General features: G+C 65.4%; 51 protein-coding genes and 1 tRNA gene (1 of these 52 only partly in view). 49 read left to right on the top strand and 3 right to left on the bottom strand.

From position 1 onward, the window contains the following. From dnaG to holA, 19 genes are all read left to right on the top strand, one after another. On the top strand, positions 1-923 hold the end of the coding sequence (gene dnaG / locus FYJ68_RS03260) for a DNA primase (protein WP_326832197.1). The gene continues 946 nt to the left of window position 1, outside the view; 923 of the gene's 1,869 nt are visible here — the last part of the coding sequence; its start codon lies off the left edge, out of view; it ends in the stop codon at positions 921-923. A gap of 50 nt (positions 924-973) precedes the next feature. After that, positions 974-2,365 carry an RNA polymerase sigma factor RpoD gene (gene rpoD, locus FYJ68_RS03255; RefSeq protein WP_326832196.1) on the top strand — a complete coding sequence of 464 codons (1,392 nt, stop codon included), beginning with the start codon at positions 974-976 and terminating at the stop codon, positions 2,363-2,365. A 182-nt stretch (positions 2,366-2,547) separates the two neighbouring features. Next, positions 2,548-2,622 (top strand) — tRNA-Asn (locus tag FYJ68_RS03250). Positions 2,623-2,904: 282 nt separating this feature from the next. After that, positions 2,905-3,756, top strand: coding sequence for an ABC transporter permease (locus FYJ68_RS03245; RefSeq protein WP_326832195.1), 852 nt, complete (start codon positions 2,905-2,907; stop codon positions 3,754-3,756). Positions 3,757-3,765: 9 nt separating this feature from the next. Next, on the top strand, positions 3,766-4,851 hold the full coding sequence (locus tag FYJ68_RS03240) for an ABC transporter ATP-binding protein (RefSeq protein ID WP_326832194.1): 1,086 nt from the start codon (positions 3,766-3,768) through the stop codon (positions 4,849-4,851). Further along, entirely contained in the window at positions 4,851-5,978 is a 1,128-nt protein-coding gene (locus FYJ68_RS03235) for a glycosyltransferase family 2 protein (protein ID WP_154433939.1), read from the top strand. Before FYJ68_RS03240 ends, FYJ68_RS03235 begins: the two co-directional genes overlap by 1 nt. A 228-nt stretch (positions 5,979-6,206) precedes the next feature. Then, positions 6,207-6,779 carry a bifunctional pyr operon transcriptional regulator/uracil phosphoribosyltransferase PyrR gene (gene pyrR, locus FYJ68_RS03230; RefSeq protein WP_154433937.1) on the top strand — a complete coding sequence of 191 codons (573 nt, stop codon included), beginning with the start codon at positions 6,207-6,209 and terminating at the stop codon, positions 6,777-6,779. Beyond that, positions 6,780-7,718, top strand: coding sequence for an aspartate carbamoyltransferase catalytic subunit (locus FYJ68_RS03225; RefSeq protein WP_154433935.1), 939 nt, complete (start codon positions 6,780-6,782; stop codon positions 7,716-7,718). After that, the gene (locus FYJ68_RS03220; RefSeq protein WP_154433933.1) at positions 7,702-8,994 is read left to right on the top strand and encodes a dihydroorotase; all 1,293 of its coding nucleotides are present in this window, start codon (positions 7,702-7,704) and stop codon (positions 8,992-8,994) included. The genes FYJ68_RS03225 and FYJ68_RS03220 overlap by 17 nt, the downstream gene beginning before the upstream one ends. 85 nt (positions 8,995-9,079) lie before the next feature. Continuing rightward, positions 9,080-9,874, top strand: a complete 795-nt coding sequence (locus FYJ68_RS03215; RefSeq protein ID WP_326832193.1) for a dihydroorotate dehydrogenase electron transfer subunit — start codon at positions 9,080-9,082, stop codon at positions 9,872-9,874. After that, positions 9,868-10,794, top strand: coding sequence for a dihydroorotate dehydrogenase (locus FYJ68_RS03210; RefSeq protein WP_154433931.1), 927 nt, complete (start codon positions 9,868-9,870; stop codon positions 10,792-10,794). The genes FYJ68_RS03215 and FYJ68_RS03210 overlap by 7 nt, the downstream gene beginning before the upstream one ends. Further along, entirely contained in the window at positions 10,788-11,510 is a 723-nt protein-coding gene (pyrF, locus tag FYJ68_RS03205; protein WP_154433929.1) for an orotidine-5'-phosphate decarboxylase, read from the top strand. The genes FYJ68_RS03210 and pyrF overlap by 7 nt, the downstream gene beginning before the upstream one ends. A 186-nt stretch (positions 11,511-11,696) precedes the next feature. Next, the gene (gene mihF / locus FYJ68_RS03200; protein WP_154433927.1) at positions 11,697-12,005 is read left to right on the top strand and encodes an integration host factor, actinobacterial type; all 309 of its coding nucleotides are present in this window, start codon (positions 11,697-11,699) and stop codon (positions 12,003-12,005) included. A gap of 68 nt (positions 12,006-12,073) precedes the next feature. After that, a complete protein-coding gene (gene gmk, locus FYJ68_RS03195; RefSeq protein ID WP_229772006.1) occupies positions 12,074-12,571 on the top strand; it encodes a guanylate kinase in 498 nt (165 codons plus the stop codon). A gap of 12 nt (positions 12,572-12,583) precedes the next feature. After that, entirely contained in the window at positions 12,584-12,877 is a 294-nt protein-coding gene (locus tag FYJ68_RS03190; RefSeq protein WP_154433925.1) for a DNA-directed RNA polymerase subunit omega, read from the top strand. Positions 12,878-12,881: 4 nt separating this feature from the next. Continuing rightward, the gene (gene thiI, locus FYJ68_RS03185; RefSeq protein WP_154433923.1) at positions 12,882-14,144 is read left to right on the top strand and encodes a tRNA uracil 4-sulfurtransferase ThiI; all 1,263 of its coding nucleotides are present in this window, start codon (positions 12,882-12,884) and stop codon (positions 14,142-14,144) included. A gap of 166 nt (positions 14,145-14,310) precedes the next feature. Continuing rightward, the gene (locus FYJ68_RS03180; protein WP_154433921.1) at positions 14,311-14,991 is read left to right on the top strand and encodes a ComEA family DNA-binding protein; all 681 of its coding nucleotides are present in this window, start codon (positions 14,311-14,313) and stop codon (positions 14,989-14,991) included. Further along, positions 14,984-16,891, top strand: coding sequence for a ComEC/Rec2 family competence protein (locus tag FYJ68_RS10450; protein WP_326832191.1), 1,908 nt, complete (start codon positions 14,984-14,986; stop codon positions 16,889-16,891). The genes FYJ68_RS03180 and FYJ68_RS10450 overlap by 8 nt, the downstream gene beginning before the upstream one ends. 543 nt (positions 16,892-17,434) lie before the next feature. Then, on the top strand, positions 17,435-18,421 hold the full coding sequence (gene holA, locus FYJ68_RS03170) for a DNA polymerase III subunit delta (protein WP_154433917.1): 987 nt from the start codon (positions 17,435-17,437) through the stop codon (positions 18,419-18,421). Positions 18,422-18,523: 102 nt separating this feature from the next. Here the strand turns inward: holA and rpsT are convergent, their stop codons facing one another. Next, entirely contained in the window at positions 18,524-18,787 is a 264-nt protein-coding gene (gene rpsT / locus FYJ68_RS03165) for a 30S ribosomal protein S20 (RefSeq protein WP_326832190.1), read from the bottom strand. 230 nt (positions 18,788-19,017) lie between these two features. On the opposite strand from rpsT, the gene lepA reads away from it, so the two are divergent. From lepA to hflX, 30 genes are all read left to right on the top strand, one after another. Next, positions 19,018-20,829 carry a translation elongation factor 4 gene (lepA, locus tag FYJ68_RS03160; protein WP_154433915.1) on the top strand — a complete coding sequence of 604 codons (1,812 nt, stop codon included), beginning with the start codon at positions 19,018-19,020 and terminating at the stop codon, positions 20,827-20,829. 78 nt (positions 20,830-20,907) lie between these two features. Beyond that, positions 20,908-22,923: an LTA synthase family protein gene (locus FYJ68_RS03155; protein ID WP_154433913.1), complete on the top strand. Its 2,016-nt coding sequence runs from the start codon at positions 20,908-20,910 to the stop codon at positions 22,921-22,923. Then, positions 22,913-23,995: a tRNA dihydrouridine synthase DusB gene (gene dusB, locus FYJ68_RS03150; RefSeq protein ID WP_154433911.1), complete on the top strand. Its 1,083-nt coding sequence runs from the start codon at positions 22,913-22,915 to the stop codon at positions 23,993-23,995. The genes FYJ68_RS03155 and dusB overlap by 11 nt, the downstream gene beginning before the upstream one ends. Next, a complete protein-coding gene (locus FYJ68_RS03145) occupies positions 23,985-25,268 on the top strand; it encodes a coproporphyrinogen-III oxidase family protein (protein WP_154433909.1) in 1,284 nt (427 codons plus the stop codon). The genes dusB and FYJ68_RS03145 overlap by 11 nt, the downstream gene beginning before the upstream one ends. A 123-nt stretch (positions 25,269-25,391) precedes the next feature. Continuing rightward, positions 25,392-26,498 carry a DnaJ domain-containing protein gene (locus FYJ68_RS03140; protein WP_326832188.1) on the top strand — a complete coding sequence of 369 codons (1,107 nt, stop codon included), beginning with the start codon at positions 25,392-25,394 and terminating at the stop codon, positions 26,496-26,498. A gap of 45 nt (positions 26,499-26,543) precedes the next feature. Then, on the top strand, positions 26,544-27,701 hold the full coding sequence (dnaJ, locus tag FYJ68_RS03135; protein ID WP_154433905.1) for a molecular chaperone DnaJ: 1,158 nt from the start codon (positions 26,544-26,546) through the stop codon (positions 27,699-27,701). Next, positions 27,698-28,963 (top strand): MiaB/RimO family radical SAM methylthiotransferase, encoded by a 1,266-nt coding sequence (locus tag FYJ68_RS03130; RefSeq protein ID WP_326832187.1) that lies wholly within the window; start codon positions 27,698-27,700, stop codon positions 28,961-28,963. Before dnaJ ends, FYJ68_RS03130 begins: the two co-directional genes overlap by 4 nt. Positions 28,964-29,043: 80 nt before the next feature. Then, entirely contained in the window at positions 29,044-30,030 is a 987-nt protein-coding gene (locus FYJ68_RS03125) for a PhoH family protein (RefSeq protein ID WP_154433903.1), read from the top strand. Further along, positions 30,023-30,532 carry an rRNA maturation RNase YbeY gene (gene ybeY, locus FYJ68_RS03120; protein ID WP_154433901.1) on the top strand — a complete coding sequence of 170 codons (510 nt, stop codon included), beginning with the start codon at positions 30,023-30,025 and terminating at the stop codon, positions 30,530-30,532. Before FYJ68_RS03125 ends, ybeY begins: the two co-directional genes overlap by 8 nt. Further along, on the top strand, positions 30,529-30,903 hold the full coding sequence (locus tag FYJ68_RS03115) for a diacylglycerol kinase family protein (protein ID WP_154433899.1): 375 nt from the start codon (positions 30,529-30,531) through the stop codon (positions 30,901-30,903). Before ybeY ends, FYJ68_RS03115 begins: the two co-directional genes overlap by 4 nt. Positions 30,904-30,932: 29 nt before the next feature. Further along, a complete protein-coding gene (gene era, locus FYJ68_RS03110; RefSeq protein WP_154433897.1) occupies positions 30,933-31,856 on the top strand; it encodes a GTPase Era in 924 nt (307 codons plus the stop codon). Positions 31,857-31,860: 4 nt separating this feature from the next. Next, positions 31,861-32,607, top strand: a complete 747-nt coding sequence (gene recO, locus FYJ68_RS03105) for a DNA repair protein RecO (RefSeq protein ID WP_154433895.1) — start codon at positions 31,861-31,863, stop codon at positions 32,605-32,607. Positions 32,608-32,745: 138 nt separating this feature from the next. After that, positions 32,746-34,716: an NlpC/P60 family protein gene (locus FYJ68_RS03100; RefSeq protein WP_154433893.1), complete on the top strand. Its 1,971-nt coding sequence runs from the start codon at positions 32,746-32,748 to the stop codon at positions 34,714-34,716. Positions 34,717-34,893: 177 nt separating this feature from the next. Then, on the top strand, positions 34,894-35,172 hold the full coding sequence (rpsO, locus tag FYJ68_RS03095) for a 30S ribosomal protein S15 (protein WP_154433891.1): 279 nt from the start codon (positions 34,894-34,896) through the stop codon (positions 35,170-35,172). A 90-nt stretch (positions 35,173-35,262) separates the two neighbouring features. Continuing rightward, positions 35,263-37,485, top strand: a complete 2,223-nt coding sequence (locus FYJ68_RS03090; RefSeq protein ID WP_154433889.1) for a polyribonucleotide nucleotidyltransferase — start codon at positions 35,263-35,265, stop codon at positions 37,483-37,485. 241 nt (positions 37,486-37,726) lie between these two features. After that, on the top strand, positions 37,727-39,391 hold the full coding sequence (locus FYJ68_RS03085) for a ribonuclease J (RefSeq protein ID WP_154433887.1): 1,665 nt from the start codon (positions 37,727-37,729) through the stop codon (positions 39,389-39,391). After that, on the top strand, positions 39,392-42,028 hold the full coding sequence (locus tag FYJ68_RS03080) for a DNA translocase FtsK (RefSeq protein WP_154433885.1): 2,637 nt from the start codon (positions 39,392-39,394) through the stop codon (positions 42,026-42,028). A gap of 3 nt (positions 42,029-42,031) precedes the next feature. Then, positions 42,032-43,552 carry a helix-turn-helix domain-containing protein gene (locus tag FYJ68_RS03075; protein ID WP_154433883.1) on the top strand — a complete coding sequence of 507 codons (1,521 nt, stop codon included), beginning with the start codon at positions 42,032-42,034 and terminating at the stop codon, positions 43,550-43,552. 33 nt (positions 43,553-43,585) lie between these two features. Further along, on the top strand, positions 43,586-44,083 hold the full coding sequence (locus FYJ68_RS03070; RefSeq protein ID WP_154433881.1) for a YajQ family cyclic di-GMP-binding protein: 498 nt from the start codon (positions 43,586-43,588) through the stop codon (positions 44,081-44,083). Between the two features lie 4 nt (positions 44,084-44,087). Next, positions 44,088-45,398 carry a 30S ribosomal protein S12 methylthiotransferase RimO gene (gene rimO, locus FYJ68_RS03065; protein ID WP_154433879.1) on the top strand — a complete coding sequence of 437 codons (1,311 nt, stop codon included), beginning with the start codon at positions 44,088-44,090 and terminating at the stop codon, positions 45,396-45,398. A 26-nt stretch (positions 45,399-45,424) separates the two neighbouring features. Then, positions 45,425-46,018, top strand: coding sequence for a CDP-diacylglycerol--glycerol-3-phosphate 3-phosphatidyltransferase (pgsA, locus tag FYJ68_RS03060; protein ID WP_326832186.1), 594 nt, complete (start codon positions 45,425-45,427; stop codon positions 46,016-46,018). Then, positions 46,018-46,551: a CinA family protein gene (locus FYJ68_RS03055; protein ID WP_154433877.1), complete on the top strand. Its 534-nt coding sequence runs from the start codon at positions 46,018-46,020 to the stop codon at positions 46,549-46,551. The genes pgsA and FYJ68_RS03055 overlap by 1 nt, the downstream gene beginning before the upstream one ends. A gap of 219 nt (positions 46,552-46,770) precedes the next feature. Then, the gene (gene recA, locus FYJ68_RS03050) at positions 46,771-47,883 is read left to right on the top strand and encodes a recombinase RecA (RefSeq protein ID WP_154433875.1); all 1,113 of its coding nucleotides are present in this window, start codon (positions 46,771-46,773) and stop codon (positions 47,881-47,883) included. 12 nt (positions 47,884-47,895) lie between these two features. Beyond that, positions 47,896-48,576, top strand: coding sequence for a regulatory protein RecX (locus FYJ68_RS03045; RefSeq protein ID WP_154433873.1), 681 nt, complete (start codon positions 47,896-47,898; stop codon positions 48,574-48,576). Positions 48,577-48,828: 252 nt separating this feature from the next. After that, complete coding sequence (rny, locus tag FYJ68_RS03040; protein ID WP_154433871.1) at positions 48,829-50,379, top strand: ribonuclease Y; 1,551 nt, start codon at positions 48,829-48,831, stop codon at positions 50,377-50,379. Between the two features lie 4 nt (positions 50,380-50,383). Beyond that, positions 50,384-51,466, top strand: a complete 1,083-nt coding sequence (locus tag FYJ68_RS03035) for an ATP-binding protein (protein WP_154433869.1) — start codon at positions 50,384-50,386, stop codon at positions 51,464-51,466. Positions 51,467-51,572: 106 nt separating this feature from the next. Further along, the gene (locus FYJ68_RS03030) at positions 51,573-51,884 is read left to right on the top strand and encodes a stage V sporulation protein S (RefSeq protein ID WP_154433867.1); all 312 of its coding nucleotides are present in this window, start codon (positions 51,573-51,575) and stop codon (positions 51,882-51,884) included. A 2-nt stretch (positions 51,885-51,886) separates the two neighbouring features. Continuing rightward, positions 51,887-53,254 (top strand): tRNA (N6-isopentenyl adenosine(37)-C2)-methylthiotransferase MiaB, encoded by a 1,368-nt coding sequence (gene miaB / locus FYJ68_RS03025; protein WP_407670313.1) that lies wholly within the window; start codon positions 51,887-51,889, stop codon positions 53,252-53,254. Positions 53,255-53,256: 2 nt separating this feature from the next. Next, positions 53,257-54,207: a tRNA (adenosine(37)-N6)-dimethylallyltransferase MiaA gene (miaA, locus tag FYJ68_RS03020; RefSeq protein WP_326832224.1), complete on the top strand. Its 951-nt coding sequence runs from the start codon at positions 53,257-53,259 to the stop codon at positions 54,205-54,207. Then, on the top strand, positions 54,200-55,501 hold the full coding sequence (gene hflX / locus FYJ68_RS03015; protein ID WP_154433861.1) for a GTPase HflX: 1,302 nt from the start codon (positions 54,200-54,202) through the stop codon (positions 55,499-55,501). The genes miaA and hflX overlap by 8 nt, the downstream gene beginning before the upstream one ends. Before the next feature lie 69 nt (positions 55,502-55,570). Here hflX and FYJ68_RS03010 read toward each other — a convergent pair whose 3' ends face one another. Both FYJ68_RS03010 and lexA read right to left on the bottom strand, forming a co-directional pair. Further along, positions 55,571-56,335 (bottom strand): heparan-alpha-glucosaminide N-acetyltransferase domain-containing protein, encoded by a 765-nt coding sequence (locus FYJ68_RS03010; protein WP_154433859.1) that lies wholly within the window; start codon positions 56,333-56,335, stop codon positions 55,571-55,573. A 5-nt stretch (positions 56,336-56,340) separates the two neighbouring features. Then, positions 56,341-56,988 carry a transcriptional repressor LexA gene (lexA, locus tag FYJ68_RS03005; protein ID WP_154433857.1) on the bottom strand — a complete coding sequence of 216 codons (648 nt, stop codon included), beginning with the start codon at positions 56,986-56,988 and terminating at the stop codon, positions 56,341-56,343. Positions 56,989-57,671: the final 683 nt, after the last annotated feature.

The following is a 57,671-nucleotide window of genomic DNA, read 5'->3' as shown; positions in this document are numbered from 1 at the left end:
GAGCGGTGCAGTACGTGGGCAAGACCAGCGTCCAGTTGCTTTGCGTCGTGCTCCCCGGGGGGCAGGACCCCGCCGAGTTCCTCGCCGCCAACGGCGCGGACTCACTGCGCGAGCAGCTCGCAAAGGCTGTCCCCCTCATGGACTTCGTGTTCTCAAAGCGCCTCTCCGGCATCGACCTTTCGGTACCCGGCCGCAGGGTCGCCGCTCTCGACCAGATGGCCACGCTCCTCGTCCCACTACGGGACTCCATCCTTCTGGATGGCTACGCAACCACGCTCGCCGACCTCCTTGGCACCAGCGTCGAGGAGGTCAAGCGCGTCATACGCCAGAAGCCCGAGCCCGCGCCTGAGGCGGAGGGGGAGAGAGCACCAACGAGGGCCAAGGCAGCCCCGACGCAGGGGAGAGGGACTCCCCTCTCGCCCCGGGACCCCTCGCGCGCCGGAATGAGCCTCTCCGCCCTCTCAAAGGACGAGCGCATGCAGGTGATCGCGGAGCGCGAGCTTCTGGCCGTGATGGCCTCCAACGTCAACGCGGTGCGGGCGCAGGGTGACAGGATTGCCTCGTTCACCTGGGCGGACTCGCGCAACGAGGCGATGGCGTGGGCCATGCTCGCAACGCCCGAGGATGCGACCCCGGCGGACGTTGTGGCTGCGGCCGAGTCGGTGGTCCCGGAAGCCCCGCAGCTGCTCGCGGGCGCCCGGCTCGAGGTCACCTCGGGGATGGGGGTGGACGAGGAAGTTGCGTTCCTCCTCGACGTGATCGAGCTGTGGTCGAGGAGGAGGGAGGTCCGGGAGATAAAGGCAAGGCTCAGGGCCACGTCCGCCTCGCCGGGCGACGAGGAGGCCGCGGAGCTCTTCAGGAGCGCGACCGAGGTGCAGAAGCGCATCAACGAACTGTCACAAAGGGTCTCGACTGTTGCATAGCCCAGGAAAATGGGTATCATCACGAAGGTTTATACGTGGAAAGGAAATCCGTGGCAAACAACAAGGCGACCAAGGCATCTGGGCTCTCTGACGACCTGCAGGGGGCTGTGAAGGCGCTGGTGAAGCAGGCCTCCGACTCGCACTCCCTCACGGAGGACGACATCCAGCTGGCCATAGCCGAGATAGACGTCGACGACAACGAGCTGTCCGACCTCTATGACGCCATCCGCGCCAAGGGAGTCGAGATCGTCTCGTCCGGCGACGGCGTCTCTCAGGTTGCCCCGGGAATCTCGGTCTCCTCGGGTGATGACGACGAGGAGTTCGATACCGTCGACGACTTCGACGATGATGACGACGAGGACGAGGATGACGACCTGGACGACGAGGACAGCGAGGTAAGCGAGGCCAAGAAGGAGGCCCGCGTCGCCAACGAGGTTCTGAGGAGCGTCCCCAAGAGCAAGGCCCGCAAGCGCTCTTCGCGCGCTCGCGCCCGCAGGACCGACAACTCCACCGTGATGCTCACCGGCGACCCGGTCCGCATGTACCTCAAGGAGATTGGCAAGGTCGACCTGCTGACGGCCTCCGAGGAGGTCAACCTCGCCATGAAGATTGAGGCGGGGACCGAGGCCACGCAGAAGCTCGAGGCAGCCGAGAACGGCGAGATCGAGCTGACGCGTGCCGAGCAGAGGCGCCTCATGAGGATCGAGCAGGTGGGCCTGGATGCAAAGCAGGCGTTGATCAGCGCCAACCTGCGCCTGACCGTCTCGATCGCAAAGCGCTACGTGGGTCGCGGCATGCTCTTCCTGGACCTGATCCAGGAGGGTAACCTCGGCCTGATTCGTGCCGTCGAGAAGTTCGACTACACCAAGGGCTTCAAGTTCTCCACCTATGCCACGTGGTGGATCAGGCAGGCCATCACCAGGGCCATCGCCGACCAGGCCAGGACCATCCGCATTCCGGTCCACATGGTCGAGACCATCAACAAGCTTGTGCGCGTTCAGCGCCAGCTGCTGCAGGACCTCGGGCGCGACCCGACCCCGGAGGAGATTGGCGCGGAGATGGGCATCTCCGCCGACCGAGTGCGAGAGATCCAGAAGATCAGTCAGGAGCCGGTGAGCCTGGAGACGCCCATCGGCGAGGAGGAGGACTCCCAGCTGGGGGACTTCATCGAGGACTCTAGCGCCGTGGCGCCCCCCGACGCCGCGAGCGACTCCATGCTGCGCGAGCAGCTCGAGCAGGTGCTGGACAGCCTGGCCGACCGCGAGCGCAAGGTCATCAAGTTCCGCTTTGGCCTTGAGGACGGGCATCCCCGCACACTCGAGGAGGTCGGGCGCGAGTTTGGCGTCACGCGCGAGCGCATCCGCCAGATCGAGAGCAAGACCCTCGCAAAGCTCCGCCATCCCTCCCGCTCAGGGAAGCTTAAAGATTACATGGAGGAATAGCGGGTTTATCCTGCTCAGACTGGGAGCCCATGCACACTATATGGAGGTGTGCATGGGCTCCTTGCGTAGCAGTTGGCATGGGCTTGCAAATCAAATTGGGTGCGGTAGAAAAAATAATGGAAAGTCGCTTGCACCCAGATTTGCGTCTGCTATAGTAATTGCTCGTGCGCAGCACACCAGATTCCCCGGTGGCGCAGTGGTAGCGCAGCTGACTGTTAATCAGCGTGTCGCAGGTTCGAACCCTGCCCGGGGAGCCAGAGAGTTCGCAGGTCGGATGGCTTACAGCTGTCCGACCTGCTTTCTTATTTGGAGGACCGAGGGCGCCGTTCCAGCCTGGGCCACCGCCAGGCGCAACATCCCACTTAAGACTAACAGGGCCCCGCGGATCCCGGACACATGCAATCGGCACCTCGGGTTCCGTTCTGCCCGTGGTCCTTGCCGTTCTGCCAATTGTATGGGGCGCTGCGTGCTGTGATAGAGTTTTCTGCCGACAAGCTGGGGTCACACAAGTCCCCGGCAATCCCTGACATGGAGGCGTCGTGGACGACAAGACCGCAACCGTCGAGACCCCTGAGGGCGAGGAGGGGGCCAAGAGCAAGCCGCGCGAGGATGCATGGTATCCGCCAAAGCAGCGTGACCTGGCCGTCATCAGGCAGCTCGTGTCCAAGGACTTCAAGCTCAAATACCGCAGGAGCGCGCTCGGTGTGGCGTGGAGCGTCCTCAACCCGCTTCTCATGATGATCGTCATGGCGGCGGTGTTTTCGTCGTTCATGAAGTTTGGCAGCGACTCCGTCGTAAACTTCCCGCTCTACCTGATCATCGGCAACACCACCTTCACGCTCCTCGCCGACTCCACCAACGGTGGCATGGGGTCCATCCTGGGTGCCGCCTCGCTCCTCAAGAAGGTCAAGATCAATCGTTGGGTCTTCCCAGTTCAGAAGGTGCTCTCAGCGCTCGTCAACTACGCGTTCTCGCTCATCGCCGTGGCGCTCGTAATGCTGTTCTTCCGCATCCCGCTCACGCCGCTGGCGCTGTTGCTCCCCGTGGGGCTTCTGCTCATGACCGTCTTCTGCATCGGGCTCTCGTTCTTCCTCGCTGCCGCGTCGGTCTTCTTCCGCGACGTCATGCACCTGTGGGGCGTCATCCTCACGGCATGGACCTACGCCACCCCCATCTTCTACGTCATCGACATCCTCCCCGGATGGATGAAGACGTTCGAGAACTTCAACCCGCTCTACCTCTTCATCACCTTCTTCAGGGATGTCCTCCTGTTCCAGCGGGTTCCCACGCTCAGCCTCTGGATTCGCCTCATCCTCTTCGCCCTCGTCTCCCTTGGCATCGGGTACGTCGTGTTCCACAGGCACGAGCACAAGTTCATCCTGTTCATCTAGGAGGATCGCGTGTCAGACAACATCGAGATGAGCACGGACAACTGGTCCGCGTCCCTTGACCTCAACAAGACCCTCGTCGAGTACGGCGACTTCGTGGCCGCAACTGCCATCGTGAAGGGCGCAAACCCGCACGCATGCACCTATCGCTTCACCTGGATGCTCGAGGGAGGCGGCGAGGGTGGGACCTCCGGTGAGCCCAACGGCGAGTTCCAGTACGGCTTTGCCCCTCCCCACGAGGGCAAGTTTCTCATCACCTGCGACATCACCGGTCCTGATGGGCAGACGGTCACCGCCAGCCGGTGGATGACCTGTGGCGACACGGATGAGTTCACCCGTCCGCCGCTCCCGTCCCCTGACGCCGAGACGGTCGTCTCGGTGGACGACGTGTCCATGGTCTTCAACATTGCCTCCGAGCAGTTCAACTCCCTCAAGGAGTACTTCATCGCCCTGATGCGCCACGAGCTTAAGTTCAAGGAGTTCCGCGCACTCGATCACATCAGCTTCGAGGTCAAGCGCGGCGAGGCCTTCGGCCTGGTCGGCACCAATGGCTCGGGCAAGTCCACGATGCTCAAGATCATCGCCGGCGTCCTGGACGCCAGTAGCGGCTCGTGTCGCGTCGCGGGGACCATCGCGCCCCTCATCGAGCTCGGCGCCGGCTTCGACATGGAACTCACCGCCAAGGAGAACATCTACCTCAACGGGGCGCTCCTGGGCTACCGCAAGGAGTTCATCGACGAGCACTTCCAGGACATCGTGGAGTTCGCCGAGCTCCAGAACTTCATGGAGATGCCCCTCAAGAACTACTCCAGCGGTATGGTCGCTCGCATCGCGTTCGCCATCGCCACCATCACCGAGCCCGACATACTGATCGTCGACGAGACCCTCTCCGTGGGCGACTTCCTCTTCCAGAAGAAGTGCGAGCGCCGCATTAAGGAGCTTGTCTCGGCTGATAACGTGACCGTCCTCCTCGTCAGCCACTCCATCGACCTCGTCGAGCGCATCTGCGACAGGGTGTGCTGGATCGAGAAGGGCAAGCAGCGCATGCTCGGGCCCACCGACGAGGTGTGCGAGGCCTACAAGAATCTGGGGAAGTAATGGGTCAGGACATCGACGTCAGCGTCATCGTTCCCTGCTACAACACCGAGAGGTTCCTCGACCAGGCGTTGAGCACGGCGGAGATGAACGACAGCTGCAGGCTCGAGATCATCGCCGTGAACGACGGCTCCACCGACGGTTCGCTGGCAATCATGCGCGAGCATGCCGCGAGGGACCCGCGCGTGAGGGTGATCGACAAGGAGAACTCCGGGTACGGCGCCAACATGAACCGTGGCATCCGCGAAGCGAGGGGAACCTACATCGGCATCCTCGAGCCCGATGACTACCTGCGCCCCCACATGTTCGACACGCTCTTTGCTGCCGCCCGCAGACACAACCTGCCGGACATGGTGAAGTCTCCCTACATCCGCGTGTGGATGCCCACCACGCCGCAGGAGCACCTGTACAACTGCTCCTACTACCACCGCATAAAGCCTGTGGACCAGCCCTTCACGCTCAAGGACTGCCCGCGCCTGATACAGCACCATCCATCCATCTGGTCCGCCATCTATCGCAAGGGCTTCCTGGAGGAGAGCGGCATCACCTTCATGGAGGTGCCGGGAGCCGGATGGGTGGACAACCCGTTCCTCATCCAGACGTGCGTCCTCGCCAAGTCCATCGTCTACATCGACGAGCCGTTCTACTGCTATCGAGAGGACCTTCCGGGCTCCTCCTCGGTCCTGCGCAAGGCCGGGCTCTCGTTTGAGCGTTGGAACAACATGGCAGACCTCATCGAGCGCTATGGCGTGACCGACCGGGGCATCCTGGAGTCGTTCTACGTCATCGGCTTCAGGTACGCGGGGGGCGCCATCGCCGACTTCGGGCTGGACGAGCCTCAGGTGCGCGAGTGGGTCACCCAGATCTTCAGGCGCATGGACCCCACCATCGTCGCAGGCATCGTCACGCTCTCGGGCTCCTTCAAGAAGACCTACTTCGAGCTGACCGGCTACGACCCGGTGAAGTTCAGCGACCTCCCGTATGTCGGGAGCCTGGTGAACGAGTTCTTCTACAGCTGGGACATCAACGGCCCCTCGTTTGCCCTCTCGCGACTCGGGCTCTTCGCGCGACGTCGCGCCGCCGAGAAGGGGCTGGCAAAGCCGACCAGCACCCACTCCGCCTCCATATGATGTCTGCAGGGCCCCGCCTCCGTGCGGGGCCCTGGCTTTGTGCTGGTTTATGGGGCTGGGATTTCTCGCCTGCCACGGAGCCGAAATATTGTATTGTCTTACCGACCTTTAAAGCGGTACGAGATACCGGTAAGGCACTACGCCCGTTCTGGGCTACATATGACTCTCTTCCGGTGTCTTGTGCCGTCGACAGACGGTCAGGGCATCTTTTTTTGAGGAAGGAGTCCCATGGAACAGGCCAAGCCCAAGGCGGTCATCATGGATGAGCAGGCCATGAAGCGCGCCGTCGTCCGCATCGCCCACGAGGTGATCGAGCACAACGAGGGCGCCAGCGACATCGCCGTGGTGGGCATCGTCCGCAGGGGCGTCACGCTCGCCCGCCAGCTGACCGACGCGATAGAGGAGATTGAGGGGACCAGGCCGCAGCTCGGCTCGCTCGACATCAGCTTCTATCGCGACGACGTGATGCGCAACGTCGCCCCCGTGATCCACGGCACCAACATCCCCTTCAGCGTGGACGACGAGAACATCATCCTCGTGGACGACGTCCTCTACACCGGGCGCACCGTGCGCTCCGCCCTCGACGCCCTCATGGACCTGGGCAGGCCCAAGAGCGTCCAGCTTGCGGTCATGGTCGACCGTGGCCACCGCGAGCTCCCGATCAGGGCCGACTACGTTGGCAAGAACGTCCCCTCGTCCCACGAGGAGGACGTCCGCGTGTGCATGAAGCCCCTGGACGACCGCAACTCGGTCGAGATCTGGGAGCTGGACGCAGAGAAGAACGCCGGAGGTGCGAACTAGATGCTTTCCGTCAAGAACCTCATCGACACGTACAGCCTCACGGCCGATGACATCACGCAGATCCTGGACACCGCCGCCTCGTTCGAGGCGATAAACAACCGCCCGGGCATCAAGAAGGTCCCCGCGCTGCGCGGCAGGACCATCGTGAACCTGTTCCTGGAGCCCTCGACCCGCACCAAGAGCTCCTTCGAGCTCGCGGAGAAGCGCCTCTCCGCCGACTCGCTCTCGATGGGCGGCTCCACGTCCTCGGTCGTGAAGGGCGAGTCCCTGGCAGACACGATCCAGACCATCGACGCGATGAACGTCGACATGTTCGTGTGCCGCGCCCGTCTCGCCGGCACGCCCCAGAAGATCACCGAGAACACCGACGCCGTGGTCATCAACGCCGGTGACGGCAAGCACCAGCACCCCACGCAGGCCATGCTCGACCTCTACACCATCCGCAAGCACTTCGGGCACCTGGACGGCCTCAAGGTCGCCATCGTGGGCGACCTCGCGCACAGCCGCGTCTGCGGATCTCTCGCGCCGGCGCTCAAGACCATGGGCGCGGAGGTGACCCTCGTTGGTCCCCCGACCTTCCAGGTCGACGACCCCGACTGGTTTGGCTGCCCCCAGACCTCCAGCCTCGACGAGGTCATCGAGGACATGGACGTCGTCTACATGCTGCGCGTGCAGCTCGAGCGCATGGAGGGGGCGGCGATTCCCTCCAAGCGCGAGTACAACCGTCTCTACGGGCTCGACATGCGTCGCGTCAACCACATGAAGGAGAACGCGATCATCTGCCACCCCGGCCCCATGAACCGCGGCATGGAGATCAACGCCGACGTGGCCGACTGCGCACGTTCCAGGATTCTCAACCAGGTCAACGCGGGTGTCCTCACGCGCATGGCCGAGATGTACCTGCTTCTGGGAGGAGAGAGCAATGGCATTTCTGCTTAAGGGCGCCCACGCCGTCGACCCTCAGGTCGGCCTTGACGAGGTCGTCGACGTCCTGATCGACGGCGAGCGCGTTGCTGAGGTCGGCAGCGACCTCGAGGCGGGGCAGGACGTGCAGGTCATCGATGCGACCGGCAAGTACCTCGTGCCTGGCCTGGTCGACATGCACGTGCACTTCCGCGACCCCGGCTTCGAGTACAAGGAGACCATCGAGACCGGCAGCCGTGCGGCCACCCATGGCGGGTTCACCGACGTCGCCACCATGCCCAACACCGATCCCGTCACCGACACGGGTACCGGGATCCGCTACCAGATCGACCGCGGCCATGCCGCGGGGCTCTGCCACATCCGTCCCATCGGCGCGATGACCCGCGGCGAGAAGGGCGAGGCCCTCTCCGAGATTGGCGACATGGTGCTCGAGGGCGCCGTCGCGTTTTCCGACGACGGCCACGGTGTCCAGAGCGCGGGCATGATGCGCACCTGCATGGAGTACATCGCGCAGTTCGACCGCGTTGCCATCGCTCACTGCGAGATCGAGACCCTGAGCGGCCACGGCGTCATCAACGAGGGCAAGGCGTCCACCAGGCTCGGCATGTTTGGTTGGCCCGCCCTCGCCGAGGAGCTCGAGATCTACCGCGACATCGAGCTGTGCCGCCTCACCGGGTGCCCCCTGCACATCGCCCACATCTCCACCGTGAAGGGCCTTGAGCTGGTCAAGGGCGCCAAGGCCGAGGGCCTGCCCGTTACCTGCGAGGTCACGCCGCACCACCTCTTCCTCAACGAGGACGATATCGACACCACCTACAACACCAATCTCAAGATGAACCCGCCCCTGCGCACCCCCGACGACGCGGCCGCGCTCCGGGAGGGCATCCTCGACGGCTCCATCGACTGCCTCGTGACCGACCACGCCCCGCATGCGGCGCACGAGAAGGACTGCGAGTGGGAGATTGCGTTCTTTGGCACCGTGGGCCTGGAGACCTCGCTGCCGCTCATGCTCAACAACCTCGTTCGCACGGGCAAGATGAGCTGGCAGAGGCTCGTTGAGGTCATGGCGGTCAACCCGCGCTCCGTCCTTCGCCTTCCCAAGGTAAAGGTCGAGAGAGGCTCCGTCGCCGACCTTACCTTGATCGACCCCGACCGCGAGGTGACCGTCACGGAGGACTACCTGCAGAGCAGGTCCAAGAACTCCGCGTTCCTGGGCCAGACCCTCGTGGGCTCCGCCACCGACGTGTTCGTGGCGGGCAGGCGTACCCTCGAGAACGGGGTCGTCGCCTAGCGGCGCTACACTGACAAGTGGCAAAGGGCGATGGCGTGAGGGCGGATCCCGCCCCACGCCATCGCACGTAGAGATTGGAGACGACGTGCTACCAAGCTCAGACGTGAGGCAGTTCGCCTTCGACGTCGCGTCCAACGAGCGGGTTGGGGACGGCATCTTCCGGATGGTCATGCACGCGCCAGGACTCGCGCCGATCCTCTCCCCTGGACAGTTCGTCAACGTCGCCGTCCCCGGTGACCCCAGCCACATCACGAGGATCCCGCTCTCGTTCGCCGGGACCGACCCCAAGGCGCAGACCATCGAGATTGTCTATGCCGTGGTGGGGGAGGGGACCGCGAGGCTCTCGCGCATGGGCGAGGGCGACGCGTCGACGGTCCTCGGCCCCTGCGGGAAGGGATGGAGGCTTGACGACGTCAGCGGCCCGGCGCTCCTGGTCGCTGGCGGAGTGGGCGCGCCGCCCGTTCTCGCCGCGGCCCGTGGGCTCTTGGCGCGTGGCATCCCCTTCGACGTGGTGCTCGGCGCCCAGACGGCGGGCAAGCTCTGGGGCGTTGGCCTTGCCAAGTCGCTCGGTGCGGGTAGGGTCGTCGTAACGACCGACGATGGGACCGCGGGTATCAAGGGGTTCACCACGGTCGCCGTGGAGCAGATGCAGGGCGAGCGGGATTACGCTGACGTCCTGACCTGCGGACCCCAGCCCATGATGGCGGGTGTGGCGAGGCTCGCTCTTGCCGACGGCTCGTCCTGCCAGGTCTCGATGGAGCGAATGATGACCTGCGGCTTTGGCGCGTGCAACACGTGCAACGTCGCGATGGCGGCCGGCGGCTACAAGGCGTGCTGCACCGACGGCCCCGTGTTCGATGCCCGGGAGGTGGCATGGTGAGCGAGCCGAGCATGGCCGTCGACCTCGGCGGCATAAAGATGAGAAACCCCATCAACACGGCGTCGGGGACCTTTGGGTACGGATGGCAGTTCGAGGGCTTCTTCGACGTCTCGTGCCTGGGGGCCATCACCACCAAGGGGTGTTCCGCGGAGCCCTGGGACGGCAACCCCGCCCCCAGGATGGCTGAGGTCACCTCGGGCATCATGAACTCGGTGGGACTCCAGAACCCGGGGATCAGGGCCTTCGTGGAGCAGGACGGGGAGTACCTCTCCGGGCTTCGCGAACGCGGGTGCCAGGTCATCTGCCAGGTGGCGGGGCACTCCATCGACGAGTACGTTCGCGCCGTGGAGCTGTACGGGGAGCTCGCGCCGTTTGCCTCCGGGCTCGAACTCAACATCAGCTGCCCCAACGTTAGCCAGGGCGGGGCGGCGATGGGAGCCACGCCCAAGGCAGCGGCGGAGGTGATGCGCGCCGTCCGCGGTCGCACCAACCTGCCCGTGGTGGTCAAGATGGCACCGCACGACGTCCCGGAAATCGCCCGGGCCCTCGAGGCGGAGGGGGCGGACGCCCTCTCGCTCATCAACACGATCCCGGCCATGGCCATCAACGTGCACACCAGGAGGAGCCGTCTCTCTCGCCCGACGGCGGGGCTCTCCGGGCCTGCCGTGCACCCCATCGCGGTGCGGATGGTCTGGGAGGCGCATCGGGTCGTATCGATTCCCATCTGTGGGATCGGCGGCGTCACCAGCGGCGAGGATGCGGCGGAGCTCATCCTTGCGGGCGCGACGAGCGTCTCGGTGGGAACTGCCAACCTCGTGGACCCCACGAGCGCGCCAAGGATTCTGGGGGAGCTCGAGGACTGGGTTCGCGAGCAGGGCGCGACTGACGTCAACGAATTGATTGGAGCTGTGGAATGCTAACCGAGGAGCAGGCACGCGAGTCCATTATCGTTGCCTTTGACTGCGACGGGTCGCAGGCCATCGAGCTTGCGGAGAGGCTTGGCGGCGCGGCACGCTGGGCGAAGGTCGGCATGACGCTCTTCTACGCGGAGGGTCCGCGCATTGTCCGGGAGCTGCGCGACCGCGGCCTCAAGGTCTTCCTCGACCTCAAGCTGCACGACATCCCCTTCCAGGTGGGTGGTGCCGCGGAGTCCGCGTCGCTCACGGGTGCGGACATCCTCTCCATCCACGGGATGGGTGGAGCGGAGATGGTCGCGAAGGCGCGCGAGGGCGTCGAGCGGGCGGCGGAGAGCCGGGGCGGAGACAGGACCAGGCTCGTCGCCATCAGCGTCCTCACCAGCATGGACCAGGCTGCCCTCCAGTCCATCGGGGTTGACTCCCCGGTGGAGGAGGAGGTCTCCCGTCTCGCCTCCCTCGCGGTGGGAGCCGGGTCGGATGGCATCGTGTGCTCCCCGCGCGAGGCGCGGGAGATGCGGGCGCTGCTTGGGCCCAAGGCCCTCATCGTGACGCCCGGCGTCCGCCCAGCGGGCTCGGAGGTCGGCGACCAGCGCCGCGTGGCCACACCGCGCGAGGCGATCGAGGCCGGCGCCTCTAAGCTTGTCATTGGTCGCCCCATCACCCGGGCTGCCGACCCACTCGCCGCCCTCGAGGGCGTGGTGGGCGAGCTTACCGCCTAAAGTTGGCGGCAACGGTGCCCTATACGTGCGCTTTTGTGAAGATGAGACCATCGGGCGCACAAAAACGCAGGTCATGCTTGTAAAATGAGGGCGTAATTGGCAAACTATCGCTTTGCATGCCCGCTACCAGCGCCTACGGCGCGAGGGCGTGCGACCTAAGTAGCATCCTATGTTTGGAGGACGACAATGGCTCTACCCCAGCTTTCGGACGAGCAGCGCAAGGCAGCACTCGAGAAGGCCGCCGCGGCTCGCCACGAGCGCGCCGAGCTTCGCGAGAAGATCAAGAAGGGCGAGATCAGCCTTGAGGAGGTCCTCGATTCCGACGACCCCATCGCCAACCGTCTGAAGGTTTCTGCGCTCATCGAGTCCCTCCCCGGGTACGGCAAGGCCAAGGCCGCAAAGATCATGGACGAGCTGGGCATCTCCGCAACCCGTCGCGTTAAGGGCCTCGGCGCACGCCAGCGCGAGCAGCTCATCGAGGTGCTGTCCAAGTAGTGGCCAGGACTCCTCGTCTCTTCGTGGTATCCGGACCGTCCGGCGCGGGGAAGGGCACGCTCCTCTCCATGGTGAGGAAGCGCCGCCCCGACCTGGGCCTGACGGTCTCTGCCACAACGAGGCCCCCTCGACCCGGTGAGGTCGACGGTGTCTCGTACCACTTCCTCTCGGAGGATGAATTTGCGCGTCGCGTTACGAACGGCGAGTTTCTCGAGTGGGCCCACGTGCACGGGCACTGCTACGGCACGCTTCGCAGCGAGGTCGACAAGAGGATTTCGTCCGGTCAGTCCGTGGTGCTCGAGATCGATGTGCAGGGCGCCCTTAACGTGCGTCACGTCTACCCCGATGCCGTACTCGTGTTCATCGAGCCGCCGTCGATGGAAGTTTTGGAGCAGCGGCTCCGCGGCAGGGGGACGGAGGACGAGGCGTCTCTCGAGCTCCGCCTCTCCAACGCTCGGCGCGAGATGGAGTTTGCCCCGCGCTATGACGTACGCGTAGTCAATGATGACGCCGAGGTTGCCTCGAGGGAGCTCGAGGCAACCTTCGAGCGGTTTGAAAGCGAATAGGAGTCTCCCAAGATGGCAGTCACCAAGCCAGAGATCGACGATCTGCTCGCCAAGACCGAGCACAACCCGTTCCTGCTCTGCAGCGTCGCGTACAAGCGCGCCTGCGACATCAATAACATGGTTAGGGGCCAGCACCTGCGCGTCACCGCCATCCAGGAGTTTGACGACATCACTACGGTCGTCTCGGGCGAGGACCCCGTGTCCATCGCCATGCAGGAGATCGAGGACGGCACCCTGGGCTACGTCAAGGACGACTTCGACAGCGAGATCAGGGGCTCCAACGCCCGCGTCGAGCACAACCTGTAGTCCCATGGCAAAGAGGGTCTGCTTCGTCCACTACCACGAGATCGGCCTCAAGGGAAAGAACCGGTCGTCCTTCGAGAACCAGCTCGTGACCAACCTCCACCGCGCCCTCCACGAATGGCCCGTTGACGCGATCAAGCGCATCAGCGGGCACATTCTCGTGTCAACCGAGGACGGGGAGGCAACCGACGAGATGGCGCATGCCATCTCGCGCGTTCCCGGTGTGGCGCGCGTCTCGCTCGCCTACGTGTGCGGGCTCGACCAGGAGGAGTACTGCCAGGCGGCGGTCCGCGCCCTGGGGGAGGCGGGCGACTTCGAGTCCTTCAAGGTTCACGCCCGCCGTTCGTCCACGGGATACGAGCTCCACACGCTCGACATCAACCGTCTGGTGGGTGGGGTGCTCTGCAAGGAGTTCCCCACCAAGAAGGTCGAGATGCACCACCCCGACGTGACCGTGTGCGTCTACGTGGTGCAGGGCAACGTCTACGTGTATGCCGACTCCATGCCCGGCGTCGGCGGGCTCCCCGTGGGTACTGCGGGCAAGGTCGTGACGCTCCTCTCAAGCGGATTCGACTCGCCCGTGGCCACCTGGATGGTGGGCCGACGTGGCGCCACCTGCGTGCCGGTCCACTTCTCGGGCCGTCCCATGACGGCTGACACGAGCGAGTGGCTGTGCCAGGACATCGTGCGCGCGCTTGCGCCGTCCGGGATGGTCGGGAGGCTTTACGTCATCCCCTTTGGCCAGCGCCAGCGAGAGATCTCCCTCGCCGTGCCGCAGAGCCTCAGGATCATCACCTACCGGCGCGTCATGTTCTCCGTTGCCGAGAGGATCGCACGCATCGAGGGCGCCAAGGCGCTCGTCACCGGCGAGTCGCTGGGGCAGGTCGCCTCGCAGACCCTCGACAACATCGCCGCGGTCAACGAGATGGTCTCGATGCCCGTGCTCCGGCCCCTCATCGGGTCGGACAAGCAGGAGATCATGCGCCGCGCCGAGGAGATTGGCACCTACGACATCAGCTGCCAGACGGCTGACGACTGCTGCACGCTCTTCATGCCCCGTCGGCCCGAGACGCACGCTCGCCTCGACCAGGTGCACGAGGCGTGGGACTCGTTCGACCACAATGCGATGATCGACGACCTGGTGGATCACCTCGAGTACGTGGACTTTGACCAGTGCCCCTCGTACCGCGCGCCCAGGAGCCTCAAGCGGAGGCACCGCGAGCTGGGGCCACGTGACGAGTTCCCGGAGGGGCAGGCGGGGGAGCAGTAGCTGGCCCCTCGCTCTCACATTGCTTGCGAATGCGGCGGCGTCCCCACGATGGGGGCGCCGCCGCTGCAGTCTGGCGACACCTTTGTGCCACCTTTCTGCGGCGAGATTTGGGGACCTCCCCCTCGCTACCTCTCCTACTGGGAGGATGGTGTGAGGGGGTGGTGTCATGGCACAGCGCATGGTGGGCAGGCGAGGGAGAGGGAGGTGCCCCGGGGGAGCACTCCCGGTTCGGCTTGGCATAGCCTGCCTTGTCCTTGCCGTGGCGGCTTTTGCGTTCGGCGCGCTCCGCGCTCAGGGGGGAGGCGGCGTGGAGCTCGTTCGCGACGAAGGAGATTCGGGAATTGTGGAGGATGCATCGGGCGTTGGGGCTCAAGGAGACTCCGATCCTGGGTCGTCCGTGACGGCAAATCCCGCCCCCGTCGTGGTGCACGTGGACGGTGCCGTCGCAAACCCAGGGGTCTACGAGCTGCGCGGCGTCACTCCGCGTGCCCGTGACGCCATCGAGGCCGCAGGTGGGTTGACGGAGGATGCCGACACGACCAGCCTCAACCTTGCGCAGGCTGTCACCGATGGGAGCAAGGTCCACGTCCCCCATACGGGGGAGGCGCCCGCGCAGACGGCACAGTCCTCGACCGGTGGGGGAGGCGCCGCTGCCGGGCCCGTCAACATCAACACGGCAGGGGCGGACGAGCTCAAGACTCTCCCTGGCGTGGGGGATGCCACCGCCGCCTCCATCATTCGTGAGCGCGAGGACCACGGGCCGTTCACCTCTCCCGAGGACATCATGCGCGTCTCTGGGATTGGCGAGAAGAAGTTCGAGAAGATCCGTGACGGCATCTGTGTCTAGCCGCGGCGGTGCGTCTGGGGAGCGCTTTCCCGATCGCCCCCACCTTCCCGTCACGATCCCTCCCCTGGTCTGTGCCATCCTTGCGGAGAGGGCCGTCCTCACGGGCAGGCTGCCATCCGGGCCGGGGACCAGGACATTCCTTGTCCCGCTCCTTGTGCTGTCTGCAGGTGTCTTGCTGCTGCGGAGGGGGAGGGGGCTGGGGCGGGCTCTCGTCTGGCCCTGCGTTCTGGTCGCGGTTGCCTCCCTTGGGGGACTCGCTGCCTGTGGCTCCCTGGCGGAGGGGAGGAGAGGGCTCGAGGCCCTGTCATCCGTCCCCGTCTCGTCGCTTGAGCTCCGGACCGTCGAGGACTCCCATCCCACCCGCCGCGGGTTCCTCACCAGGGCGGAGGCGAGCCTGGATGACAGGCGAATTGCCGACGTGTACCTCAGCACGCGGGAGGAGCTGAGTTTGGGGCATACCGTCTCGTGCGTGGGACGGCTGCGAGAGCTGGGGGACGACGACTTCGCCATCTCGTGCAGGGCCAGGGGAATCGTCGCCTCCGTGAGCGTCTCGCACGTCCGCGGCTCCTCTCGCCCGGGGGGCGCGCTCGGTCCGGTCCTCCGGCTTCGGGAGGCCCTCGTCGGGGCTCTGGACCCAGGCTCGTCTCCGGAGCGCGCCCTTGTCGCCGGCGTGTGCTGCGGGTATCGAACCGCCTTGATGGGAGACCCCTCGTACGAGCTCATCAAGCTGTGCGGGGTCGCGCACCTGGTTGCCGTGTCGGGGAGTCACCTCTCCATCGTCACGGGGATCATCGCTGGTGCGTTGGGACGTACCGCGCTTCGGCCCCCGTCGCGGATTGCCCTGCTCGCCTCGTTGTCCGGTATCTTCGTGCTGCTGTGTGGGTCGCCCGTCTCTGCCGTCCGCGCCTGGCTCATGTCTCTCGTCGCAATGGGGTCGCAGCTTGCCGGCAGACGCGCCCACTCGGCCAGTTCCGCCGGCGTCGTGGCGCTCTGCATGGCGATGGCAGACCCGCACCTTTCCTGTGACCTTGGATTCCTCCTCTCCGTGAGCTCCGTGCTCGGCCTGTGCGCCCTGAGCCGGTACCTCTCCTGGGCGTTGGGGACGGCGCTGCGGCTGCCGCACCTCGAGCGTCTGCTCGTGCGGAGGGCGGCGGGCAGGCGGGCACTGCACTGCGGAGGGGCGCTCGTGGATGCCCTTGCAGCGTCACTTGCGGCGCAGGCGGCGACGCTTCCCATCTCCACCGTCGCATTTGGGAGACTGCCCCTGCTGGGTCCGTTTGCCAGCGTGCTCTTGTCTCCGATTGCCTACGCGATGATTCCGGTGGGGCTGGCGCATGCGCTCCTCTCTAACGTTGGCCTTGGGATGCGTGCCCTCGGTCTCGCTCTCGATGCGCTGGCAGGGGCATTTGGGCGCGTGCTCACCTTGCTGGCCGGCCTTCCCTGGACGTCTCGGACACTCATGGGCGGGCCCTGGGGCTTCCTTGCCGCGATGGTCCCCCTCGCGTTGGTTCTTGCCTTCTGGCCGCATCCAAGCCGTCGCACGCTTCGTGCCTTCATGGCACTCTCGCTCGGCGTGCCGGTCGTACTCACCCTCTGCGCCGGGGTGCTCCAGGGACCACGCGTGTGCGTTCTCGACGTCGGGCAGGGGGATGCCGTCCTGGTGCAGGACGGCAGGTCCGCCGTCCTCGTCGACGCCGGTCCGGCAGACGACTCCTGCGCCCGTGAGCTCGCAAGGCTCAATGTGAGGAGGCTCGATGCGGTGGTGGTCACGCATCTGCACGACGACCACTACGGCGGTGTCCGGTCCCTTGTGGGGTGCATCCCTGTGGGTTCGGTGCTCGTGGGACAGGGGGCCTCTGGCAACGTCCCCCCGAGCTTGGGGATGCCACAAGACTTCTGACGGGAGGCAACTGCCGCGAAATCCGCAGGGGAGACGTGATGCGCGTCGGGAGGTTCTCGCTTCGGGTCATTTGGCCTGACTGTCCCCGAGGGGGAGACGAGAACGAGGACTCCGTCGTGTTGCACCTCACGTTCTCCGATGGCAGGCACAGGCTCTCGGGGCTCCTCACGGGGGACGCGGAGCGCGAGGAACTGGCACGTGCGGCCGAGGCCGTGGGAATCGGTCCCGTCGACCTCCTCAAGCTGGGGCACCATGGCTCCAAGGAGTCGCTCGACACGCCCCTCGCCAGGCGCCTGAGCCCCGCCTTGTGCGTTGCCAGCGCTGGAGAGGGCAACGAGTACGGGCACCCGTCCCCCGAGTGCGTCTTGGTTTGCAAGGGGGAGGGAGCCGCCTTCCTGTGCACCAAGGACGTCGGTACGGTGACGGTTGAGCCAGGCGTGCTTGGCCCCAGGGTGTCAGCCTCCCGACGCGCGGGTTTGCCAGGAGATGCTGGGCTGCGGTGGGCTTGCGCTACGATGAGTGGGGATCACGGAGAGGAGACGCATGACTCAGGGGAGAGGACAGGGGGCCTCCGGGCTTCTGCCTGCCTATCTGGCGGTTGGCGGGGACGAGCTCAAGCGGGAGACGGCCGTTTCGCGCATGAAGGCCAGACTCTCGCCGGGGCTTGCCGCCTTCAACCTGGACGAGCGCGAGGCAAACGCGGACATGCAGCCGGGCGACCTCGTGACCTCTCTCAACACCATACCGGTGGGGGACGGCTTTCGCCTTGTGCTGGTCCATGGCGCGGAGCGTCTGCCCAAACCCGTCTCCGAGGCCATCATCGCCTACCTGGGCAACCCCAACCCCGGCTGCGTCCTCCTCTTGGACGCGGCATCCCTCGCCAAGTCGACCAGGCTCTACAAGGCGGTGGCAAAGGTAGGGCCGCACTCGGTCATCGACTGCGCGCCCAAGAAGCGCTGGGAGCTCTCCAAGACCGTCGTGCGCATGGCGGCGCACTATGGGGCGACCATGACGGAGGCCGCGGCGACGGAGCTCATCTCGAGGGTGGGCGAGTCCACGACCATGCTCGACCGCCAGGTGAGGTCGCTGGCAGACCTATGCAGGGGTTCAGGGCAGATCGGGCTTGTGGACGTGGAGGCAAACGTCGCGCGAACCGCAGAGGTGAAGCCGTGGGACTTCCTCGACAGCGTCTGCGCGAGGGATGCCGGGAAGGCGCTCTCTCTGTACCAGCTCATGAACGGTGCCTCAGAGATCGCGCTCCTCTCGCTCCTCACGGGACGGCTCCGGGAGCTCGTATGCGCTCGGTGCCTCGACGTGCGTGGGGAGGGCGCGCGGGTTGCCTCCGAGCTCCATAAGCAGTCGTGGCAGGTCAAGAACCACGTGCGCTGGGCTCGCGGCTTCGCTCCGGGGGAGCTCGAGGACGCGCTCAGGCGCTGCGCGGCGTGTGAGCGTGCGCTCAAGGGGGGCTCCGACCCGCGCATCGCGTTCACGTCCCTCGTGGTGGACGTCTGCGGGCGCGGGCGGCGTTAGGCGCCGGGAGATCTCCGGCCTGCTGCTCGACGTGGAAGCCCCCAAGCGACAGAAAAAGAGGCGCCCCAAGGGGCGCCCCCGCAAAGTCACTTGTGGTTCAAGCTACTTGATGGTGTTGACCAGCTTCTGCACGCCGCTCTTGCGCTGTGCCGCCTGGTTCTTGTGAATGATGCCCTTGGCGGCAGCCTTGTCCAGCAGACGGCCGGCCTTGTTGGCCTCGGCCTGAGCGAGCTCGGCATCGCCGTTGGCCACGGCAACGCGGACCTTCTTGACGGCAGTCTTGAGCTCGGAGCGGACCGCCCTGTTGCGGACGCGGGCCTTCTCCGCGGTGATGATGCGCTTCTTCTGAGACTTGATGTTAGCCACTTACGGTTCCTTTCGGTTCTGATCCATGAGGCCTCTGAAGGAATTTAGGCGGGGGAGTGGGGTCCCGAGCCCGACACGGCGAGGTCCATTTGCGAAGTATAACAGAGTGGTTGAGAACGCACATGACCTTTGTGTGATTTTACAGGTCTCTCCCACGGTTTGGGCCCCTCGTGGCGGGCCGAACGGGGGCGGCGACATTCAAACGCCGCGGCTGCGGTATTATGACCCCTATGAAAACGACAGACACCTCACACATACGCAACTTCTCCATCATTGCGCACATAGACCATGGCAAGTCCACCATCTCTGACCGCATCCTCGAGCTGACCCACACGGTCGAGGAGCGTGACCTCGAGAGCCAGATGCTGGACTCCATGGACATCGAGCGCGAGAGGGGAATCACCATCAAGTCCAACGCGGTCCGCGTGACCTACACGGCGGACGACGGGCAGGACTACGACTTCAACCTCATCGACACCCCGGGCCACGTGGACTTCACCTACGAGGTCTCGCGCTCGCTCGCGGCGTGCGAGGGCGCGGTCCTCGTGGTGGACGCAACCCAGGGGGTCGAGGCCCAGACGGTGAGCAACGCCAATCTCGCCATGAACGCAGACCTGGACATCGTCCCGGCGATCAACAAGATCGACCTCCCCTCGGCACATCCCGAGGAGGTCAAGCGCGAGATCGAGGAGGAGCTTGCCATCCCCGCGGAGGACAGCGTGCTCGTGTCCGGCAAGACGGGGGAGGGGATCCACGACCTCCTGGAGGCCATCGTCTACCTCGTCTCGCCTCCCAGCGGAGACGCCGACGCACCACTCAAGGCACTGATACTCGATTCGTACTTTGACGAGTACCGCGGCATCATCGCTACCGTTCGCGTGTTCGACGGGCAGATACGTCCGGGCGCCCGGCTTCGCATGATGGCGCTGGGCGACACCTTCCTGTGCGACGGCGTGGGGGTCAAGCGACCGCTCGAGACCCCCGTTGACGTCCTGGGCGTGGGCGAGGTCGGCTACGTGGTCACGGGGCTCAAGGAGCCCGGCCTCGTCAAGACGGGTGACACCATCACGGAGGACGAGCGGCCCTGCGCCGAGGCCTGCCCCGGGTACCACGAGGCCAAGCCGATGGTGTTCACGGGCCTCTTCCCCATCGACAACAAACAGTACGAGAACCTCCGCGACGCTCTTGAGAAGCTTCACGTCAACGACCCGTCGCTCACGTGGGAGCCCGAGACGTCCGTTGCCCTGGGGTTTGGCTTCCGAGTGGGATTCCTCGGGCTTCTCCACATGGAGGTCGTGAAGGAGCGCCTCGAGCGAGAGTTCTCGCTCGACCTCATTGCCACGTCGCCCTCGGTCAACTACCACGTGTACTGCACCGATGGCACGATGCTGCAGATCACCAGCCCGCAGGACCTCCCCGACGTCACGAGGATCGACCACATCGAGGAGCCCTACCTCAAGGCAAAGGTCATCGTGCCGCCCGACTTCATGGGCGCCGTCATGCAGCTGGTGGTGGACCACAGGGGAGAGACAAAGGACATGGTCTACCTCAGCGAGCGATCTGTCGAGATGCACTTTGACATCCCCCTTGCCGAGCTGATCCTGGACTTCTTCGACCAGCTCAAGAGCCGAACGAAGGGGTATGCCTCGCTCGACTACGAGTTCTCGGACTATAGGACCTCCGACCTCGTGCGCCTGGACATCCTCCTCGCGGGCGAGGAGGTGGACGCCCTGTCGTTCATCGTCCACAGGGACAAGGCCTACGACATGGCCCGCGGCCTCTGCGACAAGCTGAAGGAGATCATCCCCCAGCAGCTCTTCGAGGTGCCCATCCAGGGGGCGATCGGCAACAAGATCATCTCGCGCTCAACCGTGCGCGCCCGCCGCAAGGACGTTCTGGCCAAGTGCTACGGCGGCGACATCAGCCGAAAGAGGAAACTCCTCGAGAAGCAGAAGGAGGGCAAGAAGCGCATGAAGTCGATCGGGCGCGTCGAGGTCCCCCAGGAGGCGTTCCTCGCGGTCCTCAAGGTGGACGACGACTAGGGTGCGGAACATCACAGGCAGGAAGCTGAAACACGGGTGCGTCGCGAAAGCGGCGCGCCCTCGAACGTTGAGGTGAGCATGATACAAGACGACGAGAGACACAGCCAGCCCCAGGAGGGGGCGCGCCTGGAGGGACCGGGGGAGACGGACGGCCCAACCGAGGAGGGCAGCCCCGAGGACCGGGCAGGGGCGCACTTCCTCCCACAGTCAGGCCCCTCGCCGGACGAGGGTGACGACCAGGCAGAGTCTCCGCAGGACAAGGGTGGCGAGACGGGCGATGCTGCTGCCGCGGAGGATGCTGCCGGGAACGAGGCCACGACCCTCTCCCCCCGGGACGCCAACGACGACGAGGACTGGGACAACGACCTGCCTCCCCTGGACGTCGCCGAGCTGCCAGTTGGCCTGCTCCCCGAGCCGGAGAGGCGCCCTTCTCCCCTGGCAAGGTTTCGCACGGCACTCCACAATGCTGCGGGCGGGTACCTTACGACCATCATCACCTATGGGTTCCCCGTCGTCCTGATCGCCCTCGCGCAGCGCGTCTCGCACGACCCGCGCTACGCCTGGATGTCGCTCGTCGAGCTCGTCCTGCTATGGTCACTCACCAACCTTCTGGTGAAGCGCCTGCCTCGGGTCGCCGGCGTGGTCAAGGGCATTCTGCTCGCCCTCTTCAACATCCAGCAGCTCGTGCTCCTCTTTGGCGGCACGTACGTGAGTGCCATCATGTTGTCAAACCTCGGCAGCATCGAGGACATCCAGGGCGGTGCTGGCCTCTATGCCCTCGGAATCGCCGCCCTCGTGCTCCTGACCTTCCTCCGCACGAGGGGCGTCGGAAAGCGGGGCGTGGCCGACTACGCCGTGCTCGCCGGCGCGGTGGTCGCCTGGGGCATTGCGGGTGCGTCCATGGGGTGGAGCTACTCTCCGCTCGTGTCATACCCCCTCGTGCTTCAGGAGACCCAGCGCAACGCCGCCTTCGCGGAGAACGTGAAGAACGGACACGGCGACGCCGGAAAGTTCTACCACGACGGGGTCCAGGGCGGCATCGACAAGCCCGCCGAGGCCCAGGCGCTGGGGCAGACCCCCAACGTCGTGCTGATCTTCACCGAGGGGCTCTCTCAGAGCGTGGTGGAGGACCCCCGCTCCCTCATGCCCAACGTCGCCTCATACGAGCAGAGGTCCCTCGACTTCACCAACTACTACAACCACACCTTCGCGACCTACCGCGGGCTGCAGGGGCAGCTCTTCTCGGGCGAGCAGCTCGGCAACCTCGACTCGAGCAACTACGTCTCGCTCCAGGGCATCCTCGGGCTCAACGGGTACCAGACCACGTTCATCAACGTGGAGCCCAACAACTCGGACTTCACCAGCTATCTCAACGACCTTGGGTTTGACCAGGTCATCACGGAGGAGGGCGTGAACCCGGAGGGGGGCGCCCAGTCTCTGTCCGACCGCCAGGCCTACGAGTACCTCCTCAAGACGATGGAGGAGCAGAACGGGTCGGGAAAGCCCTTCTTCATCGCCATGTATACGGTGGGGACGCACGCCACCTTCGACTCGCCGGACAAGAGGTTTGGCGACGGTTCCGACCCGGAGCTCAATAAGTTCTATAACGCCGACTACTGGTTTGGCCAGTTCATGAGCGAGTTCCAGAACTCCGATTTGGCAGACAACACCATCATCGTCTTCACGGCAGACCACGCCAGCTACGTCGACATGGGGTGGAACCAGGCGTTCCCTGACTATCAGAGGGCGTTCGGGAGCCTCGACAGGGTTCCGTTCTTCATCTACTACAAGGGTGTCAAGCCACAGAAGGTCGATGCCCAGGGGCGCAACTCGCTCGACATGGCACCCACGCTTCTCGACTACCTGGACGTCTCTGCCCCAAACTACTTCCTGGGAAGCTCGCTCTTCCTGCAGAAAGATCCCTCAAAGTACCTCGAGACAACCTTCTGGCAAGAGGGCATCATTCGCTCGACCGCCACGGGCCAGATCGAGACCATGAGCCAGGCAGACCAGGACAAGGTCACCGCAACGCTGCAGGAGTACTTCGCCGCCAAGGGGACGACGTCCGGAGGGAGCGGGAGCAATGACGACTGACGAGGTGGCGTCGCCTGGAAGCGAGGCGGAGCTGCTTGGTCGCTATGCCGAGGGGGCGCTTCTCTCGCCTAGGGCCGAGCCCTTCCCCAGGGAAGGAAGCCTGGGGGAGAGGCTCGAGGCTAACCCGTTCCTCATGGCCCCCATGGCGGGCGTCACCGATTCCGCGTATCGCACCATGGCCAGGGCAGGGGGCGCCGCTCTGGCCTACACCGAGATGGTCTCGGTGGCGGGGATTCACTACGCGGGCGAGAAGACCTGGGACCTGGTTCTTCCCGGTGACGCGGAGCCGGACATCGCCGTGCAGCTGTTTGGTTCCAAGCCGGAGCAGTTTCGCGAGGCGTCCGCGCAGGTCAGCGAACGGCTGGGTGACAGGCTCGCGCTCATCGACGTGAACATGGCCTGCCCCGTGCCCAAGGTGACGAGAAAGGGTGAGGGGTCGGCGCTCCTGGACGACCCAGCCCTCGCCGGGGACATCGCCCGTGCCGTGCTGGCGGAGACCGACGTGCCCGTGACCTGCAAGATTCGCAGGGGGAGGCGTGCCGGCGAGGAGGTCGCCCCCGAGTTCGCGCGAGCCCTGGAGCAGGCGGGAGTAAGCGCGGTCGCCGTCCATGGAAGGACCGCCGCCCAGCTGTACCGGGGCCAGGCGGACTGGGGCGTCGTCTCCCGGGTGGCGCAGGCGGTCGACATCCCCGTCATTGGGTCGGGGGACATTCGTGGTCCCGTGGAGGCGGCGCGGATGCTAGAGCAGACGGGTGCCGCCGCCGTCATGGTCGCACGAGGGAGCTACGGGGACCCATGGGCGTTTCGTGGGGCTCGGACGCTGCTTGCCGGGGGAGAGTGGCACATGCCCGGGATTGCCACCAGAATCCATGCCTTCGAACTGCACGTTCGCTTGCTCGCCGCAACCGGGGCGCACCTTGCACGTGCGCGGAGCCTCGCGGGATGGTACCTCAAGGGCGCCCCCCACGCCTCCGCCTGGCGCGACAGGGCCATGCACTGCGTGACGCTCGACGACTACGTCGAACTGGCTCGTGAGGCGCTCGACCTGGTGGAGGGCGAGGATGGTGCCTGAGGAGGCCACGGGGGCATTCGTTCCCGCCTGGGACCGTGCGAGGTACCACCTGGAGGGCGTGGGCTCGCTCTACGTCCACGTCCCGTTCTGCCGGAGCAAGTGCGCCTACTGTGACTTTGCCTCAGGGGCGACGAGGGCGGACGATCCGCTGCCCGCCGCATATGCCCGCGCCATCGCGAGGCAGCTACGGGAGGTCGAGGAGACGGGCCTTTTCGAGCCGTGCCGCACCGGCTATCTGGGTGGCGGCACCCCGTCGCTCCTGGGCGCCGCGCTCCCTCCGCTCGTCCGCGCGGTCGCGCCCCATGCGCCGACGGAGCTCAGCTTCGAGGCAAATCCCGATTCCCTCTCGCCTGACCTGTTGGAGCGCGTCCGAGAGGCGGGGGCGACTCGCGTCTCGATTGGCGTGCAGAGCACCTCAGCTTCCGAGCTCGTTGCGCTAGGACGCATCCATGGGCCCGAACGCGCGCTCGAGGCGCTTCGGGAGGCGGTCACCTCGGGGCTTAGGGTCTCGTGCGACCTCATGTGCGCGATCCCGCGGCAGACTGGCGCCTCGTGGGAGCGGAGCCTGCGTAACGTCCTCGCCAGCGGGGTGTCGCACGTGAGCGTGTATCCCCTCGCCATCGAGGAGGGGACGGCGTTCTGGCGGAGGTACGGGGAAGAGGAGCCTGAGTTCAACGCGTCGGACGTCCAGGCAGACCGCATGGAGGCGGCCGAGGCGACTCTCACCCGCAGCGGGCTCCGACGGTACGAGGTCGCAAGCTATGCCGTGCCTGGCCAGGAGTGCCTCCACAACGTGTCGTACTGGACGGGGACACCGTACCTGGGCTTTGGGACGAGCGCCGCGAGCATGCTCACCCGGGAGGGGTACCTCGCCCTGCGGGGAGTTGCCCCGCAGCTCCCCGCGCCCGGGGACGACGTCGCCAGGGCGCGCGTCACGGTCATGAGCACGGCACGCCAGATCGTCGCGGACCCCGCCCTGGGGTCGCTGCGCCTCTCCGTCGAGTTCCTCGACCTGCGGCAGGCGGTCGCCGAGGACCTCATGCTCTCCGCACGCCTGGCCGCCGGGATCCCCGGAGGGCTCCTGGGGCTTGCGAGGGAGGCCGCTCCCGCGTCGCAGGTGGACGCCGTCGTCTCTCGCGCGTGCGACGAGGGCCTCGCCACGCTCGAAGGCGGAAGGCTCGTCCCCACGCACAGCGGATGGCTTATGGGCAACGAGCTTTACGGTGAATTGTGGGGACTCGCCGAGGGTACAATCGACACTCGAACGTGCTAGGGCACTCCGGCCCACCCGCGACGCCATGGGACGCCGCTCCCAACCGGGACCAGCGCCCCCGCCTGAACGGATGCCCCCAGGGCGTCAAACCACGAACCACGGGAGACCCCACCTATGGCCTCGATGAACGAGAAAGACTACTACGCCATCCTCGGCGTGGACAAGGACGCCTCGACGGACGAGATACGCAAGGCGTTCCAATCGAAGGCTCGTAAGCTGCATCCCGACGTCAACAAGGCGCCGGACGCCGAGGAGCAGTTCAAGGCCGTGTCGGAGGCGTACGCCGTCCTGTCCGACCCCGACAAGCGACGGAGGTACGACGCCATGAGGTCGGGATCGGCCTTCTCCACGCCCGGCTCGTACCAGGGCGGTCCCACCCAGGGCGACCCGTTCTCGTCGTCGCCCTTTGGCTGGGGGTTCCCGTTCTCGGACATGGGGTATGCCAGGCGCTCGGAGCGCAGGTCGAGGAGCTACAACCCGCGTGCGGGCGCAGACGTCAGCTTTCAGGTGGACATGGACGACGAGACTGCGCGCAAGGGCACGCGCAGGGGCGTCACCTACCAGCGCTACGCCCCCTGCGAGGCATGCGAGGGACGGGGGTCCGTACGCGCCGAGCACGCGGAGACCTGCCCCACGTGCCACGGCACGGGGCGGATTGGCGTGGACCTCTCCGGGATCTTCGGCCTCGGGGTCATGGAGATGGAGTGCCCCGAGTGCGAGGGCACGGGCAAGGTCGTCTCGGACCCCTGCGACGTGTGCGGCGGCTCCGGGCGCGTGCTCACCGCGACGGAGCTCGTGGTCGACATCCCCGCGGGCTCGCACGATGGTGACGTGGTCAGGGTCAAGGGCATGGGGAACGCGGGGACAAACGGGCGCGAGGCCGGCGACTTCGTCTGTCGCGTCGGCGTCCCGTCCGAGAGGCTGACCAGGCAGCAGACGTCTGGCTTCCGCCTCGTTGGGTTTGGCCTTCCGTTCGCCCTCCTTGGCGCATTCACCGGGACGCTCTCCTCGATGGCGGTCTTCCTCGTCATCGTCCTCGGGCTGGGGCTTTACTTTGCCTTCGCAGGTGGCATAAGGCACTCTAGCAGGTGGTGGAGGAACGCGCTTGCCTCGCTGGGCAACGGCGCCGTGGAGGGGGTCATCCTTGCGCTGTTCATGGCGATGATGTTCTCGTGCACCGCCGGGCGGGCCTCGTTTGGGGGCCCAGGGTACGGGTATGTCTCAGGCTGATTGCAAGGTGTAGGAATCTAGGCTGAAAGCGGGAGACTGGTTAGGTTGGCTTCGTTGGACTATTACGAGATTCTCGGCGTCGAGCACGACGCCGACGCCAAGACCATAAAGAGGGCGTTCCTCAAGAAGGCACGCACCCTTCACCCCGACGTCAACAAGGCGCCGGATGCAGAGGAGCGCTTCAAGGAGGTCAACGAGGCCTACACCGTCCTCTCGGACGAGCGCAAGCGCGCCAACTACGACCGATACGGGACCCCTGACGGCCCCGGCGGAATGGGCTCCGACTTCGTGGACATGTCGGACATCTTTGGCGGCGGCTTTGGGATCAACGACATCTTCGACTCGTTCTTCGGCGGCGGGCACGGTGGCTCCAGGACCGCCGCGCAGACGCGCGGGCGCGACATGGCGGCCCGGCTCCAGATCTCGCTCGCAGAGGCCGCCGCGGGATGCACCAAGACGATCTCGTACGAGCGCCTGGCGCCGTGCGACGACTGCAACGGCACGGGCGTGGCAGAGGGCGGGAGTGAGAAGACCTGCCCCCGCTGCCATGGCAAGGGCGTCGTCGTCCAGGTGCAGCAGACCATCTTTGGACAGATGCAGTCTCAGGGCGTGTGCCCCCAGTGCGGCGGCTCCGGCAAGGTGGTGGACAAGCCGTGCGAGACCTGCGAGGGCCAGGGCCGCACTCCCTCAAGGGAGACGGTCGAGGTCAAGATTCCTGCGGGCGTCCACTCCGGCCAGACGGTCACCGTTCGCGGAAAGGGCGAGGCGGGAATCCGCGGGGACCACACGGGCGACCTCGTCGTTCGCGTTGACGTCGAGGAGGACGAGCGCTTCGAGCGCCAGGGCGACGACCTCTTCTGCAAGGTCGAGGTCGACTCCCTCGAGGCCATCGTGGGCAAGGACGTCACGGTCGACGGGATCATGGAGGGCGAGGAGGTCAAGGTCACCGTCCCCGCGGGCTGCCAGTTTGGCCAGCAGGTCCGCGTTGCCGGCTATGGCATGCCCCGCATGAACTCCTCGGCTCGAGGAAGTCTCATCGCGGTCGTGCAGGTCAAGACGCCTGGCGACCTCACCGAGTCCCAGCTCGACCAGGTCCGCTCCATCGTCGACGGGCGGTCTGGCGGCAGCGCCGCCCATGAGGGAGAGAAGCACTCGCAGGGCTTCCCCCATCACGGCCGTAGGGGCCGCGGGCGGGTCAAGTGAGCCGGCCCCGCGTTGCCCTCGTCAACCTGGGGTGTCGTGTCAACCGCGTCGAGACGGACCTCATCGCCCAGGACCTCATCTCTGCGGGTTGCGAGCTCGTTGACCAGGAGGACGCGTCCGCTGTCGTCGTCAACACGTGCGCGGTGACGGGCGAGGCGGAGGCGAAGGCACGCAAGGCGGTCCGTCATGCGGCTGGCCTCCCGCAGGCTCCCGACGTCATCGCGACGGGGTGCGTCGCGAGCCTCGCCGCTTCCGAGTTGGAGGCGCTTGGTCCCAACGTGCGCGTGGTTGCCGACAAGTCGCGGGTCGCCGGGGAAGTCCTGTCCACTCTTGGCTTTGCCCCGGCATCCGACGCGCGCTCTGGGGGGTTCTCCACCCCCACGCCCACCGGACGCATGCGACCGGGCATCAAGGTGCAGGACGGCTGCGACAACCGGTGCACCTACTGCATCGTGTGGAAGGCACGCGGTGCGGGGAGGTCCACGAGCCCAGAGGAGGTCATCGGACTCGTGCGCGAGTCCGTGTCCCAGGGGGCGCACGAGGTTGTCCTCACGGGTATCAACCTGGGACGATATTCCCACGATGGAAGGAACGGCGAGCACGTTGACCTCGCGGGTCTCGTCCAGGCGATCCTCGACCAGACTGGCGTCGAGCGCATCCGCCTCTCGTCCATCGAGCCCCCCGACGTCACGCCCCGGCTCGTCGCGGCGATGCGCGCGGGAGGGGAGCGGGTTGCCCCGTTTCTGCACGTGTGCCTTCAGTCGGGCTGTGACAGAACGCTCTCGCGCATGGGTCGCGTGTACGACACCGCAGCCTACGCCCGCGCGATTGAGGTGGCGCGCGAGGGCATTCCCGACCTCGCCCTGGGGACCGACCTCATCGTTGGGTTCCCGGGCGAGACTGATGCCGACTTTGAGGAGTCCCTGGCCTTCTGCCGGCAGATGGGGTTTGCCAAGATGCACGTCTTCAGGTACTCCCGCCGCCCTGGGACCCCGGCGGCGACCTACCCCGGCCAGGTCCCCCCGCAGGTGATGGCCGAGCGAGGCAGGCGCATGCGCGAAGCCGCGCGCGAGATGAGACTTGAAGCGGCGAGCTCCCTCGTGGGGACGGTCCAATCTGCCATAGTGCAGTATCCGGGGAGGGCCGTGACCGGCGGCCTGTTCGAGGCTCTCGTCGACCCGTCGCTTCCCCTCGACTCCATGGTGAGGGTGCGGGTCGGTTCCGTGGACGCCCAGGGGAGGCTCGTGGGGTCGCTCGCATAGGTCGCCCCTCTCGCGCACCCTCCCTTTCATCTATCCTAGGTTCGCATGCATGTACGACCACACGTCCGCACTGGAGGAACATGGAGCCCACCCGAGTTCGCCTGACCATCCCCGATTCCGTGGACCCCACCGTGTTGATGGGGCCTGCGGACTCGCTGCTGCGGCAGGTCGAGGACTCGTTCGCGGACTCCATGGTCACCGTTAGGGGCACCCAGGTCACCATCATCGGCCCAACGCGGGAGGTCGAGCGCGTGACCTCGGTCTTCTCTCGCCTGATCTCGATGGTCGAGGCGGGCGAGGTCCCCACCACCGACGACGTCAGCCTGCTGGTGGGCCAGGCGCAGCACGGGGCGGCGGGGCCGGGCTCGGACCCCGGCGAAATCCTGCTCACCTATCGCGGTCGTCCCGTGAGGCCCAAGACCGAGGGACAGGTTAGGTACGTCGCCTCGATGAGGGACAACCTCATGACCTTTGGGCTGGGGCCCGCCGGCACGGGAAAGACCTATCTCGCCATGGCCATGGCGGTCGCGGCACTCCGTCGGCACGAGGTGGCAAGGATCGTTCTCACGCGCCCCGTCGTCGAGGCGGGGGAGTCGCTGGGATACCTGCCCGGCACGCTCCAGGAGAAGGTCGACCCCTACGTGCGGCCCCTCTACGATGCCCTCTTCGACATCACCGACCCCGAGCGGGGCACCTCGCTCGTCGAGCAGGGGGTCATCGAGGTGGCGCCCCTCGCCTTCATGCGAGGAAGAACTCTCAACGACGCCTTCGTCATCCTCGACGAGGCGCAGAACACGACTCCCGAGCAGATGAAGATGTTCCTCACCAGGTTTGGCCACTCGTCGCGTTTCGTGATCACGGGAGACACAACGCAGCGCGACCTGGTGGGCCAAAGCGGGCTGGACTCGGCGAGGCGCGTCCTCGAGGGAATCGAGGGCATCCAGTTCGTGGAGCTAGACAGGAACGACATCGTCAGGCACTCCCTCGTCGCGCGCATCGTCGACGCGTACGCGCGGGCGGAGTCCGGCGCAGGTGCGGGTAGGAAGGGTGGGAGCTCACATGAGTAACCAGTACGACGTCTCGTGCGACGAGGGGGCGGAGGCGCCCATCACCCTCCAGGAGTTTAGGGATGACTGCGACCTCGTGTTGAGGGAGGAGGGTGTCCAGAGGGACTGCATGGTCTCCATCTCCGTTGTGGGCGACGAGCGCATGCGAGAGCTGAACCAGGAGTGGAGGGGCCAGGACCGCTGCACGGACGTGCTGAGCCTGGAGTGCGAGAGGCCCGACGACCCCGACCTGGCACCGGGCGAGCCCTGCGAGCTCGGCGACATCGTGCTTGCGCCAGCCTACATCGCTCGCCAGGCGGAGGGGTTTGGCACCACGGCTGCCGACGAGTTCAGGCTCCTTCTCGTCCATGCCATGCTCCACCTGCTGGGGTACGACCACCTGGAGGAGGACGAGGCACAGGTGATGGAGGCGCGCGAGGACGAGCTGGTCTCGCTTCTGAGCACCGATGCCCCTCCCCGCCACGTGACCCTGACCCGGCATCGGGGGGATGAAACGTCATGATCCCCGGAAAGCACCCGAGCCACCCCACCTTCAAGCGGAGCTTCCTCTTCGCCATCCAGGGCTTTCGTACGGCGGTGCGCCAGGAGCGTAACATCAAGGTCATGCTCGTGGGCGGCTGCCTCGCCATCACGCTTGGTCTTGCCATCGGCCTCGATGCCGTTAGCTGGGCCATCATCCTGCTGTGCTGCGGGGTCGTTATCTCCGCGGAGCTTCTCAACACCTCCATCGAGGCCGTCGTCGACCTGGTCTCGCCGGAGTTCCATCCCCTCGCGGGCAAGGCGAAGGACATCTCCGCCGCCGCCGTGTGGGTCCTCTGCGTGCTGGTTGCTGTGGTCGGCATCATCGTCTTTGCAAACGCGATCGTGCGCTGACCGTTTGGCCAGCGGGGAGTGGGGGAGTCATGGCAGAGGTCGCCGGGGGAGAGGAAAGGCCCTTCAGGAGCGGGTTCGTCGCGCTTGTCGGGCGGCCGAGCGTCGGCAAGTCGACGCTCCTCAACGCGTGTTACGGCGGCAAGATCGCCATCACCAGCCCCGTGGCGCAGACCACGCGCCGCAGGATGCGTGCCGTCGTCAACCGCGAGGGCGCGCAGATCGTGATCGTCGACACGCCGGGGCTGCATAAGCCCAAGGACGCCCTGGGCAAGGAGCTCAACAAGGTCGCCCTGGGCGAACTGGCCGACGTGGACGTGGTCGCCCTCCTCATCGATGCCACCAAGGAGGTCGGGCGCGGGGACGAGTGGGTCGCGCGGCACGTGGACGCCTCCCGCGCCCCCTACAAGCTCCTGGTGGTCACGAAGGCCGACGTCGCCGACCCCAAGACGGTGAGCGCGCAGCTCGAGGCCGCCTCCCGTCTCGCACGGTTTGACGACTCGCTCGTGGTGTCGGCCCGCAAGGGGTTCAACGTGGACTCGTTCATCTCCCTGGTCTCGAGCCACCTTCCCGAGGGACCTCGCTGGTTCCCGGATGACATGGACGTGGACATGACCGACGAGGAGCTGGTGGCCGAGTTCATCCGCGAGAAGGTCCTGCTCAACATGAGGCAGGAGGTCCCGCACTCCGTGGCCGTTACCTGCGACCAGATAGAGTGGATGGAGGACGGGCACGCGTCCTTCTCGGCGACCATCCTGGTGGAGCGCGAGGGGCAGAAGGCCATGGTCATCGGGAAGGGCGGCCGCATGGTCAAGCGCATTGGCTCGGAGGCCCGGCGCGACGTCGAGAAGCTCCTGGGCGCGCGCTGCTACCTGGACCTGCAGGTTCGGGTGCAGCCCCAGTGGAGGCGCGACGCCAACGAGATCCGCCGCCTGGGGTACGAGGCGGACGAGTAGACCCATGGCCCGCAGGACCCTGAGGGAGCGCGCAATCGTCCTCGACCGAACCAAGCTGGGCGAGCAGGACCTCATACTCACGCTGCTGGGGCAGGGCGGAGAGCAGTTGAGGGCGGTCGCGAAGGGTGCCAGGAAGCCCGGGGGCAGGCTCGCGCCGAGAAGTGACCTCTTTTGCGAGACGGACTTCCTCCTGGCCCGTGGCAGGAGCCTCGACATCGTCACCGAGGCGGAGCTCGCGAACGCCCACGTTGGACTTCGCGGCGACGTGTCGCGGGTCGCCGCGGCATCGGCGCTCTGTGAGGCCGCCCGGCTCACCTCGTACGAGGACAGTCCCGACCCGTTCCTGTACCCCATCTGCTCGCGCGCGCTCACCGCCTGCGAACAGGCTGGCACGGAGGCGTCCCTCGACCTCGTGGTGGCGGCGTACGTCCTCAAGGTCCTCGCGCACGAAGGATGGATGCCCGAACTGAAGGCGTGCGTTGCCTGCGGTGACCCAGACGTGTCGCGCTTCTCCGCCACCGCCGGCGGAGCCCTCTGCTCAAGCTGCGCCAAGGACGTAGCTGGCGCGGTGCGGGTGAGCCCTTGCGAGCTGAGGGACCTCGACTCCCTCGTTCATGGCACCTTCGACCAGATTCTGCTGATGGACGTCGCGTCCGAAGAGGGCGCGCGGCTCCTCACGCTCGCGCATCTGTGGGCGGCGACCCAGCTCGACGCCCGGATGCGGGCCCTCGAGTTCATGCTCGCCCTCTGAGGGAACCGATCGGCAGGCTGGACACCATCATCGGCTCGTCGTGTGCATTGGCGATGCCCTTGCCATGCTCGGCCTCGCGAGGCTTCCTTTGGGTTAGATTAAACAATGCTGAATCACCGGCAAGGGCAGGGGTGTCTCATGGGACTTGACAGGATGCATGTTGCGGCGTGGGTCACGGGGGCCTCCGTGATCGCGGCGATGGGGGCTGCGCCGACTGCGGCGCTCGCCGAGGAAATTGCCGCCACGGGTACGGCGGGCGCCGTCGTTGCCTCCCCGGCGGAGGGCCAGGCTCCCGCCGCTGTCGAGGTGCGCGAGTCGGTGGGTGAGAAGTTTGCCGTCCCTGCGGATGGCTTGGACACCGGGCGGCAGGGGACGCCAGCCGAGGAGGTCGGCGATTCCGCGCCGGGGGGCGTCTCGGCTGAAGGCTCGACCGCCGATGCCGACGGAGGCAATGAGCAGCAGGTTGTCTCGTCTAGTGATGTCGCATCCGCCGACGCCAGCGCCTCGGGGCAGACGGCCCAGCAGGGCGGCTCGGAAGGGGAGGCGGACCAGCGCGTCACCCAAGGGCCTGACGACGCCGCGACTGACGACGAGGCTGCCGGGGGGAGCTCCCAGTCGGTCGTAACCCAGCAGGGTGACGCCCCTGCCGATGGGGGGCAGGCGGGTGACTCCCCGTCCCAGGCGGCGGCAGCCGACCAGGCAGCCCGCGCGGCACAGGCAAAGGCGCCCGACTCCAACATGTACCGCATGTACAACCCCAACAGCGGCGAGCACTTCTACACCGCCCAGCTGGGAGAGGCCCGCATGCTCTTTGGCGTGGGCTGGCGCTGGGAGGGCATCGCGTGGATGGCCCCCGCCAGCTCCGATGCGCCGGTGTACCGCCTGTACAACCCCAACGCGGGCGACCACCACTACACCACCAGCGCCGCGGAGCGCGACATGCTGGTGAAGGCGGGGTGGAGGTACGAGGGCATTGGCTGGTACTCGGCTGGCGCCAACGAGGTTCCCCTCTACCGGCAGTACAACCCCAACGCCAAGGCGGGTGCTCATAACTTCACCGCGAACAAGGGCGAGAACGACCACCTCGTTGGCCTGGGATGGCGCGGTGAGGGCATCTCGTGGTACGGGACCCGCTCCGCGCACCAGGCGATCCAGGGGTTCTGGACGGTCACGCGCGCCTACGGGTCGCTTCAGCGCTACTGGGTCGGGGCGGACGCCTCCCTCGCGACCTCTCGCGTTATTACCCCCGACGAGGGCGCGGGCTACTACGCGCTTGCGGCTTCCGACGGGTCCGTCTACCACACCGTGACCGATCTCGGCGACGGGACGACCCTGCTCGCCGAGTCTAACGGCAGGCTTTGCGCCAGCCCGGCGGGATGGATGGTGACCACCACGTACACGGGGGACTACCGCCGCTACTGGGTCGTGGACACCGGGAAGGGGTACGGCGTTGCCAGGAACGGCCTCTTCTCACAGGGCGGGAGCCAGTACTATGGTGTTCCCTCGACCGGCTACGTAGTGACCAACGGGTGCGTTAGGCTCGCGGGTGCCTGGTACTACGGCGACGCCGACGGGCACCTCTCCAAGCTCACGACCGGCAAGATCGGGTGGCAGAATCCCAGACAGTACTACCAGGTCTCGGCCTACGACGTGAGGAAGGTGGGGAGCGGGCCCTTCTCGTACATCCGTCACTCGGTCATCTCGCCCGACGCCACCCGCGAGCAGGTTGTGCGGGCATTCCTCCAGACGGCGAGGCTCTACCTGGGGACGCCCTACAAGTGGGACTACGCCCTCGCGCCCGGCGTGGGGACCGACTGCGCGGGGCTCGTCCAGTCGTGCATGGAGTCGGTGGGGATGCAGACCCCGTACAACTCCTACGACCACCGCTACAACTCGTGGCAGGACCACAACGCCAACAACATGTTCGCGGACCCCAAGATCAAGAAGGTCGCAGTCTCCGACCGCCAGCCGGGCGACATCGTGTTCTACAAGGGGCACGTTGGGATTTACGTGGGCAACGACACCATCATCAATGCCTACCCGCCCCAGGTGGAGTACGACAGCATGTGGCGTTGGACCGTGCGAGGCATCGGGCGCCTGTTCGTGTGAGCGGACCCGTGCAAAAATGGGCGAATCCTGTGGAGGGCGGGCTTTGCGGGCCCGCCTGCCACCCAACGGCCCGTGGCGTGGTAACCTAACTGAGTTCGTACCCCGTACTTGGAGGCCCGCCCAATGCCAGACGGCCATCCCAGTTCGGGGCGCATCTATGTCGAAAGGTGGTTTCACATGGCAGTCTCCAAGGAGCGCAAGGCCGAGCTCATCGCTCAGTACGGCAAGGACGCAAACGACTCCGGCTCCGCCGCGGTCCAGGTCGCCCTCCTCACCGAGCGCATCAAGGGCCTGACCGAGCACATGAAGTCCCACAAGAAGGACTTCCACACCCGTCGCGGCCTCCTCATGCTGGTCGGCCAGCGTCGCCGCCTCCTGTCCTACATCAAGAAGCAGGACGTCGAGGCCTACCGAGCGCTGATCAAGAGCCTGGGCATCCGCGACAACATCCAGTAGCTTCGTGGTAGAGAGGGGGCGCCCGCGCGGGCGCTCCCTTGCATTAGCGGCCCGCCTGCAATGGGGCAGGCGGAGATAAGAGGAAAAGAAATGGCAAAGGTTTCGCACGAGTTCGACCTCTATGGCAAGCACTACAAGCTGGAGTCGGGCGAGCTCGCCAAGCAGGCGACGGGGGAGTGCCTCGTCTCCTGCGGTGACTCCACGGTCAACGTCACCGTGGTCGTCTCCAAGGAGCGCAAGAACTACGACTTCTTCCCGCTCACCGTCGACTTCATCGAGCGCATGTACGCCGTCGGCCGTATCCCGGGCGGCTACCTCAAGCGAGAGGCGCGTCCCTCCGAGAAGGCGACCCTCACGGCACGCATGATCGACAGGCCCATCCGTCCCTCGTTCCCCGACGGGTTCCGCAACGAGGTCCAGATCGTGGCCATGCCGCTCGTCGCCGACCAGGTCAACTCCGTCGACACCATCTGCGTCATGGGCGCGAGCGTCGCCCTCACCGTGGGAGGCGTGCCCTTCGAGGGCCCGCTCGCCTGCGTGAGGATTGGCCGCAACCCCGAGACCGGCGAGTTCCTCGTCAACCCTACCTACGAGGAGCGCGACGCCTCCGACCTCGACCTCGAGCTCGCGGGCTCGTCCACCTTCATCAGCATGCTCGAGGCCGGCGCCAAGGAGATCTCTGAGGAGGACATGCTCGCCGCCATGGCATTTGGCCAGGAGGCCATTGGTGCCTTCTGCGAGGAGGAGAAGAAGTTCTTCGCCAAGTGGGAGGAGGCCAACGGCCCCATCGTCAAGAGGGAGTACGAGCTCGACCAGCCCATCCCCGAGGTCCACGACCGCATCTGGGCACACTACGATGAGATGTCCGCGGCCCTCAAGGATGCGGACAAGCAGTCACGCATCTCCAAGGTCGAGGCCCTGAAGCAGGCCATCACCGCCGAGTTCAGCGAGGACGAGCAGGTCGAGTGGGACCGCGCCATCCCCGTGGAGCTGAAGAGCCTGGAGAAGCACGCCATGAGGCGCATGGTGGTCGAGACCGGCGAGCGCGTTGACGGTCGCACCGCAACCGAGGTTCGTCCCCTCATGATCAAGCCCAACTACCTCCCGCTCGTCCACGGCTCCGGCCTGTTCCAGCGCGGCCAGACCCAGGTCCTCTCGGTCTGCACCCTGGGCATGCTCAACGAGTGGCAGCGCCTCGACACGATCGAGCCCGTCGACGGCAAGCGCTACATCCACCACTACAACTTCCCGCCGTACTGCACCGGCGAGACCGGCAGGATGGGCTCCCCCAAGCGCAGGGAGATCGGCCACGGCAACCTCGCCGAGCGCGCCCTGCTCCCCGTGATCCCCTCTGAGGAGGACTTCCCCTACACCATCCGCGTGGTCTCCGACGTCATGGAGTCCAACGGGTCCTCTTCCATGGCATCGACCTGCGGCTCCACGCTCGCTCTCATGGATGCCGGCGTGCCCCTCAAGCGCCCGGTCTCCGGCGTTGCCATGGGTCTCATCCAGGAGGAGGGCAAGACCGTCATCCTCACCGACATCCAGGGCCTCGAGGACTTCCTGGGCGACATGGACTTCAAGGTGACGGGCACCACCAAGGGCATCACGGCCATGCAGATGGACAACAAGGCGACCGGCCTCACGCCCGAGATTCTGCGCAAGGCGCTCATGCAGGCGCACGAGGGCCGCATGTTCATCCTCGACGCCATGCTCGACGCCATCCCCGCTCCGCGCGAGCACACCAAGGACACCGCGCCCCAGATCGTCAGCCTGCAGATCCCCACTGACAAGATCCGCGACGTCATCGGCAGCGGCGGCAAGGTCATCCGCGGCATCCAGGACGACACCGGCGCCACGATCGACATCCAGGAGGACGGCAACGTCTTCATCGCCGGCACCAACGGTGCCGCCGAGGAGGCCGCCGAGCGCATCAAGGCCATCGTCAAGGTTCCCGAGGTCGGCGAGGAGTACACCGGCCGCGTGGTGGGCATCCAGCCCTTTGGCGCCTTCGTCGAGCTGCTGCCCGGCAAGGACGGCCTGCTGCACATCTCCCGCGTCGCCAAGGGCCGCGTGGAGAAGGTCGAGGACGTGCTCAACATCGGCGACGAGGTCAAGGTCAAGGTCCTGGAGGTCGATGAGAAGGGCAAGATCAGCCTCGACAGGATTGACAAGCCCGAGGCACCCGCCGGCAGCGGTAAGGGGCGCGAGCACGAGGGCAAGTCTCGCGAGAGGCGCGTTGGCCGTCACCCTGGCGACCATGGCAACGCTGGCGGTGACAAGCCCCGTCCCCGCCGTCACCACGACGCGTAACGACTGAGGCAAGGGACTATGAGCGGGTCCGGTGCTATGGCATCGGGCCCGCTCCTCTCTTTCGACGTCTCTTGCACATACGTGGGTTTTCTTCGTGGATGCCCGTAGGCGAATGAGAGCAGGGCTTTGCGGTTAGAATGTATCGGATGAAACGTTTTTGCCCGCAACGTGCAAGCGACGGGCGATGAGATAGCAAGTCCTGCCTAGGGCATAGGCACCACTCGAAAGGATTCACGAAAGCATGGTAAAGAAGCAAAGCCCCCTGAGGATCATTCCCCTGGGTGGCCTGGACGGAATTGGCAAAAACATGACCGCGTTCGAGTACCAGGACGACATGGTCCTCGTGGACGCGGGCCTCATGTTCCCCGACGACGAGCAGCCCGGCGTCGACCTCATCCTGCCGGACTACACCTATGTGCTGGAGAACGAGGAGAAGCTCCGCGGCATCATCATCACGCACGGACACGAGGACCACACCGGTGCCCTGCCGTACCTCCTCATGGACCTGGGCCGCAAGGTCCCCGTGTACTCGAGCAAGCTCACCTTAGGCATCATTGAGGGCAAGCTTGCCGAGCACAAGATCAACTCCCCCAAGTTCCGCGAGGTCAAGAACGGGAGCCACCTCAACCTCGGCGCGTTCAGCATAGACTTCTTCTCGATGACGCACTCCATCCCCGCGGCACTGGGCGTCTACATGCGCACCCCTGCGGGCTCGGTCCTGCACACGGGGGACTTCAAGCTCGACCAGACGCCCATTGACGGAGTGACGCCCAACTACCAGGCCATCAACCGCTTCGCCACCCAGGGTATCGACCTTCTCCTCTCCGATTCCACCAATGCCACCAGGCCCGGGTTCACCCCCTCGGAGTCGGCTGTCGGCCCCCAGCTGCGGCACATCATCAAGAACGCCCCCGGTCGCGTCATCGTGGCATCGTTCTCGAGCCACATTCACCGCCTGCAGCAGGTGTGCGACGCCAGCGTCGCGGTTGGGCGCAAGGTCGTGGTGACGGGCCGCTCCATGGTCACCAACACCAAGATCGCGCGCGAGCTGGGCTACCTCAAGATCTCGGACAACGACATCGTCGACGCCTACGACATTGGGGACATCCCCGACGACAAGATCGTGGTCCTCTGCACGGGCAGCCAGGGAGAGCCCATGAGCGCCCTCGCCCGCATGGCGAACGGCGACCACAAGTCGCTCACCATCACCGCGGACGACACCGTGATCATCTCTGCAACCCCCGTTCCGGGAAACGAGAAGAGCGTGCAGTCCATCATCAACGCGCTCAGCAAGATCGGGTGCCAGATCTTCGACAAGTCGAACACCCTGGTGCACGTCTCCGGGCACGGCAGCCAGGAGGAGCTCAAGCTCATGCTGGCCATGACCAAGCCGCGCTACTTCATGCCCGTCCACGGCGAGGCGGTTCACCTGCGCGCCCACGCAAAGCTCGCCGAGTCCATGGGGATGAAGCCGAGCCACATCTTCGTTGCCGACAACGGGGACACGCTCGAGATGCGCGGGGGCAAGGTAAGCTGGGGCAAGCCAGTCGACTCCGGCGTGGTGTACGTCGACGGCCTCTCGGTTACCGACGCCAACCCCGTCGTTTTCCGCGACCGCCAGAAGCTTGCGAGCGATGGCATCGTGACCTGCGTGGTTACCGTGCAGCTCAGGAGCAAGCGGGTGGGCGACGTCGAGGTCGCCTGCAGAGGCGTCTCGTTCGCCGACGACGACCAGCTCCTCTCCGAGGCGCAGGCGTCCGTCAAGGACAAGATTGCCGCGGGCGTCAAGCAGGATGGCGCCAACCTCGACCAGCTTAGGAAGACGGCCCGAAACAGCCTCTCCAACTTCCTCTGGAACAAGACTCACACCAGACCGATGGTCATCCCGGTGGTGATGGAGGTTTAAATGGCTGCCAATCGCAGCAAGAAGTCGCAGCGTAACAAGGGTAGCAACGGCAAATCGCGCGGGTCGAGGGCTTCCTCGGCCCGCGCCATCGCGCCGGAGCGCGGGAGCGCCGGGGGAGACATCCTGGGCGTCACGCTCGTCGTGGCTGCGGTGGCGATGGGCGCCTCACTGCTCGACACCTCGCAGGCTCCGGTCACAAGGGCGATGGGGGAGTTCCTCACGCTCTGCTTTGGCGTGGGCGCGTTCCTCGTCCCCGTTGCCATCGCGCTCTTTGGCATCACCTTCTTCATTAGGGAGAGGGAGCTCATCGCGGGCAGGGTCGCCGCCGGGCTGGCGCTGATCGTCGTCTCGATCCTGGGGCTCATCTCCATGGGGACGCCGCTCGCGAGCTCCAATCCGTCCCTTGTGCTCGCCTCCGCCAACGTCGTGACGCGCGGGGGCTACCTGGGCGGGTTCATCGCCTGGATGCTGCTCAACCTCACCGGCGAGGTCGTGGGCGACGTCGTCCTGGTGGGGCTCATGGTCGTGGGCGTGATCGTTGCGGGCTTCTCCGTCTCCAACGCGGTCCAGCGCGCGGGAAGCGCCCTCGAGGCGCGTCGCGAGTCCAAGGCTGCCGTCTTGCCCGAGGACGAGCCGTACGACGAGGGGCTTGCGTCCCTCTCGGCCTCTCCTGACTTGGGGGAGACGGTCGTAGCCCCTGCCGAGGCACCGACTACCTTTCTAGGTGCGAGAAAGACCTCCGTTCTCAAGCGTGGAAGGCACAAGGCGGAGGCGTCCCAGGCGCAGCCGGATGGCAAGTTGCCCGCAACCGATGGTGATGGCGAGGGTACCCAGAAGACGCGACTGCTGCGGAGGAGGCGGCATCCCGACATCGACGTGGAGACGGCGCTCCCCGCGTCTGACGGCACCGTCCCCGAGCAGGCGACCATACCCTTGGGAGACGTCGCGGCCGGCGACTCTCAGGCTGGGGAGGACCTCGCCGTGCCGGAGTTCCTGCGCGCCGCCGCCGAGGGTCCCGACAAGTCGGGCTCGCGCCGGTCCCGCAGGGGGACTGCGAGGGGTGCCGGGTCTGTCACGGCTGCCGTGACAGCTGGCACCTCAAAGGAAACAGCCTCAGTGACCAGGGCCAAGGCCGCCCCTGGTGCGCGTCGCCCGGGGGAGGGTGACGAGACCTACGAGCTCCCGCCCCTCTCCATGCTCAGCTCCAACCCAAAGAGCGCGAAGGCCGCGAGCTCGGCCGCGGAGCTTCAGGAGACCATGCAGAGGCTCCAGGCGACGCTCCAGGAGTTTGGCCTCAAGAGCCGTGTCGTCGACTACGTCTCGGGGCCGCTCGTCACCACCTTCCGCATCGAGATGGGCGAGGGCGAGCGCGTCAACAAGATCACGAACCTCGAGGACGACATCGCGCTCACCCTCGCAACCCCCTCGGTGCGCATCTTCGCCCCCATCCCGGGGACCTCGCTTGTGGGTATCGAGATCCCCAACAAGAAGAGGGAGAACGTGCACCTTGGGGACGTGCTGCCCTACGCCAAGGGAGGCCCGCTCGAGCTTGCCATCGGGCGCGACTCAGAGGGAGAGCCGGTCGTCGCCGACCTCGCCAAGATGCCCCACCTCCTCATCGCCGGTGCCACGGGCTCCGGCAAGTCGGTGATGATCAACTCGATCATCATGTCGTTGCTCATGCGGTGCACACCAAAGCAGGTTCGTCTCATCATGATCGACCCCAAGCGCGTCGAGCTGGGCGGCTATAACGGGCTGCCCCACCTCTACGTGCCCGTGGTCACAGAGCCCCGCCAGGCGGCGAGCGCCCTCCAATGGGCCGTGTCAGAGATGGAGCGCAGGCTCAAGGTGTTCGAGCGCGCCGGTGCCCGCGAGATCAAGGCCTACAACCAGATGTGCGTCTCGGGCAAGCTCTCCGAGATGGACAACCCACCCGAGCCCATGCCCTACCTCGTCGTCATCATCGACGAGCTCTCCGACCTCATGATGGTCGCGGGCAAGGACGTCGAGGCGTCCATCGTTCGCATCGCCCAGCTCGCCCGTGCCGCAGGCATCCACCTCATCGTGGCGACGCAGCGCCCGTCGGCGGACGTTGTCACTGGCCTGATCAAGTCCAACATCGAGAACAGGATCGCCTTCTCCGTCGCCTCGGGCACCGACTCGCGAGTGATCATCGACCAGACGGGTGCGGAGCGCCTCCTGGGCAGTGGCGACATGCTGTTCAAGTTCAGGGGGAGAAAGACGCGGCGCATCCTCGGCTGCTACGTTTCTGACCCAGAGATCGAGTCGGTCGTCGACTTCATTCGCGACCAGGCGGAGCCGGACTACCACGAGGAGATCCTCTCGCAGGTGGTTCCCGGACAGACCGGTGGGTCTGGATCCTCAGACGACGGGGACGAGTACGACCCCCTCGTTTGGGAGGCTGCCCAGATTGTTGTGGACTCTCAACTTGGTTCGACCTCCGGACTGCAGCGCAGGCTCAAGGTGGGATACGCTAGGGCGGGCAGGATCATGGACATGCTCGAGGCAAAGGGTGTAGTCGGTCCGCCCGAGGGATCCAAGCCGCGCGAGGTGCTCCTGGACAAGGAGGGACTCGAGGAGCTTAGGGTCCAGGACGAGAAGTATCGGGAGGTGTAGCACATGCCGCGTCCGCGGTTCAGCGAGATGCTGGTGTCGAGGCGGCGCCAGCTTGGCCTCTCCGTCACGCAGGCCTCCAAGGTGCTGCGTCTCAAGGAGCAGGTGCTCATCGCCTTCGAGGAGGGCGACTTCCAGCACATGCCCAAGAGCGGCTACGCCCAGGGAATGCTCTCGTCCTATGCCCGCTACCTTGGCCTCAACTCTCGTCAGGTCGTGAATCAGTTCACCTCCGACCTGTACGACTACGAGCATGGCGGCAGGCGCGGGCGCAGCGTGCCGGGAACCCAGGTTCCGCGCGAGGCGGACTCGTACGAGGTGCCTGGCAGGTCTCGCCCCGTCACGCCGTACCGCGGACCGCGCGGGTTGCTCCCGACCTCTGGGGGCTATGCGGGCGACGTCTCGTCCTTTGCGACCACGTCGTCACCGCGGCCCAAAGGGCAGGCGAGCCCCCTCGTGGACTACAGGAGGAGCTACTCGGAGAGGTCAGTTCCGCCCGGGGGGCGTCGTTACACCAGTCGGGAGGTACCCAGCTCGGGCTCCGCAGGTGCTGCGCGGCAGCGGTATCGCGGCCAGACGCCTCGCGGGGGCTCACCTCGGAGGTCGGGGGAGGAGCTCCCGCACAGGGGCTCCGACCGCGTCACCACCCGGCGAGTGAGGCCGAGCGACTACCAGGATGACATGAGGTACGGCGAAGCCAGTCCATACGAGGCCGCGTCTACGGCGTCTGGTCGTGTCTCGTCTCGCAACATAGCGAGCACCGAGCGGCCCAACGTCCGCAGGAGGGGCCAGCAGTCCGGGAGGGAGCAGCTGCGCGATCGTGGGAGGAGAAGGCGCCCGCGCCATGGCGGGGTGCTCGGCGCGATCGAGTCGTTCTTCTCCGACCCCGCTCGCGCGATGGTCACGCTCGCGCTCGCGGCCGTTCTCATCATCACGCTTGTCATCATCGGCTCGGTCAGGTCGTGCATGTCCTCGGGCGACACCTCCACCAAGACGGTCTCGGTGGCGTCGGCGTCTTCGAGTGACTCCTCTAGCAGCGACTCCAACGACTCCAAGATCGCAGCCGCAAAGGAGGCGGCCGCCGCTGCAGCCGCCGCCAAGGCACAGCAGGACGCCGAGGCGGCAAACACCGAGACGGACGTCAAGGTGAGCGTCTCTGACGGCGGCGTGTCGTGGGTCGAGATCGTCTGCGACGGAACGAGCGAGGTCGCCGAGCAGGTGACTGGCCCCTGGGAGAAGACCTACGTGGTGACTGACTCGATCACCATCCAGGTGAGCGATCCCTCTGTCGTCACGGTCACCAAGAACGGGACGCAGCAGAAGTTCGACTCAAAGACCTCGGGAATCGGGTCCATCACCATCCAGGGTACCCAGGTAACAGCGACGGACGCCTCGTCCACCGACTCGGCCAACGGAGCCACCGCCACCACAACGACGGACGCCACGACCGATGGGTCCGCGCAGACGACGACCGACACCATCACCAGCACCGACGCGTCCTCAACCGACGCGAGCTCCTCCAACTAGACCCGCGGCCCCCGCAACGCGAAAGGAACCCACATGGCAAAGGAATCAAGCTTCGACGTGGTCTCCACCGTCGACATCCAGGAGGCGGACAACGCCTACCAGCAGGCGAGCCGCGAGCTCTCACAGCGCTACGATCTCAAGCAGACCGGCGCGACCCTCACGTTCTCAAAGGGCGAGGGTACCTTCACGCTCACCGCTCCGTCCGAGTTTGTGGCGGGGCAGGTGAGGGACGTCCTGGCTTCCAAGCTCGCAAAGCGCGGCATCGACCTCGCGAGCCTGAGGTGGGCCGACCCGCAGCCCTCGAGCGGCGGTGGGGTCAGGCAGGTGGCTACGCTCGTGCAGGGAATCGACAAGGAGACCGCCAAGCGCATCTCAAAGGACGTCCGCGACCTCAAGCTCAAGTGCAAGGCAACCGTCGAGGGAGACAAGCTCAGGGTCTCGTCGGCCTCGCGCGACACCCTACAGCAGGTCATCGCGGCGTTGCGCGCAAACGACTACGGCCAGCCCCTTCAGTTCGAGAACTACAGGTAGGAACATGCCAAATTGCCTTTACGTCACCCTCGGGTGCGCCAAGAACGAAGTCGACACGGATCGTATGAGGGCGCTCCTCAACGAGGCGGGCTATGGCGAGAGCGAGGACGTTGCGGGTGCCGATGTGGTGCTCGTCAACACGTGCTCGTTCCTCGCCTCCGCCACGTCCGAGTCCATCGACGCCACGCTTGACCTTGCTGACGAGGTCAAGTCGGGGGTCAGGGAGAAGCCCATCGTCATGTGCGGGTGCGTGCCATCCCGCTATGGCGACCAGCTCGTCCATGAGCTTCCCGAGGTCTCCGCCCTGGTGCGGACCGACGAGGAGGACGACATCGTGAGCGTCGTTGACAGGGTGTTGGGGCTCGAGTCCCGGCGCGTCGACGAGGGGGGCGCGCTGCGCACCATCGAGGGCGCAAGCGCATACGTCAAGATCTCTGACGGATGCGACCGGTTCTGCGCCTTCTGCGCGATTCCCTACATTCGGGGGAGGTACTTCTCGCGCCCGGAGGACCAGATTCTCCGGGAGGTTCATGTCCTCATGGAGGGCGGTGTCAAGGAGGTCGTCCTCATTGGCCAGGACACGGGCATCTGGGGTTCCGACTTAGGCGGGGGCAGGACGCTCGCTTGGCTGCTGCGCCGCGTCGCCCAGGAGGTGCGGCCCTATGGCGGATGGGTGCGCGTGCTCTACCTCCAGCCCGAGGGGATGACCGACGAGCTCATCTCGGTGCTGAGAGACGTCCCCGAGGTTCTCCCATACATCGACATCCCCATCCAACATTGTTGTGAGCGCGTGCTTGCGAGCATGGGGCGCAGCGGGTCGGAAGACGAGCTGAGGGAGCTCTTCGCGCGGCTTCGAGAGCAGATCCCCGGCATGGTTCTCAGGACCACGGGGCTGGTCGGCTTTCCGGGCGAGACCGAGGAGGAGTTCCAGCGCCTTCTCGACTTCGTCCAGGAGGAGGAGTTCGACTACACCTCGGTGTTCTCGTACTCCCGCGAAGATGGCACCAAGGCTGCCAAGCTTCCCAACCAGGTGAGCGAGGAGGACAAGCTCGACCGCGCCCAGCGCCTTCTCGACGTTGCCGAGCAACTGGGCTTTGCCGCCACTGCCAAGCACGTGGGCGAGGAGGCCGACGTGATCATCGACGGCGTGGAGGAGTCCGACGACGGCGTGGAGCTGGTGGGGCACACCTGGTTCCAGGCGCCCGACTGCGACGGTGCCGTCCACATCAGGACTGGCGAGGCGGGCGTTGGCGACGTCGTCCGCGTGCGGCTGGTCGACTCGTTCTGCTATGAGCTCGAGGGAGAGCTCGTCTAGGGGCATGTGCCCGAGGGGGTAGAAAAGTGGCAAGGAAGTCAATCTGGACGCCGGCAAACGTGGTCACGTGCATTCGCATCTGCCTCGTTCCCATCTGGCTCGTTGTGGCCGAGGTCTGCGGAGTGGGGGACGGCAGTTCGTTCAGCATGCCCGCCCTCGTCGTTGCACTCTTCTTCATGGCACTCTCCCTTACCGACAAGCTGGACGGATATCTCGCCCGCAGCAGGAACGAGGTGACCACGTTCGGCAAGTTCCTCGATCCCATCGCCGACAAGCTCGTGGTCGTGGTCTCTCTCTGCTACCTCCTGGAGCAGGGTGAGGCGTCCGCCTGGGTGCTCCTTATCGTGGTGGCGCGCGAGTTCCTGGTGAGCGGCCTCAGGATGAACATCGCCACCAAGGGCGTCGTCGTCGCCGCGAGCAACCTGGGCAAGTGGAAGACCGCCACCACCATGGTCTCGATCTCGGGCATCCTCCTTGCGGGGGCGTTCCCAGCAGGTGCGCTCCGCTCCGGCATGTTCACGCTGTTTGATGCCCTCCTCGTCGTTGCGGTCATCCTCACGGCTTGGTCGGGCATCGACTACTTTGCCAAGGGTTGGAAGTACATCGTGGAGGACGAGTAATGCTTGCCTTTGAGGACGCCGGTGATGTGGAAGACCTTGGCCCGGAGGGGCTGGGGGAGCTTGCGGCCCGCGTGGTGCGGGTGCTGGGGGAGAGGAACCTCACCGTCGGGACTGCGGAGTCCTGCACCGGCGGCCTTGTGAGCGCCGCCTTGACCTCTGTCCCGGGGTCTTCCGCCGTTGTCCGCGGGGGTGTGGTGAGCTATGCGATCCCCGTGAAGCACGAGGTACTGGGCGTTAGCTCCAAGGTGCTCGACGAGCCATCCCTTGGGGCGGTGAGTGGGGAGTGCGCGTCGCAGATGGCGACGGGTGCCAGGCGCGTCCTGGGGAGCGACGTTGCGGTTTCCACGACTGGCATTGCCGGTCCCACCGGCGCCGAGCCAGGGAAGCCCGTGGGAACCGTGTGGTTTGGCGCGTGCGCGGGCAATCGGGTCGTCACCGAGTGCCACCTGCTCTCGGGTGACCGTCGCACGGTTCGTGCCAAGGCGGTCCGCATCGCCCTCGGGCTCGTGCTTGAGGTAACGGAGAACTCGTAGGTCTCCCCAGGCTTTTGCACGGCTCGCCCCTCCAGTGGGTTTCTTCGGGGAATGCTGGAGGGGTGGGCTGTTGCCTTTGTCCGTCTCCCCCCCGGGCCAGCCTCCTGCGGGGCTGGCGAGAGTGGACAGCGTGTATGTGCGTGTATCATTTCGTCCTGGTCTTGACCACGAACGCATGTTCGTATAGGATTCGCATGGCATTCGAGGCAAGGAGCGAAGATGGCTAGGAGCAAGGGTCCCGTACGCGAGGTCCACGAGAAGACCTACGGCGAGGAACGAGACAAGATGATCGAGGCCACGACCTCTGAGATCGAGAAGAAGTTTGGCAAGGGCTCGATCATGAGGTTTGGGGACAACGGGCCGGACCTCGAGATCGAGGCTATTCCCACAGGTTCCATCGCACTTGACGCCGCCCTTGGCATCGGGGGCGTCCCGCGTGGCCGCATCATCGAGATCTATGGTCCCGAGTCATCCGGAAAGACGACCCTCTCGCTCGAGATACTTGCGGAGGCCCAAGCAAAGGGCGGCGTCGTCGCGTTCATCGACGCAGAGCACGCGCTCGACCCCGGATATGCGGCGCGGATCGGAGTCGACATCGACGAGGTCCTTATATCACAGCCCGACACCGGAGAGCAGGCGCTCGAGATCTGCGACATGCTCGTGAGGTCCGGTGCAATCGACGTTGTGGTCATCGACTCCGTCGCTGCGCTCGTTCCCCGTGCCGAGATCGAGGGCGAGATTGGGGATACGACCGTCGGCCTTCAGGCAAGGCTCATGAGCCAGGCGCTCCGCAAGCTCGCAGGGTCCCTCTCTAAGTCCAACACCACCTGCATCTTCATCAACCAGCTGCGCGAGAAGATCGGTGTCATGTTCGGCAACCCCGAGACCACGCCCGGTGGCCGTGCGCTCAAGTTCTTCGCATCGGTGAGGATGGACATCCGTCGCATCGATTCCATCAAGCGCAACGGCGAGATCATCGGCAACCGTGTGAGGGTCAAGATCGTCAAGAACAAGGTGGCACCACCGTTCAAGCAGGCTGAGTTCGACATCATGTACGGAACGGGCATCTCCAAGGAGGGCTCCATCCTGGACATGGCTGTGGACTACGGCGTGGTTGACAAGTCAGGATCCTGGTTCACCTATGGCGACGAGCGGCTCGGGCAGGGAAGGGAGGCCGCCAAGGAGTTTCTGGCCTCAAACCCCGACCTTATGGACGAGATCGACCACAAGGTCCGCGTCGCCTGCGGTCTGGAGCTGGGTGACGAGCGCGTTGGCGAGCCCGTTGGCATTGCGGGCGGCGAAGCGCAGGGCGATGCCGCCGACAACGCTTAGGCCCAACGCAGCATGGAATTCGAGAAGGACATGTATGGGTGCCCCTGGGAGGTTAGCTTCTCCGGGGGTACCTCCGGATATGGTCATCGTCGCGCCATCATCTCCATCGAGGACGGGGGGTCGACTGCCACGCGCGAGCTCCCGCTTTCGGTTGGAAAGGCGCTCGAGCGGGATAGGAGGTCTGGCCGCATCCCCGGGGTGGTCGATGACCGCTTTGTGGAGAGAATCGCTTCCCTCCTTTCCGGCTGCTCGCTCGATCGGGTCAGGGGCCTCGTTAACAGGCGCGATTACACCTCGCTTGAGGTAAGGCGCAAGCTCCTGGCGGCCGGATACCCAAAGGACGTCGTGGAGGCAACGATAGGCCGTTCCCAGGAGCTTGGCCTCGTGGACGACGCTAGATACGGTCGCGTGTTCGCACGTTCAAAGGTTCTTTCGGGATGGGGACAGCGCCGCATAGAGATGGAACTCCAGCGTCGCGGCATAGATCCCAAGACCGTGCGCGGGTGGCCCGACGAGTTCGTTGATGAGGCGGGGTCCGAGCTCGAGCGCGCAACCGACGTGGCAGGGAGAAGGTCCTTCCGCGGGAGGGACCCCTATGCCCAGTGTATGAGGTTCCTCCTCGGGAGAGGGTTCTCGTATGGCGTCTCGAGCGCGGCCACGCGCGCCGTCGTCTGCGAGGAACTGGATTGCTGACGTTGTGCAGGGTCGGAAGAATCCTGCCGCCGTTCGTCCCGGCGCAATTGACTCTTCCTTCAATCAATCATACGATTTAAGGGCCGTTTGAGTTGCTTCTCGTCTGCTGGCATGCCAGCCGACGTCTTTTTGTTTTTTGTTCTGCAGACATGCTTCACCATGAGTCGAGACATACCTCGGATGGCGGGTTCCGTCGTGCTTAGCGCGGCGGTCTCCTGAACTTCTATTAAAACGCTCATCTGAGGAGTTGAAATGCAGATCATCATCGGGCTCGTCTGCCTGGTCGTTGGCGCAGCCATCGCCTATGCCTATGCCACCAGCAAGAACAACAGCAGGGTGCGCGAGGCCAACATGGCCGTCGAGGACGCCAAGAGCCAGGCGGACCGTATCACGAGCGACGCCAAGCGAGACGCGGAGACCACCAAGAAGGCCGCCATGGTCGAGGCCAGGGAGCAGATCCTTCAGCTCAAGCAGCACAGCGAGAACGAGGAGAAGAAGCGCAAGGGCGAGCTCCAGCAGATGGAGAACCGCATCATGCAACGCGAGGAGTCGCTCGACCGCAGGAGCGACTCCCTCGACCGCAAGGAGCATCAGCTCTCCAGCCTACAGGGGCAGATCGACAAGAGGAAGGGTGAGGTTGATGAGCTCATGCGCCAGCAGAGTGCCGAGCTCGAACGCATCGCCGACCTCTCTCGCGAGGATGCCCATCAGGAGCTTCTCGACCGCGTCCGCTCGGAGTCGGTGAGGGAGGAGGCACAGATCCTCCGCGAGTCTGAGCAGCGCGTGCGGGCGCAGGCGGACAAGACGGCGCGTGAGATCGTCTCCACCGCAATCCAGCGCTGCGCCGCCGACCAGGCGGGCGAGATTACCGTCACCTCCGTCCACATCCCCTCCGACGACCTCAAGGGCAGGATTATCGGCCGCGAGGGCAGGAACATCAGGACCTTCGAGCAGGTGTCCGGCGTCTCCCTCGTCATCGATGACACGCCCGAGACCGTCGTCCTCTCGAGCTTTGACCCCGTCCGGCGCGAAACGGCACGAGTCGCCCTCGAGAACCTCATCGCGGACGGACGCATCCACCCCGCCCGCATCGAGGAGATGTACAAGAAGGCCGAGACCCTCGTGGGCGAGCGCGTGCGCGAGGCGGGCGAGCAGGCTGCCTTTGATGCCGGAATCCACGACCTCCATCCCGAGCTTGTCAAGACGCTCGGGGCGTTGAGGTACCGCACCTCCTTTGGCCAGAACGTCCTCCAGCACTCCATCCAGGTGTCCGAACTCTGTGGCATCATGGCCTCCGAGCTTGGCCTGGATCCCACGCCCGCAAAGCGCGCTGGTCTCCTTCACGACCTCGGCAAGGCAATCGACCACGAGATCGAGGGTCCGCACGCCGTGATCGGTGCCGACCTCTGCCGCCGTTACGGCGAGCGTCCCGAGATTGTCCATGCAGTCGAGGCGCACCACGCAGACGTCGAGCCCAGCACGGTCCTCGACGTCCTCGTTCAGGCGGCGGACGCTATTAGCGCAGCCCGTCCCGGCGCACGCCGCGAGTCGGCGGAGACCTACATCAAGCGGCTCGAGAAGCTCGAGGAGATCTCCAACGCGCACGAGGGCGTCGAGCGCACCTACGCAATGCAGGCGGGTCGCGAGCTTCACGTGATGGTCGAGCCCGAGAAGGTATCCGACGCCGAGGCCACCGTGCTCGCCCACGACATCGCCAAGCAGATCGAGGACGAGATGGAGTACCCGGGCCAGGTGCGCGTCGTCGTTATCAGGGAGTCCCGCGCCGTCGACATCGCGAAGTAGGGACATGGCCTCCCCGTCGTCAGACCTCACCGACTTCGTCGCCGCCATGGGGGGCGAGCGCTCGCTCAGGGTCGAGGAGAACCTGGGCGAGGGCTTTGTCCGCCTCCGCGTGGCGGAAGCGGAGCGGCGCCAGGCCAAGCACGACATCCAGTGCATCGAGGATGCCGTCGTCGAGATGCTGCGCAACTCCCGCGACGCCGGCGCCCGGCGCATCTTCGTCGCCACGTCGCGGGAGGGCGATCGAAGGATCGTCACCATCCTGGACGATGGCTCTGGGATTCCCGCAGACATGCAGGAGCGCGTCTTCGATGCCCGCGTCACCTCCAAGCTCGAGTCGATGCACATGGATCGCTGGGGCGTCCATGGGCGCGGCATGGCGCTGTATTCGGTGCGCGAGAACTGCGAGTCCGCCCGCGTCGTCGACTCTGCACCCGGCAAGGGGACGGTCATCCAGGTCGTCTCCGACACCACGTCGCTTCCCGAGAAGACCGACCAATCCACCTGGCCTTCACTGGGAAAGGACGACGACGGCGAGCAGGTCGTCTCGCGCGGGCCCCACAACATCGTCAGGGCTTGCTGCGAGTTCGCCCTCGAGGAGCGGGGCGTCTGCGAGGTCTACGTGGGCTCCCCCTCCGAGATGGTCGCGACCATCCGGCGTCGCGTGCGGCCGTCGGTGGACGGGTCCAACCTCCTGTTCGTTGACGACCTCACGGAGCTGCCGGCGCTCGAGCGCTTCTCGGTTGCAGCCGACGCGCGGGAGCTCCTGGGGGTGTGCAGCGGCGTCGGGATCGACCTCTCCGAGCGAACGGCCCACAGGATCCTTTCCGGGCAGATCCGTCCCGTTCGGAGCGCGCTCTCACACCTCACCCACAAAGCCTCCTCCGATTCGCCTCGCGAGGTGGACCTCCAGCGAGACAGGAGGGGGTTGCGCCTCTCCCGGGAGGACGCCGACGAGTTCTCGCGCATCATGGAGAGGGACTTCTCGTTCCTCGCCGACCGGTACTACCTCTCGCTTGCGCAGGATCCAAAGGTTCGGGTCTCCCGTGGGCGCGTCACCGTCACCTTCGAGGTGAGCGAGGGCGACTGAAGGGTGACTCACCCTTCAAAAGGCAAGGTAAACGCAGTAGAATTGCCCAAGGCTAAAAATGGCACCAACACACCACCAAGACAGCAGCTTGCGCTTTGGAGTCACCATGGAGTTTCTTAAGGTCTCGAGCAAATCATCCCCCGCATCCGTTGCGGGGGCAATCGCCGGGATGGTCAAGGACGGGGTACCCGTCAACATGCAGGCGGTCGGCGCCGGGGCCGTGAACCAGGCGATCAAGGCAATCGCCATCGCCCGTGGCTTCCTCATCCCCACGGGGGTCGACATCTCCTGTGCCCCCACGTTCTCTGACATAGAGATCAACGGGGAGAATCGTACCGCCATCCGCATTGCCGTATACGTACACAGGCTCGTCCCGCAGGCGGGGACGAGGCAGACAGACAGTCCGGAGTTGATGTAGGAGTGCCCACACACCCCAAGCTCGTAGGAAGAACCTACTGCGTCCGCACCTTTGGGTGCCAGATGAACCTTCACGACTCGGAGCGAGTGAGCGGTCTCCTCGACAGCATGGGCTGCAACGAGGTCAAGACTGCGGCCGAGGCCGACATCGTCGTGTTCATGACCTGCTGTGTGCGCGAGAAGGCGGACACGCACCTGTACGGGGAGGCCTCCAACCTGGTCAGGCTTCCCCAGGCACCGGGTGGCCGTCGAATTGTCGCCGTGGGCGGCTGCATCGGGCAGCGCGACGGGGCCGCCCTCAAGGAGCGCATTCCCAACGTGGACGTGGTGTTTGGCACCAGTGCCATCGCGTCTCTCCCCGACCTTCTTGAGGAGGCCCTGGACGACGGCGCGGGCAAGGTCGAAGTCGACACCGTGGAGGAGGGACGTGGCTTCTCCACGGAGCTCCCCAGTCACCGTGCACAGCGTTTTCACGCCTGGGTCCCCATCATGACCGGCTGCAACAATTTCTGCACCTACTGCATCGTTCCCTACGTGCGCGGGCGTGAGAAGAGCCGTGTGTTCGAGCGCGTGGTGGAGGAGTGCGAGGGGCTCGTCTCGGATGGCGTGAGAGAAATTACGCTCCTGGGGCAGAATGTCAACTCCTACGGGCGGGACCTCTATGGCAGCCCTCGGTTCCCCGAGCTCCTGCGTTCCGTGGGCGGGACTGGGGTGGAGAGAATCCGCTTCACGTCCTCCAATCCCAAGGACCTTGGGGATGACGTCATCCGTGCCATGGCAGAGACCCCCAACGTAATGCCCCAGCTGCACCTGGCGGTCCAGAGCGGTTCCAATCGTGTGCTCAGGGCAATGAATCGCAGCTACACGCGAGAGCGCTACCTGCAGGTGGTCGATCACCTTCGCGCCGCCATGCCCGACATCGCACTGTCCACGGACATCATCGTGGGCTTTCCGGGCGAGACGGAGCAGGACTTTGAGCAGACGCTGTCCCTCGTTCGGGAGGTGGGCTTCTCGTCCGCATACACGTTCATCTACTCGCGCCGTCCCGGGACTCCCGCCGCAAAGATCGAGGACGACACGCCCAGGGAGGTCATACAGGAGCGCTTCGATCGCCTTGCCAAGCTCGTTGAGGACTGTGCCCACCAGGCAAACCAGGCCGAGCTTCACACGGTCGTCACCTCCCTTGTGGAGGGTACGTCCAAGAAGGACGCAAACGTGATGGTCGGGCACTCCGAGAAGGGCCAGACCGTCCTCTTCGAACTTCCCGAGGGCCTGACTCCCGATGAGCTGGTTGGAAAGATGTGCGATGTCAGGGTCGACGAGGCCAGGACCTGGTACCTGAGGGGTCCCCTCGTGGGGCAGGCGCATTGAGCGTGCGGCCGCTCGTGCTGGCCATCGTCGGCCCCACCGCCTCGGGGAAGAGCTCGCTCGCCGAGGAGGTGGCCACAAGGCTCTCGACGAGCGTCGTTTCGACGGACGCCATGCAGGTCTATCGCGGCATGGACATAGGGACCGCAAAGACCCCGGTGGGGGAGAGGCGCTGCCCTCTGCTCATGGTGGACGTTTGCCCGGTGGGGGAGGACTACTCCGTTCGACTGTTCCAGCGTGACGCGAGGGCAGCGATCGACTCCCTGCTTGCGAAGGGCGAGATGCCCGTGCTGTGCGGGGGGACGGGACTGTACCTCGACGCCGTGATCGACCAGATGGACTTCCCCTCGGGCGAGCGTGGCAGCGAGGCGAGGGAGAGGTACGAGAGGCTTGCCGAAAGTGAGGGCGGCGACCCCGTGTGGCGCGAGCTCGAGCGTCGCGACCCCGAGTCTGCAAACCTCATACACCCGCATAACGTGCGTCGGGTGATCCGCGCCCTCGAGCTTCTCGACCAGGGCGACTCGTATGCAAAGACGCACGAGGGGCTCCACAGCAGGGCGAGCCACTACGACGCCCTGATATTCGGGCTCCAGATGAAACGTCAGCGGCTCTACCGTCGCATCGACGAGCGCGTCGACGGCATGTTCGACGCAGGTCTGGTGGACGAGGTCATGACGCTTCGCGGAGAGGGACTGGAGCGCTCGACCACCGCATCGCAGGCGATTGGATACAAGGAGGTCTTGGAGCTCCTCGACGAAAGGACCACCGAAGCAGAGGCCCGCGACCTGGTCAAGATGCGCACGCGCCGATATGCCAAACGGCAGATCTCGTGGTTCAGGAGGGACGGTCGCGTTCGCTGGCTCGACATGGACGCCCTTGACACCAAGGGGGCGGCCGACGTCGTGCTCAAGGGGCTTTCGGATGCCTTGCTGGAGAGGGGCGGTTGCGATGAGTAGATTTGAGCCCATCTCGACGAAGCCCGTTCCCGAGCGCGCGATTCTCGTTGGCATCGACCTCGGCCGCGAGGACTGGCCGCTCGAGGAGTCCATGGCAGAGCTAGGGCGTCTTGCCGAGACCGATGGAGCTGTAGTGATCGGCGAGCTCACCCAGCGGCTCGACAAGCCCACGCCTCGCACGTTCATGGGAAGCGGCAAGGTGCAGGAGCTCGTACGTCTCGTCCATGCGCTCGAAGCCGACGTCGTGATCTTCGACGACGAGCTGAGCCCGTCCCAGCAGTCCAACCTCGAGAAGGCCGTAGGCGAGCCCGTGAAGGTCATCGACCGAACCGCCCTCATCCTCGACATCTTTGGCACTCATGCCAAGACGCACGAGGGGCGCCTCCAGGTACAGCTCGCACAGCTGCAGTACGTCCTTCCCAGGCTCCGCGGCATGTGGAGCCACCTGGTGGGCGAGCAGACCAGGGGTGGCATTGGCAGCAGGTTTGGGCAGGGCGAGAGCCAGCTCGAGGTCGACCGACGCCTGGTGCGCAAGCGCATCTCCTGGCTTCGCAAGGAGCTCGACCAGGTTGAGACGAGGCGGGAGGTCAGGAGCAAGGCCCGCTGGGAGTCCGGGGTGTTCCGGGTCTCGCTCGTAGGCTACACCAACGCGGGGAAGTCGACCCTTCTCAACCGGCTCACCGGCGCAGGCGTCTACGTTCGAGACGAGCTGTTTGCCACCCTCGACCCGACCACTCGCGTCGTTGACCTCGAGGAGGGGCGTCGCATCACGCTCACCGACACGGTCGGGTTCATTCAGAAGCTTCCCACGACGCTCGTGGAGTCATTCAAGTCGACCCTCGCAGAGGTTCGTGCGGCAGACCTCATCCTGAACGTCGTTGACGCGTCAGACCCAAACTCCGAGCGTGAGGTTGCAGCTGTCAGGGATGTCCTCACTCAGATTCACGCCGACCAAATACCCTCCATTGTCGTTTACAACAAGTGCGACCTGGTTTCTCCCGAGGAGAGGTCGCGATTGCAGGAACTCCGGCCTGACTCGGTGATGATCAGCGCGCTCGACGGCACCGGCGTCCGAGGTCTCCTTCTCAAGGTCTCCCAGGAGGCGGCGTCTGGCGACCAGACATTAACGGTGTGCGTGCCCTACGAAAAGGGTCTCCTCCTCAAGATGGTCCATGAGCGCTGCCAGGTCGTGAGGGAGCAGTACACGCAGGACGGTCTGCAAGCTACCGTGAAGGCATCCAAGAGAATGGCGCAGACGCTAGCCCCGTACATCTGCGAGGAGCAGGCAGAATAGGGCCATAACACGCCCCGCACAACAGACGAGGCCCGTGCAGCCCGCGTCTGTTGCACGAGACAGAAGCCCCTACAGCAGGTCCCCCAAGGCCAGGAGGATGATTGGCTGGTGGAGCAGGTACACCGCGATCGTGTGCCTGCCGAGAAACTCGAGCCATCGTGGCCCCTGCGCGTATGCCCACGCCGGATAGCCTCCTTTCTCCCTCAGGTGCCTTCCGAGCGTCGCCCCGGAGAGGTACATGAGAAGGTAGGGGAGGAGTGGGTAATAGTCGCCAGACTCAAAGGTTGGGGAGGGAAACCCGAGCCAGGCGAGGCCACCCCAGGAGTACAGCTCGCCGGGGAGTCTGACAACCCAATTGTCGATGCCCACATAACCCGAGTTGACTCCGAGGACGAGGAGGAAGGCTCCAGCCAAGGCGAGACAAGCGGGGACCGAGCGGGGGAGTAGCCGGCACCGGTCGAGCAGAAGACAGGCGAGGGTGCATGCCCCCATGCAGAAGAAGATGCCAAACCTTACGGGTACATCCACATTCGCAACCGTGGTGGCAATGCGGACCGCCAGGCCGACGAGCAGGTACTTGGCGCCCCTTCGGGCGTTGTCGTGCGACTGCGCGTACATGAGTCCTGCCACAAAGAGGAAGGTCCAGCTTATCGAATCCCTCCACACGTCCATGAACGACGGTCGGAAGAAGGACAGCTGGACGCCGTTGATAAACCTCAGGTCGTAGCAGAGGTGGAACAGCACCATAGAGATGATGGTGAACCCGCGTATTGAATCAATGAGGTGGATGCGACCCGTCCTTACCTTTTGGGCCGCAGCGTCAGTGCCGCTCACGCCTGCTACGAGATGGAGCGGATGAGCGCGGTGACCCTGCCGAGAATCTTGGGGTTCTTGACGTAGATGGGCTCCATCGTGTCGTTCTCTGGCTGAAGACGCACCCGGCCCTCCTCGCGGTAGAAGGTCTTGACGGTGGCGGAGTCGTCAATGAGGGCAACAACGATCTCGCCATCATGCGCGTCGCTCTGCTCCTTCACGACGATCAGGTCTCCATCGAGGATGCCCGCGTTGATCATGGAGCACCCCCTCACCCTCAGGATGAAGGAGCTGGAGTCCCCCACGATGCTCGTGGGCAGGGAGAGGCTCTCCTCCACGTTCTGCTCCGCAAGGATGGGCTGGCCGGCAGCGACCCTCCCAACTAGTGGCAGTGTGATCACATTGTGGTCGAGGTCCTGCGAGACCTTTGCGAGTGGCTGGGACGGTGCGTCTCCCTCGGCAACCACCTCGATGGTGCGAGGCTTCTTGGAATCCCTCTTGATGAGGCCATGCTCCTGGAGGACCTTCAGATGCATATGAACGGTTGAGGGAGAGGCGAGACCCACTGCGGACCCGATCTCCCTCACCGAGGGCGGATAGCCGTGCTCGGTAGTGTAAGCGCAGATGAAGTCATAAATCTGCTGCTGGCGCTTGCTCAGATGGTCCCTTGCCATGGTTCTCCCTTCTTCGGTTCTAAGTGTACCTCACGAGCAGACTAAGCACAAACAAATGTTCGGTTTTGCATTGACGCACATATGTTCGATACCTATCATAGTACACGTGTTCCAAACACGAACCCATCGTTCGAATTTGTGTCCGGGGTGATTGGTATACCTACGGCAACACATTCGAAGGAGACATTAGATATGAACAACTCATATGCAAGCGCATCGCAGAATCAGGGCTACCAGTGCTACGGATCCCTTGCCCTTCAACCAAGCGAGGAGCAGCCCCGACTTCGCGTGTTCCAGGGGGGATGCACGGGGGATGATGCATCCCCCGTGCAGGAGCGTGAACTCCGCTCACGCGTAAGGGGACTCATCATTGTCGCTGCGATGGTGTGTGCCGTCTCGCTCGCCGGCGTTGGGATCTCTGGGGCAGCTCAGTCCTCGCAGCGTGACGAAGTTTTGGGGCAGGCTCAAGTTGCCACCGTCAGCGTAGCAAGTGGCGACACCGTTTGGTCCATCGCGGAGAGCCATCCTGTACAGGGTGTCTCGACCTCCGACCTCGTGCAGTGGATCTCTGAGCGCAACGGACTCGGAAGCAGCCCCCTCAGCGTGGGACAACAGCTTCAGATTCCTGTCTCTCACAACTAGGAGAGGGCCGCAAGGCCCATTTTGGGAAAGGCCTGGAATAG

Origin of the sequence: Olsenella porci, assembly GCF_009695875.1 — a bacterium.
Lineage (GTDB): Bacteria > Actinomycetota > Coriobacteriia > Coriobacteriales > Atopobiaceae > Olsenella_H > Olsenella_H porci.
This window is presented reverse-complemented; position numbering and strand designations above follow the sequence as displayed.

What these genes read in the sequence shown, in the direction of transcription:
- FYJ68_RS03235 (WP_154433939.1), top strand. Translation starts at nt 4,851, where the DNA reads ATGGGTCAGGACATCGACGTCAGCGTCATCGTTCCCTGCTACAACACC.
- pyrR (WP_154433937.1), top strand. Translation starts at nt 6,207, where the DNA reads ATGGAACAGGCCAAGCCCAAGGCGGTCATCATGGATGAGCAGGCCATG.
- FYJ68_RS03225 (WP_154433935.1), top strand. Translation starts at nt 6,780, where the DNA reads ATGCTTTCCGTCAAGAACCTCATCGACACGTACAGCCTCACGGCCGAT.
- FYJ68_RS03220 (WP_154433933.1), top strand. Translation starts at nt 7,702, where the DNA reads ATGGCATTTCTGCTTAAGGGCGCCCACGCCGTCGACCCTCAGGTCGGC.
- FYJ68_RS03210 (WP_154433931.1), top strand. Translation starts at nt 9,868, where the DNA reads ATGGTGAGCGAGCCGAGCATGGCCGTCGACCTCGGCGGCATAAAGATG.
- pyrF (WP_154433929.1), top strand. Translation starts at nt 10,788, where the DNA reads ATGCTAACCGAGGAGCAGGCACGCGAGTCCATTATCGTTGCCTTTGAC.
- mihF (WP_154433927.1), top strand. Translation starts at nt 11,697, where the DNA reads ATGGCTCTACCCCAGCTTTCGGACGAGCAGCGCAAGGCAGCACTCGAG.
- gmk (WP_229772006.1), top strand. Translation starts at nt 12,074, where the DNA reads ATGGTGAGGAAGCGCCGCCCCGACCTGGGCCTGACGGTCTCTGCCACA.
- FYJ68_RS03190 (WP_154433925.1), top strand. Translation starts at nt 12,584, where the DNA reads ATGGCAGTCACCAAGCCAGAGATCGACGATCTGCTCGCCAAGACCGAG.
- thiI (WP_154433923.1), top strand. Translation starts at nt 12,882, where the DNA reads ATGGCAAAGAGGGTCTGCTTCGTCCACTACCACGAGATCGGCCTCAAG.
- FYJ68_RS03180 (WP_154433921.1), top strand. Translation starts at nt 14,311, where the DNA reads ATGGCACAGCGCATGGTGGGCAGGCGAGGGAGAGGGAGGTGCCCCGGG.
- holA (WP_154433917.1), top strand. Translation starts at nt 17,435, where the DNA reads ATGACTCAGGGGAGAGGACAGGGGGCCTCCGGGCTTCTGCCTGCCTAT.
- lepA (WP_154433915.1), top strand. Translation starts at nt 19,018, where the DNA reads ATGAAAACGACAGACACCTCACACATACGCAACTTCTCCATCATTGCG.
- FYJ68_RS03155 (WP_154433913.1), top strand. Translation starts at nt 20,908, where the DNA reads ATGATACAAGACGACGAGAGACACAGCCAGCCCCAGGAGGGGGCGCGC.
- dusB (WP_154433911.1), top strand. Translation starts at nt 22,913, where the DNA reads ATGACGACTGACGAGGTGGCGTCGCCTGGAAGCGAGGCGGAGCTGCTT.
- FYJ68_RS03145 (WP_154433909.1), top strand. Translation starts at nt 23,985, where the DNA reads ATGGTGCCTGAGGAGGCCACGGGGGCATTCGTTCCCGCCTGGGACCGT.
- FYJ68_RS03140 (WP_326832188.1), top strand. Translation starts at nt 25,392, where the DNA reads ATGAACGAGAAAGACTACTACGCCATCCTCGGCGTGGACAAGGACGCC.
- FYJ68_RS03125 (WP_154433903.1), top strand. Translation starts at nt 29,044, where the DNA reads ATGGAGCCCACCCGAGTTCGCCTGACCATCCCCGATTCCGTGGACCCC.
- ybeY (WP_154433901.1), top strand. Translation starts at nt 30,023, where the DNA reads ATGAGTAACCAGTACGACGTCTCGTGCGACGAGGGGGCGGAGGCGCCC.
- FYJ68_RS03115 (WP_154433899.1), top strand. Translation starts at nt 30,529, where the DNA reads ATGATCCCCGGAAAGCACCCGAGCCACCCCACCTTCAAGCGGAGCTTC.
- era (WP_154433897.1), top strand. Translation starts at nt 30,933, where the DNA reads ATGGCAGAGGTCGCCGGGGGAGAGGAAAGGCCCTTCAGGAGCGGGTTC.
- recO (WP_154433895.1), top strand. Translation starts at nt 31,861, where the DNA reads ATGGCCCGCAGGACCCTGAGGGAGCGCGCAATCGTCCTCGACCGAACC.
- FYJ68_RS03100 (WP_154433893.1), top strand. Translation starts at nt 32,746, where the DNA reads ATGGGACTTGACAGGATGCATGTTGCGGCGTGGGTCACGGGGGCCTCC.
- rpsO (WP_154433891.1), top strand. Translation starts at nt 34,894, where the DNA reads ATGGCAGTCTCCAAGGAGCGCAAGGCCGAGCTCATCGCTCAGTACGGC.
- FYJ68_RS03090 (WP_154433889.1), top strand. Translation starts at nt 35,263, where the DNA reads ATGGCAAAGGTTTCGCACGAGTTCGACCTCTATGGCAAGCACTACAAG.
- FYJ68_RS03085 (WP_154433887.1), top strand. Translation starts at nt 37,727, where the DNA reads ATGGTAAAGAAGCAAAGCCCCCTGAGGATCATTCCCCTGGGTGGCCTG.
- FYJ68_RS03080 (WP_154433885.1), top strand. Translation starts at nt 39,392, where the DNA reads ATGGCTGCCAATCGCAGCAAGAAGTCGCAGCGTAACAAGGGTAGCAAC.
- FYJ68_RS03075 (WP_154433883.1), top strand. Translation starts at nt 42,032, where the DNA reads ATGCCGCGTCCGCGGTTCAGCGAGATGCTGGTGTCGAGGCGGCGCCAG.
- FYJ68_RS03070 (WP_154433881.1), top strand. Translation starts at nt 43,586, where the DNA reads ATGGCAAAGGAATCAAGCTTCGACGTGGTCTCCACCGTCGACATCCAG.
- rimO (WP_154433879.1), top strand. Translation starts at nt 44,088, where the DNA reads ATGCCAAATTGCCTTTACGTCACCCTCGGGTGCGCCAAGAACGAAGTC.
- FYJ68_RS03055 (WP_154433877.1), top strand. Translation starts at nt 46,018, where the DNA reads ATGCTTGCCTTTGAGGACGCCGGTGATGTGGAAGACCTTGGCCCGGAG.
- recA (WP_154433875.1), top strand. Translation starts at nt 46,771, where the DNA reads ATGGCTAGGAGCAAGGGTCCCGTACGCGAGGTCCACGAGAAGACCTAC.
- FYJ68_RS03045 (WP_154433873.1), top strand. Translation starts at nt 47,896, where the DNA reads ATGGAATTCGAGAAGGACATGTATGGGTGCCCCTGGGAGGTTAGCTTC.
- rny (WP_154433871.1), top strand. Translation starts at nt 48,829, where the DNA reads ATGCAGATCATCATCGGGCTCGTCTGCCTGGTCGTTGGCGCAGCCATC.
- FYJ68_RS03035 (WP_154433869.1), top strand. Translation starts at nt 50,384, where the DNA reads ATGGCCTCCCCGTCGTCAGACCTCACCGACTTCGTCGCCGCCATGGGG.
- FYJ68_RS03030 (WP_154433867.1), top strand. Translation starts at nt 51,573, where the DNA reads ATGGAGTTTCTTAAGGTCTCGAGCAAATCATCCCCCGCATCCGTTGCG.
- hflX (WP_154433861.1), top strand. Translation starts at nt 54,200, where the DNA reads ATGAGTAGATTTGAGCCCATCTCGACGAAGCCCGTTCCCGAGCGCGCG.
- lexA (WP_154433857.1), bottom strand. Translation starts at nt 56,988, where the DNA reads ATGGCAAGGGACCATCTGAGCAAGCGCCAGCAGCAGATTTATGACTTC.